The organism is Methylobacterium sp. A49B (assembly GCF_053346215.1).
In genome coordinates this window covers 1-55,777 of sequence record NZ_JBKFBO010000100.1, presented here as the reverse complement: position 1 = coordinate 55,777, position 55,777 = coordinate 1, and the positions used below count along the sequence as shown (strand labels likewise).

Genomic DNA, 55,777 nt, shown 5'->3' with positions numbered 1-55,777 from the left:
CGCCGACCGCGCTGTGCCGTGCCAGTGTCGCGTTATAAGGTTAGTAAATGACAAACATTCGTCGATTGATCGCGTCGCGAGCCGAGTGATCTACTCTCGGCGTCCGATCGATCGGGCGATGGCAGGCCTTATTCTCCTAAGCTGACTATGCGAGATGGGCGATGTAGCGGAGAAGTATCTGTGCCAGTTAGTCGTCGACCCGGAAGTCGATCGGCTTGAAGCTGCCGTTGTTGGATTGCAGCGCCGAGCACGCGGTCAGACCGATGATCAGGTCGGCCTCGGCCACGAACACGATCCGGTCGCCGGCCCGGCTGAGGGGCGGCTCGACCGTGAGTGCCCCGGTTCTGCCGTCGATCGGCACGTTCATGAAGCAGTTGAACGCCACCGGGATCGCGTCCGGCGCGATGCCGTAGGGAGCGAGGGCCGCAGCGAGGTTGCCGAAGCAGCCACGATGCGGGTCGGTGTCGCCGTAGATGATCCGGAACGTGTCGGCCGAGCAGGGCGTCAGCAGGAAGTCGTGCCGCCCGACCGTGTCCTCGACGATGCGCAGGAGCACGTTCGACCGGTTCGAGTAGAGCGGGTCGCCGGTGGTGAGATAGATCTTGCTCGCGTAGTCGAGGGTCCGCCCGGAGGAGATCACCTCGCCGGTGTCGTGGCGATTATAGGCCACGAGGTCGGCGACCTGCTCGCCGCGCGGATCGATCACCGTCAGGCGCTGCCCCCTGTCGAGAGTGAAGGCGACGCCGGAGCGCGGTTCGATGCGCTGCACGTCCGCTCGGTTCATGGCGGGCTTCATCGATCGTCTCAGGCTCCGTGTCCCGGCAGGGTGTGATCAAGGAGAGAGGCCGGCGGATGCCACGTGTCGGCTTCGGGGACGGGCGCCGGGCGGCCCTGCATGGGGCAGCGCCAGTCAGCGCCGACCACGCGGCCGCTGTACTGCCGCGCCTCCGAAGCCTCGCCGTGACGCGCCAGCATCGGGTTCACGCTGCCCGCGAGGGCCTGGTCGCGCTCCAGGATCGAGGCGCGCAGCTTCTCGTAGCGGCCCTCCGCGCGCAACCGCTCGAACTGCGCGTGCAGGTTGAAGACCAGGACCGGCGAGGAGAAGCGCCGCGCCGGCCGGCTCGCGTTCGGGTGCAGCCCGACTACGAAGAAGGCTTCACCGCCGAAGCTTAAGGAGAAGTGCGGGTTGTCGGGATCGTCCGCCACGCGCGCGTCGTGCGGCTGGCCGAGCCAGGCATCCTTGTCGGTCAGGGATTGCGCCCGCGCCCAGAGATTTTCCTCGAAGGCCTCTTCCGAGAGGTCGCCGGGCCCCTCGAAGACGACCGCGAAGCTCTGGAACAGGTCGGGCTGCGCCCGGTACTGCGCCACGAAGGCGAGCAGCGCCGGGTAGATGCGCATGTCGTCCCAGCCCGAGGTGATGTCCCTCGCTACGACGATCCGCATACGGCCGCGTGACAGTGCGGACTTGGCGCCCACGCAGGGAAACGGCGGGTTCCGGATGAAGTCGCGGAAGGCCTCGGCACGGGGGTGCTCTCGGTCGTCGCGGGGAAACTGCATGCGGTCGGTGCCCGTGTTCTGCGCAGGGGTGCCCGGGAAGAGGGCAGCCGCCATGCGGGACTCCGGGAACCGCATCGGGCAGATGCCGTTCCGACCTGCGACAGGTCGTCCGGGGAAAACGTGGCTCTACCGGCGCGCGCGCAAGATATCCGGCCATTCCGGAAGCGCTTTATCTGTCGATAAGTCGACAAACAACATATGTTAAGCCAAGAAAAACTGGATCCGGCTGGCGGAAAGTCGCGTCTTTGCTGTCGCATCAGGAGCCTGAAGTTCAGCCTTGAGCCGCCAAGAGCGCGGATCAGCCGCGGCTGGCGGACCGCGCCCCGTGGTGCGCTGCCGCGGCGCTCCCGAATGCCTCGAACAGGGCACGGTTGATCGGGTTCGTGGCCGGATCGTGCTCCGCGTGCCACTGCACGCCCAGCGCGAAGCCCGCGGCATCGCGGACGCGGATTGCCTCGATCGTCTCGTCCTCGGCGACCCCCTCAATCACGATCCGCGCGCCCGGCTCCAGGATGCCCTGGCCGTGCAGGGAGTTCACCCGGATCGTCTCGCGTCCCAGCAGGCGGGCGAAGGCGCCGCCGGGCGTCAGGCGGACCGCGTGGCGGTCGGCGAAGATCACCTCAAGGTCCGGATGGATCTCGCCGTTCTCCAGGCGCGGCATGCGGTGGTTGAGTCGCCCGGGCAGGGTGCGGATCTCCGGGTGCAAGCTGCCGCCGAAGGCGACGTTCATCTCCTGGAAGCCGCGGCAGATGCCGAACAGCGGCACGCCCCGCGCCACGCACGCCTCGACCAGCGGCAGCGCCACCGCGTCGCGATCCTCGTCGTAGGGCTCGTGCGCCGCGCAGGGCTCTGCGTTGAACCGGGTCGGGTGAACGTTGGCGCGGCCGCCGGTGAGCAGGATGCCGTCCACGGTGTCGAGAAGATCGCCGAGATCGGTCGCTGCCGGGGTGGCGGCGAACATCAGCGGCAGGGCACCGGCCACGTGCGCCACGGCGCGCATGTTGTTCTCACCGACGATCTGGGCCGGAAACCGGTTGTCGATCAGACGCGCGTTCCCGATGACGCCGATTACGGGTCTCGTCATCGTCTCGACTACTCCCAGGTCCGGTTCCGCCGCAGGCTCTAAAGCCCAGGCAAACCGGGCGCCAGTCCCGATGGGACATGCGACGCCCTCTGACATGCGCTGGCTCCGGCCGGCCCGGGATCACAGGATGCTGACCGCCCGCGCCTCCTTGAGCAGCTCGTCCGCCACGCGCTCCGGCGCCTCCTCGTGCGCGAGGTGGCCGAGACCGCGGATCAGCGCGACCCGGGCGTCGGGCAGGCGGTCGCGCACCGTGAAGGCAGTGTCCGGCAGGATCGCCCGATCGTCGCCGCCGACGATCAGCAGGGTGCGGGTCGCGAGCCCCGGCAAGGCACCGTAGAGCCCGGCGAGGTCCCAGTTCGCCATCATGCCGAGCGCCCCGCGGACGTGGCCCGCCCGGGCGAAGAGCCGCCGGTAGAGCTCGACCCCATGCGGGTCGAGGCGGGAGCCGGTCCCCTCGATGAGCCGCTTCGCGGCCGACCGGTCCGCCGTCCAGGCGAAGACCTTCGGGGTGAAGGGATTGAGGAACAGGAGCCGCGCCATGCTGGGGAAGAGCAGGTTGGCCGCACCCGGCAGCGGCGCGAGCGCTCCGTTGAAGGCCGCCAGCAGCTGGGGCGCGATGGTTCCGTCGAGGCACATGCGCGCCAGCACGGCCGCGCCCGCCGAGTGACCGGCCGCCAAGACTGGCGGGCGGCCCAGCGCTTCCACGAGACCCGCCACGGCGCGGGCCATGCCGGGCAGCGACAGGTCACGGTCGGGGAGCGGATCTGTGAAGCCGTGGCCGGGAAGATCCGGGGCGATAACGAAAAAGTCCCGGGCCAGCAGCGGCGCCAGGGCGCGCCAAGAATGGGTCGCCGCCCCGGTGCCGTGGAGCAGCAGCAGCGTTGGCGCCTCCGGGCGGCCGAATTCCTGGACGTGCCATTGCAGGCCCGACGCCTCGACGAAGCGGCTCGCGTCCCGATGCGGCCAGTCCCGGCCCTCACGCGCCCAATCGGGCCGGTCGGGGTCGAACGGATTCAACACGCCAGTGTCTCCCGCAGTGCATCATAATGGACCCATCCGGGCCGTGAGGCGGTGCTATCGTGCAGCCACGGAAGTATTTCGTAACTCTCAACAATCCCATGCGGAGACCGCATGCCACCGCTGAGCGCGGACCAATTGCTGCGATGCAGCAGAATGAGCATATCTCGACCGCACAAGAACAAGACGCATCGCCCGACTTTGGAGCAGGCCATGATCCTCTTCACCTCCTCGACACAGAACATCGCCGCCCCGGCTGACGGCAACTGGAGCTTCGGTTCCGTCCTCCGCGACATGCTGAACGCTTGGCTCTCGCACCACCAGCGCCTCGCCGATCTGGGGATCAGCGGCGACCTCTGAGGTCGTTCCGTCGCGGCCCTCAGAGCGCCGCCCGGACCGCCGCGCTGAGCTGACCCGCATCGGCGCGCGGTAATCTCAGGTAGCGGGCCCCCATCGCGTCCGCCACCGCCCGGGCCTCTTCGCCCCGGTTTCCGGTGTCGATCACCAGGGACGAAAGTCCGGCTGCGCGCAACGTGCGGGCTGCCTGCAGCGCTTCCGTTCCAGCCTGGCCGCGCCCGCCCTCGCCCGACCGCGCGACATTGGCGCGGCCGTCCGTGAGCAGCACGATCGCCGGCCGGCTGCCACCCCGGCGCACGCCGAGCGCCACCGCCACCGCAGCATCGATCCCCGCCGCGAGGGGCGTCCCACCGCCGCCGGGCAGCCCCGCGAGGCCGCGCTTGGCCCGGGTCAGCGAGCGCGTCGGTGGCAGGACCAGCTCCGCGCCGGCTCCGCGGAACGCCACCAGAGCCACCCGATCGCGCCTGACATAGGCCTCGGCGAGCAGCAACTCGACGGCGCCCTTCGCTTCGGCCAGCCGCTCCAGGGCCGCCGAACCCGACGCATCGACGCAGAACACCGTCGTGGTCTCGGTCCGCTGCCGCAGGATCCGGACGCGCAGGTCGTCTCGCCGCACCACTATGCGGCGCGCCTCCTCCTCGCGCCGTCGCACGGCCTGCCAGGGCGCCGCCGCCCGCAGGGTCGCGAGCAGGTCCAGGCGTTCCCGCCGCGGATCGCCCCGCCGGCTGCCGACCGGGCGCCCGGTGCGGGCCGCCGCCATCTGGCCGACCCGGCCGGCCTTCGCCCCCGCGAGGCGCGCCTGGCCGGACAGCAACTGGTCGAGGAGGTCCGGCGGGATCGCCGCGCGCACTGCCTCCAGAACCACCTCGTCGGGCACTTGGGCGGCAGCCGGATCCGTCAACTCGGCGGGAGGCTCCTCGGGTGGCTCGGCGGGCGGTGCGTCCCCGGTATCGGGCACGCCGTCCTCCGGGGCGGGCAGGCGTGTAGCCCGGGACGCCAGGACGAGGCGTCCGGCCGCGACGATCTCGGCCCGCCCGATCGATCTCTCGCCCGCGAGGAGCCGTGCCACGCGGGCCGCCAGGATCGGCCCGCGCAGCGACGCGATGCCGAAGGCCTCGGCCAGGGCGCAGAGGCGGCCGGTCGGATCGGGCTCAGCAGGACCGTCAGCGCGTTCCGGCTCCGGGGATCGGGCCGACATCTCCGCGCGGCCGAGCCCGCCCAGGTCGAGCCGGAAGGCGAGACGGTCGGCCAGGGCCTCGGCAACCGCCTCGTCGGCCTCGCCCTCGTCGAGCAGGATCAGGCCGAAGCGGGCCGGGCGGTCCGAGACGACGCCGGTGTCCAGGGCAGCCGCGAGGCGGGAGGCGGTGCCGGCGGGCAGGCGCTCCGCCATCGGTACCACGACGATCCCGCCATTGGCTTCCGAAAGAAGACCGGCCCGCGGGACCGGACGACCGGCCGCCAGGGTCGCGGCGAGGTCGAGGCCCCCGAGAAGGGCGTCGTCGCCGATGCCGGGGGGCAGCCGCCGCCAGGGCGTTCCGGGCGGCATGGCCGCCCGCAGGATGTCGAGCCAGCCCTCGCGGACCGGCCCGGGGGCGGCGCGCAGCACCGCGCCGCCGCAGGCGGGCGGGTCGGCGGCGATCAGGCGAGCCGCGAGACAGGCATCCTCCCACCGGCCGGGCGCGCTGCCTTCCTCTCCTGCGAGAGGGAGGCGCGGTGTGCCCGTCACGCAAACACCTCGGCAAGTGCCCGTTCGACCCGCGCCGTGGAGCCGGATTCGTCCAGCGGGTTCCGGCGCAGCCTGTGCCGCAGGGAGGCCGGCGCGATGCGGCGGAGCTGGTCGTCGGTAACCGCCTCCGCGCCGTCTAGGGCCGCCAGGGCGCGGGCGGTCCGCATCAGGGTCAGCTCGCCGCGCAGGCCGTCCGTGCCGAGGGCGAGACAGAGCCGCGCCGCGCGTTCCAGGGCTGCGTCCGGCACGCGCACGGACGACAGGCGTTCCCGGGCCAGCAGGATCCGCTTCTGGACCTTCCGATCCTCCGAGGCCTGCGCGGCGCAGAAGGCCGCAGGGTCCCGCTCGTAGGCGTCGCGGGCGCGCACCACCGCGATCCGGGTGGGGATGTCCTTCGGGGTCGTGACCTCGCAGGCGAGGCCGAACCGGTCGAGGAGCTGCGGGCGCAACTCCCCCTCCTCCGGATTGCCCGACCCGACCAGTACGAATCGCGCCGGATGACGGAGGGACAGTCCCTCACGCTCCACCGTGTTGACGCCGGAAGCAGCCACGTCGAGCAGGAGATCCACGAGGTGGTCCTCGAGGAGGTTCACCTCGTCGATGTACAGGAAACCGCGGTTGGCCCGGGCCAGCAGCCCGGGCTCGAAGGCCTTCACGCCGGCGCCGAGCGCCCGCTCCAGGTCCAGGGTGCCGACCACCCGGTCCTCGGTGGCGCCGAGCGGCAGGTCGACGACCGGCACGGGCCTTTTATGACTCTTGCGCGGGGCGCCCGCCGCGCAGTGCGGGCAGGATTCGGCGGGGCTGTCGGGATCGCAGTTGTAGGGGCAGCCGATGACAGCCCGCATCGGCGGCAGCAGGGCGGCGAGCGCCCGGATCGCCGTTGACTTGCCGGTGCCGCGGTCGCCGAAGACCAGCACGCCGCCGACGGCCGGATCCACCGCCGCGATCAGCAGCGCCTGGCGCATCTCGTCCTGGCCGACAATGGCCGAGAAGGGGAAGGTGGGCACGCAATGACTCGATGCTGCGGGGGCATCCAACCCACCCCCTCATCCTGAGGTGCCGCAGCGCAGCGGAGGCCCCGAAGGAGTCCTCCAGAAGACGTGCGATGGCTGGAGGCCTCCTTCGAGGCCCGCTGACGCAGGCACCTCAGGATGAGGGCGCGGGTGGAAGAAGGGAACTCCCGCGTGCGCTTACTCCGCCGCCTTCTGCCGCAGCCCGATCCGTCCCCAGATCGTCGAGAGTGCCTCGACCAAGTGGGCGATGTCGGCATCCGTGTGCAGCGGTGACGGGGTGATCCGCAGGCGCTCGGTGCCGCGGGCGACCGTCGGGTAGTTGATCGGCTGCACGTAGATGCCGAACTCGTCGAGCAGGGTGTCGGAGATCGCCTTGCACAGCACCGGGTCGCAGACCATCACCGGCACGATGTGGCTGTCGTTCGGCATGGTCGGGATGTCGGCGGCCTCCAGGGCCTCGCGGACCTTCGCGACGCGCTCCTGATGCCGGGCACGCTCGGCGCCGCTCGCCTTCAGGTGGCGGATCGACGCCGCCGCGCCGGCCGCCACCGCGGGGGGCAGCGAGGTGGTGAAGATGAAGCCCGAGGCGAAGCTGCGCACGAAGTCGCAAAGCTTTTCGGACGCCGTGATGTAGCCGCCGTGCACGGCGAAGGCCTTGCCGAGCGTGCCCTCGATCACGTCGAGCCGGTGGGCGACGCCGTCCCGCTCCGAGATGCCGCCGCCGCGGGCGCCGTAGAGGCCGACCGCGTGAACCTCGTCGAGGTAGGTGAGCGCCCCGTGGGCCTCGGCCACGTCGCAGATCTCGGCGATCGGCGCGATGTCGCCGTCCATCGAGTAGACCGACTCGAAGGCCACCAGCTTCGGCCGCGACGGATCGATCAGGCCGAGCTTCCGGTTCAGATCCTCGGGATCGTTGTGGCGGAAGATGTGGCGCTCGGCGCGGGAGAACCGGATGCCCTCGATCATCGAGGCGTGGTTCTCGGAATCGGAGAAGACCGCGCAGTTCGGCAGGCGCGACGCCAGAGTCCCCAGTGCCGCCCAGTTCGACACGTAGCCGGAGGTGAATAGCAGCGCCGCTTCCTTGCCGTGGAGGTCGGCGAGCTCCTGCTCCAGCAGCACGTGGTAGTGGTTGGTGCCCGAGATGTTGCGGGTGCCGCCGGCGCCGGCGCCGCAGCGGTCGATCGCCTCGTGCATCGCCCCGGTGACCGTGGGGTGCTGGCCCATGCCGAGATAGTCGTTGGAGCACCAGACCGTCACGGGCCGCGTCCCGCCCGCATGGTGGTGCGTGGCGTGCGGGAATTTGCCCGCGTGGCGCTCGAGGTCGGTGAAGACCCGGTAGCGGCCCTCCCGGTGAAGTCCGGCGATCTCAGCCCCGAAGAACTTTTCGTAGTCCATGTCGCCTCTCCCCGAATTCCCGCTGCGGGTTGATCCCGCCTGTGACACCGGACTTCGCACAAGACCAGTTCCAAACTGGTGGACGTGCGTCGCCCGGCTGTGATCCCTCGCCCTACACCCGATCCGGCTTTCTGGCCGCCTCCCCGGGCGCCCGCGCCGGCAGGCTCCAGCGCCACAGCTCCGCCGAGGGCAGCGGAAGCATCAGGAACCAGTGCTCCAGGGTGGCGAGCGCCGTGAGCGTCGCCAACACCGTGAAGCCGATCAGCTCGTGCTCCAGCAGGTCGGCGCCGAGCGCCGCGCGCCCGAGCAGCGCCGCCGCGATGGTCCCGAGGCTCACCGAAACCGGGAACAACAGGTTCATCGGCTTGCGCGACAGGTAGCAGGCCAGATAGCCGAGATGGTCCGGCAGGAACTCGGCGTGGAGATTGCGCACCCCCAGGAACAGGTTGAGCCGGGCCGAGAGGTTCATCACCACCAGGGTGCCGTAGGTCCACAGGGCGAAGCGGTTGGGGCTGCCCCAGACGAGCGCCAGGATGGCCAAGCCGCCGACCACGATGGCGAATTCGTGCCACAGGCTGGTGGCGAGCGCCGCGAAAAACCGGTCGACCCCCCGCACCCCCGGCGCGCAGGCGACCGGCCGGGGCCCCGACAGGAAGCCCATGTAGTAGCTCATCTCCTGCCAGCCCCAGACGATCAGCGCCGCCGTGAAGGCCGTGTAGGCCCCCGTCGCGCTCGTGTCGGCGGCGCTGGAGCGGATCGCCACCAGGGCGACGGCGAGCAGCAGCGTCGCCCCGGCCATGCTCCACGGATGCGTCCGCCGCGGGGCGTGGTCGAGCAGCAGGATCAGCCCGGTGGAGAACCACCAGAGCAGCACCGCGTAGAGCACCGGGGCGGCGTAGGTCCCCATGCTACCAGACCGGCTGGAGGCGGATGTCGGCCGGCAGGGCGTTGGCCTTGACGGGCAGGAGGTAGAGCCGCGCGAAGGTCACGGCCGCCCGGGCGGCATGGACGCCCTGCAGGACCTTGCCGATGAGCCCACCCTTCGCCTTCGCGTCGGCGATCGCCCGCGAGCAGGCGAGCAGCCGGTCGAGCCCCGCCTTGAACTTCGGGTTGTCGATATCGAGCTCCAGCGGGAAGGTCTGGCGGGAGATCTCCGAGGTGATCCGGAAGACCTTGAAGTCGTAGTCGCTGGGGTCGACCCCGAGGGCGGCGTGGAAGGCCGGGCGGTGATGGTCGCGCACGTACATCGTGGCGAAGACCGCCAGCAGGAAGAACCGGATCCAGTAGCGGTTCACGCCGCTCGTCAGCTTCGGGTTCGCCCGCATCAGGAGCGCGAAGGCCTCGCCGTGGCGGAACTCGTCGTTGCACCACAGTTCGAACCACTTGAAGATCGGGTGGATGCGCCGCTCCGGGTGCCGCTCCAGCTCGCGGAAGATTGTGATGTAGCGGGCGTAGCCGATCTTTTCGGACAGATAGGTGGCGTAGAAGATGAATTTCGGCCGGAAGAACGTGTATTTCTTGGACTTGGTGAGAAAGCCCAGGTCCACGCCGATGCCGAAATCCTTCAGCGTGTCGTTGATGAAGCCGGCGTGGCGCGCTTCGTCCCGGCTCATGAAGCCGAACAGTTCCTTGATGTCCTTGTTCTTGGCCCGCTTCCTCATCTCCGCGTAGAGCACGCAGCCGGAAAATTCCGCCGTGATGGACGAGACCAGGAAGTCCAAAAACTCCTTCCGCAGCTCGGGCTCCATCCGCGACAGGTCGCAGTCGAACTCCTCGTTGCGGGTGAAGTGGCGCTTGTTCGGATCGGCGCGCAGCTCGGCGATCAGGATATCCCAGTCACGCCGCACCGGCTCGACATTCGTGCGGTCGAGCTCGTCGAAGTCGGTCGTGTAGAAGCGCGGGCTGAGGAAGGTCGTCTCCTGGGCTGCCCGTGTCGATTCGTTGACCGGAGTCTTCGGGATGGGCTGGCCGGAGGGTGGCGGGACGGGTGCGTTCACAGCTTCCTCCTCTCGGAAAAGCTGACCTCGTAGAGTTCGGTCAGCTCAAGATGGGCGATGAGCTTGGTCCAGGCCCGCTCCAGCGGGCCGGCCCGGGTGACGGTGGCAGTGCGGCGCACGCTGAGGCGCTCGCCGTAGGGCACCGAAGTCGGCGCGTCGTGAACCTGGACCTCGTCGCCGGGCTCGATCTCGAAGCCGGCATCCAGGGTGACGTGCGCGTGCAGGCTCTCGGGTGTCTGCTCGATTTCAACCGTGCAGGGCACGGTGACGGTGCGGCTGCCGAAGAGACCCATCACCGGGTCTCCGTGGCGGGCACGCCCGGGGCGGGCATCAGGCGGGCGAAGGCGCCCGCATTGGTCGGCCCGAAGGCCTCCAGCGGCACCCGGCGGCCGGTGGCCTCGTCGGCCAGCGCGAGGCGGCCGTCATCATAGCGGGTCAGGCTGAAGGGCTTCTCCGGCCCGAGGCCTTCGCGCTGGCGGGCCTGGGCGAGGCCCCGCAGGGTCCCCCTCAGAAAGCCGTCCTCGCCAGGCCGGACCCAGGCGACGATGTGCCGGTCGGCGACGTCACGCAGGGCGATCGAGCCGTCGACCTGATCCTCGGCGCGGAATTCCAGCCGGGCCACGGGCTTCGCGGGCGGCAGGGCGACGAGGCCGATCTTCTCGCTCCGGCCGACCAGGACCGCCAGCATGGTGAAGCCCATCATCGCCCCGACGCCGATCATCAGCAGCGCCGGCGCCGGTCCCGTCGTTCGGCCGGTTGTGTCCGCCCGATCGCCCATCGCCCCCTCCCTTATTCGGCCGCGACGAGGCGGCCGGGATTCTCGTTTGCCGGGCCCAGCCGGGCGACCCGGACCGGCGGCGCCGCACCGTCGGCATGGGCCGCGAGCGCGCGCGCCAGCAGCGCCGCCGCCGCGTCGGCCTCCGGCACGGACCGGAGCATGGGCTCAGTCCGTGCGAGACGCCAGGGCCGGGCATGCGGCCAGAGCTGAAGGTAGGCGATGCGCAGGCCCGGCCGCAACTGCAGCGGTACGTCGCCGCTCCCGTCGGTGAAGGCGCGCAGGGACGCGGTCTCGATCTGCGCGAAGGGCAGGTTGTGGGTCACCGGCAGGGCAATACCGGCCTGCAGCACGATTCGACGATTGGTGATCGTGTAGATCGTGGTGCGGTGGGTGAGCCACGCCAACAGCCACAGCAGTGCGAGCCCGACCGCGCCGACCATCAGCGTCGGTCCGACAACCTTGAGCGCTGCCCCTGGCCCGCCAGCGGCCAATCCGAAGGCCAGGGCGCAGATCGCGAACCACGCGATCACCAAGCGTGCGTGGAACACCCGCACGAGCAGGCCCGATGTGGTCGGCGCTCCCTGCCACAGGATGCGCTCGCCCGCCGGCAGCGGGCCGGGCAGCCCCCGCAGGGTGCCCTCGGGGAGGAAGTCGCCGCTCATATCAGGGGCTCCGCGCGGGCCGGCGTGGCGTAGAGCGTGCCGGCGCCGAAGTAGGACATGATCCGCTCCTCCTCCAGGAAGGTCACGCTGTCGGGGTCGCGGGTGGCCGGGATGTCGGCGAACTGGCTGGCGAGCAACGCCTCGGACTTCACCGTCTTGGTGAAGCCGCCCGCCCGGCAGAAGGTGGCCGGCATCAGGCGGCGGCCGCCGGTGGAAAGCTCCACCTCGTAGTAGCGGATCAGCGACTCGCCGCGGTCGACCCAGACGTCGCTGACGACGCCCGCCACGGCGTTGTCGGTGCCGAACACCGTCATGCCGATCGGGTTCGGTCCGTCCTCGTGGATGACGAAGTTCTTCGCCACCCGGAGGGGCACGATACGGATCTCCTCGTCCCAGGTCCGGTCATGGACATCGTGCCGCAGCACCCAGGAGCCGGGGCCGACGCCGGCCTGAAGCGACGCATCCGTCCGCTCGTAGGGCGCGCCCGGCCAGGGCTCGACCTTGCGGGCCGGGATGCCGGTCTCGATGTCGTCGCGGCCATGGACCGCCTGCGGCGCGTAGGTCGTCTCCCCGCCGGGCAGGTGGAAGGCCTTCGACCGCGGGATCAGGAAGGGATCGACCGCCTTGCGGCGCCCGACGGCCTCGTTCTCGAGGGGATAACCCTCCCGTCGGTCCTCGCGGCGCAGCCAGAACACCAGCCCGGCGAAGAAGAAGAAGAACGCGTAGAGCACGACCTGGGCGACGTCGACATAACCCGTAAGTGCGCCGGTTGGCATGGCTGTCCTCCCCGTGTCTCAGGCTGCCCGGCCGGCAAGATCGCCGCCGAGCCGGTGTTGCGTCTCCGCGCGCGCGTCCTCCCGCACCAGCGGCCCGAGGGCCAGGAGCGCGGCGAACAGCAGGGCGATCTCGATGTGGTAGACGATCAGGTAGCCGATCGCCGGTTCGTTCATGCCCTCGCCGAGGACCCCCGACTGGGCAATGGCGCCGCCCACGTCGCGCACGAGGCCGCTCGCGGCGATCGACAATCCGGCGGCCGTCGCCTGCACGGCGCCCCAGGCGCCCAGCGCGAGACCCGTATCCTCCGGACCGGCGCGGTTCATCGAGGCGGTGAGCGTGCCGTGGGCGAACAGGCCGCCGCCGAGGCCGATCAGGCTCACGCCCGCGGCGAACAGGTCAGCCGAGGCCAGCGGCGCGGCGAACACCACCGCCGAGAAGGCCAGGATGCCGATCCCGGCCCCGACCGCCGACACCCGGAACGGATCGCCGCCGCGGTTGAGCCAGCGGGCCGCGATCAGGAGGCCCAGGCCGCCGCCGGCCGCGAGCAGCGCGGTCAGGGCCGTGGTGGCGGCGACCGACAGATGCAGGATCTGGCCGCCATAGGGTTCGAGCAGGATGTCCTGCATCGAGAAGCCAGCGGTGCCGAGGCCGATCGCCATAAGGCGTCGCCGGGCGGTGCCCTCGCCGGCGTAAGCCTTCCAGGAGGCGCGGAAGTCGCGCTGCGGCGCCGCGCGGGTCCGGTTGGGATCGCGCGGCTCCTGCTTCCACAGGGCGATCCCGTTGAGGATGATGGTGACCAAAGCCGCGCCCTGGATCACCTGGATCAGCCGCACCGGCGAGAAATGGGCCAGGAACAGGCCGAACAGCACGGCGCTCGCCATCATGCCGAACAGGAGCGCCGCGCAGAGCAGTGCCACCACCTTCGGGCGCGCATGGGCGGGGGCTAGGTCGGTGGCGAGCGCCAGCCCCACGGTCTGGGTGGTGTGGAGCCCTGCGCCGACCAGCAGGAAGGCGAGCGCCGCCGCGAGGTCGCCGACCCAGAGCGGCCCGGTCGTGTCGCCCGACAGGATCAGGAGGGCGAACGGCATGATCGCCAGCCCGCCGAACTGGAGCAGCGTGCCGAACCAGATGTAGGGCACCCGCCGCCAGCCCAGCACCGAGCGGTGCGTGTCCGATCGGAAGCCGACGATCGCCCGCAGCGGTGCGAAGATGAGTGGCAGGGCCAGCATCACCGCGACGATCCAGGCCGGGACGCCCAGTTCGACGATCATCACCCGGTTGAGGGTCCCGATCAGCAGCACCGCGGCCATGCCGACCGTGACCTGGAACAGGGCGAGGCGCAGGAGGCGGCCCAGAGGCAGCTCGACGGTGGCGGCATCCGCGAAGGGCAGGATCGCCGGGCCGAGGCGCATGAGGGCGGCGGTGAGTTTTTGGGACGCGGTGCTCATGCTTGCACCCCGGGCGCCGCTGCATCCCCTCCCCCCTCTGCGGGGGAGGGTGGCCCCTGCGTCAGCAGGGGTCGGGAGAGGGGAGCGGCGGTGCCGGAGAGGTCGCGACGGGCGTGAAAACCTGAACCGTCGCGCTGCCCCTCTCCCCCCCTGCTGCGCAGGGTACCCTCCCCCGCAGAGGGGGGAGGGAGGGTGCGCGTCAGCGCGATGGCGTTCGAGAGATAGAACCCGCTGTTGATCCGATGGCTCTGCGCCCAGGCGAAGCCGTCGAGGGCCTGTTCCGAAGAGAATCGCCGCCGCAGCCCGCGCTCGGTCACCGGCACGATGGAAGGCGAGCGGTCGCTGCGCGGAAAGAACTGTCCGGCTGCGTGCATCAGCGTCAGCAGCGCGGTGCGGGGCGCCACCGTGAACAGCACCGACCCGTCCGTGCGCGCGCCCAGCACGGCCAGCGCCCGGGCGATGTCGCCGGCGCGGTAGTGGATCAGCGAATCCATCGCCACGACGTGGTCGAAGCGGCCGAGCGCCGGATCGAGCATGTCGCCGACCCGGAAGTCGATCCGTCCGGCTCCGGCGATCGCCGGAAGCCGCTCCTGCGCCAGCCCGATCAGCGTCGGCGAGACGTCGATCGCCACCACCTCGGCCCCGCGCCGCGCCGCCTCGACGCTCAGCGCGCCGGTGCCGCACCCGGCATCGAGCAGGCGCAGGCCGGTCATGTCGGCTGGCAGCCAGGACAGCAGCGTCGCCCGCATGGCGTCGCGCCCGGCCCGCACGGTGGCGCGGATCCGGCTCACCGGGGCGTCCGAGGTCAGGCGCGACCACGCCTCGACCGCGGTGCGGTCGAAATAGGTGGTCAGCTCGCCTCGGCGAGCGTCGTAGCTGGCGCTGGCCATCAGTCGAATCCCAGAAACTCGAACAGGTCGCGGTCCTTCATGGGCTGTGCCTCGCAGGGCTCGGCGCCGGCCCAGAGGGTCTCGGCGAGCCGCATGTACTCGGCGGTCACGGCATCGAGCTCGGGTGAGGAATCCATCTCGAACAGGGTCGATTTCTTGAGCCGCGAGCGGCGGACCACGTCGAGATCGGGGAAGTGGGCGAGGCGCTTCAGCCCGACCGCGTCGTTGAACCGGTCGATCTCGTCGGTCTTGGCCGAGCGGTTGGCGATGACGCCGCCCAGCCGCACGCCGTAATTCTTGGACTTGGCGTGGATCGCCGCGACGATCCGGTTCATGGCGAAGATCGAGTCGAAGTCGTTGGCGGTGACGATCAGCGCCCGGTCGGCATGCTGGAGCGGCGAGGCGAAGCCGCCGCAGACCACGTCGCCCAGCACGTCGAAGACGACGACGTCGGTGTCTTCGAGGAGGTGGTGCTCCTTGAGAAGCTTCACGGTCTGGCCGACCACGTAGCCGCCGCAGCCGGTCCCGGCGGGCGGGCCGCCGGCCTCGACGCACATGACGCCGTTGTAGCCCTCGACCACGAAATCCTCGACGCGCAGCTCCTCCGAGTGGAAGTTCACCGCCTCCAGGGCGTCGATCACCGTGGGGGCGAGGCGCTTGGTCAGCGTGAAGGTCGAGTCGTGCTTCGGGTCGCAGCCGATCTGCAGGACCCGCTTGCCGAGCTTCGAGAAGGCCACCGACAGGTTCGACGAGGTGGTCGACTTGCCGATCCCGCCCTTGCCGTAGACCGCGAAGACCTTGGCGGTCTCGATGCGGATGTCCGGATCGAGGGCGACCTGGACGCTCCCCTCCTCCTTCCGGGCGACGACGGGATTGCGGATCGCGATGTTCATGCGGCCACTCCTGCGGTGACGCCTTCCAGGCGGTCCTCCAGCTCCTCCTCGGCCCGGTCGAGGGCGTCGCGCATCTCTGCGTCAGGAGTCCAGAAGCCGCGGCGGTGCGCCTCGATCAGCCTTTGGGCGACCTTGGCGGAGGCGGTGGGGTTCAACGCGGCCATGCGCTCGCGCATGTCCTTGTCGAGGACGTAGGTCTCGGTGATCCGCTCGTAGATCCAGGGCTGGACCGCGTTGGCAGTGGCCGACCAGCCGACCGTGTTGGTCAGGTGAGTCTCGATCTGGCGGACGCCCTCGTAGCCGTGGCCGAGCAGGCCCTCGTACCATTTCGGGTTGAGCATCCGGGTGCGCGTCTCCAGCGCCACCTGCTCCTCCAGGGAGCGGACGCGCCCCTCCCCGCGGGTCTGGTCGCTGATGTAGATCGGCACCGACTCGCCCTTGGCCCGGGCGACCGCCCGGCCCATGCCGCCGAGCCCGTCGAAGTAGTGGTCGACGGAGGTGACGCCGACCTCGACCGAGTCGAGGTTCTGGTAGGCCATGTCGACGGAGGCCAGCACCGCCTGCATCAGGGCGCGCTGCGGCGCCGGGCGGCCGGTTCGGCCGTAGGCGAAGCTCTTGCGGCGCGAGAAGGTCTCGCAGAGTTCCGCGTCGTCGTCCCAGTTCCCTGAGTCGACGAGGTGGTTGACGTTGGCCCCGTAGGCGCCCTCGGCGTTGGAGAAGACCCGCAGCGCCGCCGTCTCCAGGTCGCAGCCCTGCTCGGCCTGGATCGCCAGAGCGTGCTTGCGGACGTAATTCTGCTCGAGCGGCTCGTCGGCGGTCGCCGCGAGGTACGAGGCCTCGGCCAGGAGCTTCGTCTGCAGCGGCAGCAGATCCCGGAAGATGCCGGACAGCGTCACCACCGCGTCGATGCGGGGGCGGCCGAGGGTCTCCAGCGGGATCAGCTCGGCGCCGCTGAGCCGTCCGTAGCCGTCGAAACGGGGTGCGGCGCCGATCAGCGCCAGCGCTTGGGCGATCGGCCCGCCCTCGCTCTTGAGGTTGTCGGTGCCCCACAGGACGAGGGCGACGCTCTCCGGGCAGGGCTTCCCGTCCGCCGCGAAGCGCTCGAGGATGCGGGCGACTTGCCGGGCGCCGTCGGCCACCGCGAAGGCCGAGGGCAGGCGGTAGGGATCGAAACCGTGCAGGTTGCGGCCGGTCGGCAGGACGGCCGGGTTGCGCAGCAGGTCGCCGCCCGCCACCGGCGGCACGAAGCGGCCGTCGAGCGCCCGCAGCAGGGCCGGAACTTCGTGATCCCGGGCGAGCAGCCGGTCGGTCTCGGCGAGGTTTTTGAGAACTTCGCGGGTCGCCTCGTCGGCGGGTAGGCCGGAGGCCTTCAGTGCCGCCTCGGTCCCCTGCCCGGCGACCAAGGCCTCGATCCCGGCTCGCTCGGGGCGCACGCCGTGCGCCGATTCGGCGAGCGCCAGGAGCAGGTCGACCCGCTCCTCTTCCGGCGTCCCTTGCCCGACCACGTGCAGACCGTGCGGGATCAGGGTCTGTTCAAGCTCCTGAAGGGCGGTCCAGAGGCCGGAAACCCGCGCTTCCAGATCGCCGCTCCAGGCTGGCTCCGCGCTCACGAGATCGACCGCCGCGCCCTGATCCTGGATCAGCCGGGCCAGCGTCTCGCGCTCAGCCCCCGCCTCGGGGCCGAGTCCGCGCCAGCGCTCGATCGAGCTCTTGAGGTCGATGAGACCGCGGTAGAGGCCGGCCGCCGCGAGGCTCGGGGTCAGGTAGCTGACCAGCGTCGCGGCCGAGCGGCGCTTGGCGAGCGTCCCCTCGGACGGGTTGTTGGCGGCGTAGAGATAGACGTTGGGCAGCGCCCCGATCAGCCGCTCCGGCCAGCAGGCCTCGGACAGGCCGGTCTGCTTGCCGGGCATGAATTCCAGCGCCCCGTGTGTGCCGAAATGCAGCACGGCGTCGGCGGCAAAATCCTCGCGCAGGTAGCGGTAGAAGGCCGAGAACGCGTGGGTCGGCGCGAAGCCGCGCTCGAACAGCAGCCGCATCGGGTCGCCCTCGTAGCCGAAGGCCGGCTGGATCCCGACGAAGATATTTCCGAATCGTGCGCCCAGCACGAAGAGTTCGGCGCCGTTGGTCTGGTGGCGGCCGGGCGCCGGGCCCCACTGGGCCTCGATCTCGGCGAGGTGGGGCTCGCGCCGCAGATGATCCTCGGCCGGGATGCGGGCGTGGACGTTGGCCTGGGTGCCGTAGCGCTTGGCATTGCCGTCGAGGATCGCCGCGCGCAGGGCGTCGACGCTCGCCGGCACTTCGACCATGTAGCCGTCCGCCGCCAGCCCCTTCAAAGTGTTGAGGAGCGAGGCGTAGACCGACAGGAACGCCGCCGTGCCGGTGGCGCCGGCATTCGGCGGGAAGTTGAACAGCACCACGGCGAGCTTCCGCTCGGCCTTCGCGGTCCGGCGGAGCGACACCAGCCGCGCCACCCGCTCGGCGAGCCGGGCGGCGCGCTCGGGGTGAACCCGCATGTCCCGGGCGTTGTCGGCGCCGGAATTCGCGGAGCGGCCGCCGAACACCATCGGGGCGGTGGCGCCGTCGAGTTCGGGGATCGCGACCATCATGGTCGCCTCGACCGGCGACAGGCCGCGGTCGCCCGCCTCCCACTGCTCGAGCGTCTGGAATTCCAGCGCCTGGGCGGCGAGATAGGGCACGTCGAGCCGGGCCAGCATCGCCTCGGCGGCGGCGGCGTCGTTGTAGGCGGGCCCGCCAACCAGCGAGAAGCCGGTGAGCGAGACCATCGCTTCGATCGCGGCGCGCCCGTCCTTCATGAAGAAGGCGTCCACCGCAGGGCGGTTGTCGAGGCCGCTGGCGAAGGCCGGCACCACGTCGAGGCCCTGCGCCTCCAAGGCCGCGATGACGCCGTCGTAATGGGCGGTGTTGCCGGCGAGCACGTAGCTGCGCATCACCAGCAGGCCGACGCGGCCCCTCGCGCCGGGGAGCCGCGGCAGCCGCGACGGGTCGGCGCCGATCCGGCCGGGCAGGCGCGGGTGGTAGAGGCCTGTCTCGGGGTAGTCGAGGGGGGGCGGGGCGGCCGGGCCCTCGCGCCAGGCGGCCCGCTCGCCGGCCGCGTAGCGGTGCACGAGGAAGCGGACCAGGGCGGCGACGTTCTCGTCCGAGCCCGCGAGCCAGTATTGCAGGGTCAGGAAATAGGCGCGCACGTCCTGAGCCGAGCCCGGGATGAAGCGCAGGATCTTCGGCAGCTTGCGCACGAGCGCCATCTGCCGGCCGGCATTGCCCTGCTGGCCGGGCTTGCCGCGCAGCTTCTTCAGGAAGTCGAGGGCGCTGCGCTTGGTGCCGCTCATGTCGAAGCGGCCGAGCTTCGTGGCCTTCACCACCTCGCCGGCCGAGAGGCAGCCGACCATCGCGTCGCAGCCGTCCCGTCTCGCGGCGAGCGCCGGCAGGATCGCCCGGACATGCTCGTCCATGAACAGCATGGCCGAGAGCACGATGTCGGCCTGCGCGATGTCGGCCCGGCAGGCCTCCAGGGTCGCGGGATCGTTGTCCCACTCGGCGGCGGCGTGGAAGCCCAGGATCAGCCCGGGCATCTCGGTCCGGAGACGCAGGCGCGCCCGTTCCACCGCGCTCGCCAAGTGATTGTCGAGCGTGACGATGACGACGCGGATCGGCGGCCTAGCGGCCGTAATGCGCTTTGGCATCGTAGAGGGTCTCGACGGTGATGAGCGGCAGGTGCCGCTCCCGGGCGAAGGTCTCGGTGTTGGTGCGCGCCTTGCCCCGCACGAAGAACGGGATCTTCTTCAGTTCCTTCTCGGCTTCGGGCGACCAAGCGGCCTCCCGATCCAAAAGAATCGGAACGGGCGCCGGCGTCGGAGGGGTGTCAGCCGGCGCCCGTTCCGCGGCCTCAAGCGCCCCGTCCGCCGGAGTCCCGAAGGACTTGCCGCCGAGATGCGAGGGGCCGACGCCGTCGTGGAATTCGGGATCCTCCCGGAACATGCCGAGGAGGTGCTCTTCGAGGCCCATCATCAGCGGATGGACCAGGGTGTCGAACAGGACGTTGGCGCCCTCGAAACCCATCTGCGGCGCGTAGCGCGCCGGGAAATCCTGGACGTGGACCGGCGCGGAGATCACCGCGCAGGGAATGCCGAGCCGCTTGGCGACGTGGCGCTCCATCTGGGTGCCGAGGACCAGTTCCGGCGCGGCCGCGCGGATCGCCGCCTCGACATCGAGGTAGTCGTCGGTGATCAGCGCCTCGAGGCCGTGCTCGGCCGCCTCGGCGCGAACCTCGCGGGCGAATTCGCGGCCGTAGGTCCCGAGCCCGACGACGGTGAAGCCCAGCTCCTTGGCGGCGACCCGGGCGATGCCGATCGCGTGGCTGGCGTCTCCGAACACGAAGACACGCTTGGCTGTGAGATAGGTCGAGTCGACCGAGCGGGAGTACCAGGGCAGCCGCGAGCCGGGCCCGTCGAGGACCGGCGACGGGTCGATCCCGGCAAGCGCCGCCACCTCCTCAACGAAGCGGCGCGTGCCGCCGACGCCGATCGGAACGGTTTGCGTAAACGGCTGCCCGAAACTCTTCTTCAGGTACTCCGCGGCCGAGCGGGCGGTCTCGGGATAGAGCACGACGTTGAAGTCGGCCTCCCGGAGCCGGCCGAGATCGCCGGGCGTGGCACCCAGCGGCGCGACGACATTTACCGCGATGCCCAGCGAATCGAGCAGCCGGCGGATCTCGATCAGGTCGTCCCGATGGCGGAATCCCAGCGCCGTTGGACCCAGAATATTGCAGAGCGGTTGCTGTCCAGGCTCACGGGCGGAGCGCGATCCGGGGGCTCCGGCGAGCGCCCGGACGAGGCGGTAGAAGGTCTCCGACGCGCCCCAGTTCTCCTTCTTCTGGTAAGCGGGCAGCTCCAGCGGAATCACGGGGATCGGCAGGTCGAGGGCTTTGGCGAGCCCGCCGGGATCATCCTGGATCAGCTCGGCGGTGCAGGAGGCGCCGACGATCATCGCCTGCGGCTGGAAGCGCGCGTACGCGGCCGAGACCGCCTCCTTGAAGATCTGCGCGGTGTCGCGGCCGAGATCCTGCGCCCGGAAGGTCGTGTAGGTCACGGGCGGGCGCGCGTCCCGCCGCTCGATCATGGTGAACAGCAGGTCGGCGTAGGTGTCGCCTTGGGGCGCGTGCAGCACGTAGTGCAGCCCGGACATCGCCGTCGCGACGCGCATCGCGCCGATGTGGGGAGGTCCCTCGTAGGTCCAGAGGGTGAGCTGCATGGCGCTACACCTCCAGCAAGGCACGGCGCCGGAGCGGGCGCACGAACAGCTCGGCGAGGTCGCCGGCCTGATCGTAGCCCTGCACGGGCGTGAACAGCAGCTCGATCGACCACTTGGTCGACAACCCCTCCGCCTCGAGCGGGTTGGCGAGGCCGAGCCCGCAGACCGTCAGGTCCGGCCGGGTCGTGCGGCAGCGGTCCATCTGGTCGTCGAGGCTCTGGCCCTCCGTCACCCGCGTGCCCGCGGGCAGAAGCTCGATCTCGGCGGCGAGATGGGCGCGGTGCAGGTACGGCGTCCCGACTTCCACGAGCTCCGCGCCGAGCTCCCGGGCGAGGAACCGGGCGAGCGGCACCTCGAGCTGCGAATCGGGGAAGAAGAAGATGCGCTTGCCGCCGAGTCTGTCCCGGTGCGGCGCGAGGGCGGTCTCGGCGCGGGCGCGACCCGGAGCCGTGGCCCGGTCGAATGCCTCTTCGGAGACGCCGAACGCCTCGGCCGCCGCCCGCAGCCAGCCGGTGGTGCCCTCGGCCCCGAGCGGGAACGGCGCGGCGAGCCGCCGGGCACCGCGCTCGTCGAGGGCGCGGGCCGTGTCGGTCAGGAACGGCTGGGCGAGCAGATAGCGGGTCCCGCGCCCCACGGCCGGCATCGCGCCGGCCCGGCGGGCGGGCAGGAACCGGACATCCCCGATGCCCATCGCGGCGAACATCCGGGAGAACTGATCCTCCACCACGTCGGCCAGAGCGCCGACGACCAGGAGCGACGGCGCGGCCGTCTCGGTCTCGCGGGGCAGATCCGGCACGAGGGCCGCGAGGCAGGCATCCTCCCCTTGCGTGAAGGTCGTCTCGATGCCGGAGCCCGAATAGTTCAGCACCCGCACGGGAGCGAGCCGGCCCGACAGGCGCTGCGCCGCTCGGGACAGGTCGAGCTTGATCACCTCCGATGGGCATGAGCCCACGAGGAACAGGAGCTTGATGTCCGGTCGGCGCTCGATCAGCCGGGTCACCACCCGGTCGAGTTCCTCGTTCGCGTCGGCGAGGCCGGCGAGGTCGCGCTCGTCGATGATGGCGGTCGCGAAGCGTGGCTCAGCGAAGATCATGACGCCGGCGGCGGACTGGATCAGGTGCGCGCAGGTGCGCGAACCGACCACGAGAAAGAACGCGTCCTGTATCTTCCGGTGCAGCCAGACGATGCCGGTGAGCCCGCAGAACACGGCCCGCTGCCCGTGCTCCTGGTGCAGGTCGATGCCGCCGCAGCCGGTCTGGTGGATCAGGGGAGCGTTCACGGCAGCGCCTCCATCAGGCGCGGCGCGGGGCTGCCGGCGCCTTCGAGGCGGGCGGCGCGCAGCTTCAGCAGGAACTGCCCGGCATTGATGACGTAGGTCGCGTAGGCGGCCAGCGCGAGGAGGAGCAGGGCCTGGCCATCCAGGGCGCCCGCGGCGAGGGCGGCGAGGTAGGCCGTATGCAGGGCCAGCACCAGCATGCTGACCACGTCCTCCCAGAAGAAGGCCGGGGCGAACAGCCACCGGCCGAACACCGCCTTCTCCCAGATCGAGCCGGTGACCATGATCGCGTAGAGCGCCAGGGTCTTCACGACCACCGAGAATTCGGCGACCCCCTGCCCCTGTCCGGAGACGAGGGCGCGCAGCACCAGAACGACGCTCACCAGGAAGATCGCGAACTGCACGGGGGCCAGCACACCCTGCACGAACGTCCAGGGTGACGCGTCGCGCCGCTGCCGCTCGGCGGGCGTGTAGAGCGGTCGTGCCGGCCGGTCCTCGGGACCCATCCTTCCGCCCCCCTTCGCTCGGCGCCAGTGGCACCGTCGTTGACAGAGGCTAGGTCCGGGGTCCCAGAAGTGTCAAGTGCGCTTGACGCTTTTGCGCGCTGACAGGAGCACCGATATTTTTTCTTTCTCTAAGATCATTGCCAAGTTCGTCAGGAAGCGTATCGTCACCGGCGTTGTCGGACATTGTGGCGACTTGGCTGTTTGAATCCAGGGGCCGACGAAGACAAAGAATAGACAGGCGAGCAACGCCGCACCCGATTCGCAAGCGCAGCCGCCGGCTCTTTCCGGGCCGGGGCCAGTGCAGGGAGGGATGCCGATGGGAGACTGGAGGCATTTCGGCGAGCGCCTGGAATACGGTCCGCCGTCGGCAGGCTGCGGGCCCGCGGGCGAGGCCGCCCCCGTTTTCAGAGACGCGGCGCTGGTCTGGTCCGAGCCGCAGCGGGCGCTTCCGGACGCCCTGGCGCGGGTGGTCGAGGCCGAGATCCTGCCCCGTCTTATGCTGGCCCATCGTCCCGCAACTGGCCGGCGCGGGCATCGCGAGCGCGGCCCGAGCCCGCAGGAGATCGCCGCGTTCAGCGCCCTGCTCCTCGCCCCCGGACCTGTGGATCTCGACGCCCAGGTCGAGGCCCTTCGCGACGGCGGCCTGCCCCTCGCCCGCCTCCTCCTCGACCTGCTCGCCCCGGCGGCGCGGCACCTCGGCGCGCTCTGGGAGGAGGATGCCTGCGACTTCCTCGCCGTCACGGAGGCGCTCGGGCGTCTCCAGGCGGTGAGCCGCCGGCTCTGCACGGAGTTGGAAAGCGAATCGGTGCCTGCCAACGGGCGCAGCGTCCTGCTCCTTCCCTGCCCCGGCGAGACCCACAGGTTTGGCCTGTCGATCGTGGCGAGCTTCTTCCGGGAAGCCGGCTGGGACGTGACCACGGCGGTGCCCGGTCCCGGCCTCGACCCGCTGGATCTCCTCGGAGCCGACTGGTTCGACGTGGTCGGCCTGTCGCTCTCCTGCGACGTGCTGCTGCCGGCCCTCTCAGAAACGGTTACGGATGTGCGGCGAGCCTCCCGCAATCCGGACATCCGCGTGCTTGTCGGCGGCCCGTATTTCGCCCGCCACGGCGGCGAGGCGGGGATCGTCGGGGCGGATGCCTGCGCGTCGGACGCGTGCCTGGCACCTGCCGCGGCGGAAGCTTTGCTGGACAGACAGGCATTGGCCTGCTGAAAGGGTGATACCTCAAAGATCACATTGCGGTGACCGTGACGCCCCAGCCTCGCCCCTCCCCGCAGCAGCCGCCCGCGGCCCTGCAGCAGGTGGCCGGCCACCTCGACGGAGAGGCGGTCGGGCGGATCGTTGCGGCCTCCGCCGACCTGTCGCTGGTGATCGACGCCGACGGGGTGATCCGGGACGCGACGATCGGTACCGATCTCGAGGCCGAGAACATTCCCGGCTGGCTGGGCCGGCGCTGGGTTGACACCGTGACGGTGGAGAGCCGGCCGAAGGTTGATGCCTTGCTGCGCGACGCCGGGCCCGAGGGCATCACGCGCTGGCGCCAGATCAACCATCCTTCGCCCAGCGGCATCGACCTGCCGATTCGCTACGCCTCGATACGCCCGGCCGAGGGCGGCCCGATCCTGGTGCTCGGTCGCGACATGCGGGCCGTGGCGGCGCTACAGCGCCGGCTCATGGAAACCCAGCAGGCGCTCGAACGGGACTATGACCGCCTGCGCGCCGCCGAGACCCGCTACCGGCTGCTGTTCCAGATCGCCGGCGAGCCGGTCCTCGTGGTGGATGCCGGGACGCGCCGGGTCTCTGAGGCCAACCCGGCTGCGGCGCGCCTGCTCGGGCGTCCCGCCAAGCGCATTGCCGGCCAGGACGCGGTGGACCTGTTCGACCCTGCCAGCGCCCGCGCCCTGGAGGCGCAGTTCGCCGCGCTGCGGGCGACCGGCCAGGCCGGAGAAGTTCGCGCGGTCCTGCCCCACGGGCGCGGCGAGGTAACGGTCTCGGCATCGCTGTTCCGTGGCGAGGGCGGCGCCAGCGCGTTGATGCGACTCGTGACCGATCCGGCGGTGGCGGAGGGGGGCGCGGACCAGGAGGCGCCGACCCGCGCGGTGATCGAGGCGATGCCCGAGGGCTTCGTCCTCACCGATCCGGCCCGGCGGGTGCTGACCGCCAACGCCGCCTTCCTGGAACTTGCCCAACTCGCCACCGAGGGGCAGGCGCGAGGACGCAGCCTCGACCAATGGCTCGGCCGCGACGAGACCGAGGCGCAGGCCCTGTTCGCGACGCTCGTCGATCACGGCGCCGTGCGCCGCTTCGCCACCGTCATCCGCGGGACCTTCGGCGGGATTGAGGATGTCGAGGTCGCCGCCGTCTCGGTGGCGGGGTCCCGCCCGTGCCTCGGCTTCGCCGTCCGCCCCGCCCCGCGGCGGATCCCGGACGGGCGCTTCGGCCTCGGGCGAGAGGTGCCGCGCTCGGTGGAACAGATGGCGGAGCTGGTCGGCCGGGTCTCGATGAAGACCCTGGTCCGCGAGACCACCGATCTGATCGAGAAGCTCTGCATCGAGGCGGCTCTGCGGATCACCCGGGACAACCGCGCTTCGGCGGCGGAGATGCTGGGCCTGAGCCGGCAGGGCCTCTACGCGAAGATGCGTCGCTACGGCGTCGGCGATCTGGACGGACAGGCCGAGGAGGTCTGATCCAGCCGGGTCGGGCGACGGCGGGGACCTGGTTTACGGCCATGGGTCCGTGAGCAGCATGGCCCGCGGGCAGCGCGTCGCGCGCATCACATTCAGCTGTGCCCACTGCGGTATCGCCGTCGATGAAACGACCCGTCGGTCCGAGGCGCGCCTCGAATCCGGAGCGGCGGCCGGTGTCAGGTTCTGGCCGATCGGCGGATCCGGATCTCGGGCTCTGCTCCGCGGCGCCGGGATGACTGGGTGGACCGGCGACGGTGCGTCGATACGAAGGGGAGGCCGGGGTCGGCCTGCCGTCGCCGACGATGCCGGTCGCGCGGCGCGCCAACCGCGAAGAACCGTCGCGCTGCCGGTCCCTGCATGCGCGGCGGGCACGCCAGCGGGATAATGTATTTTTATCTCGCCGCTGTATTCATCCGACAAAGCCTGCGCGCTATCCGCCACGTCGTGTAAATCTGTCTTGACACTTCTGCCGGCCCCGGTAGCCTCCCGGTATGGCCGCCACGCCCGCCCCGAGCGCAGTCATCGAGCTGCTGAAGCCGATCACGTGGTTTGCGCCGATGTGGGCTTTCGCCTGCGGCGTGATCTCATCGGGGCAACCTGCGCACGGCCAGTGGCCGGTGATCGCCGCCGGGGTGCTGCTGGCCGGGCCGCTGGTCTGCGCCACCAGCCAGGCCGCGAACGACTGGTTCGACCGACACGTCGACGCCATCAACGAGCCGAACCGGCCGATTCCCTCGGGACGCATCCCCGGTCGCTGGGGCCTCTATCTCGCCCTGGGCTGGACGGGCCTGTCGCTGACGGTCGCAGCGGCGCTCGGGCCCTGGATCCTCGGAGCCGCCCTGTTCGGGCTGATCCTGGCCTGGATCTACTCGGCCCCGCCGGTGCGGCTGAAGCGGAACGGCTGGTGGGGCAACGCCGCGGTGGCGCTCTGCTACGAGGGGCTGCCCTGGTTCACCGGCGCCGCCGTGATGGCCGCGGCCCTGCCGGACCGGCGGGTGCTCGTCGTCGCGCTTCTCTACGCGGCCGGCGCCCACGGCATCATGACCCTCAACGATTTCAAGTCCGTCGAGGGCGACCGGCGGATGGGCCTGCTGTCGCTGCCGGTACAGATGGGCACGGAACGCGCGGCGCGTTTCGCCTGCCTGGTGATGGCGCTGCCGCAGGTCGCGGTGATCGCGCTCCTCGTCGGCTGGGAGCGGTACTGGCATGCCGGCCTCGTGGCGGCGCTGCTGGCGGGCCAGTTCGCCCTGATGGTGCGGTTCCTCGACAGCCCCCGGGAGCGGGCGGCTTGGTACAACGGCACCGGCACCACCCTCTACGTGCTCGGCATGCTGGTCGCGGCCTTCGCCCTGCGGCCGCTGGTGGGAGGGGTTTGATGGCATCGGACCTGAACGCAGGCCTCGGCTGGCCCCAGATCATCCGTCTCGGCCTCGTCCAGACCGCGCTCGGCAGCGTCGTCGTGCTAATGACCGCCACCCTCAACCGGGTGATGGTGGTGGAACTGGCGCTCCCCGCTTTCGTGCCGGGCCTGCTGGTCGCCCTGCACTATGCCGTGCAGGTGCTGCGCCCGCGCTGGGGCTACGGCTCCGATCGGAGCGGGCGGCGCACCCCCTGGATCGTCGGCGGCATGGCGGCCCTCTGCCTCGGCGGGTTCGGGGCCGCCTGCGGCACCGCGCTGGCGGCCGAGAACCTCGCCCTGGGTCTGGCGGTCGCCGCCGTCTCCTTCCTGTGCGTCGGCATGGGTGTCGGGGCGGCCGGCACCTCCCTCCTCGTCCTGCTGTCGGGGGGCGTGGCGCCGGCTCGGCGGGGCGCGGCCGCTACCATCGTCTGGGTGATGATGATCGTCGGCTTCGCGATCACAGCGCCGTTGGCCGGGCATTTCCTCGACCCGTTCTCGGGCCTGCGGCTCGTGGCGGTCTCCGGCACGGTCTCGCTCGTCGCCTTCTGCGTGGCGGCGCTCGCGGTCACGGGCGTCGAGCGCCGCCTGCCGGCCCGCGCCCCGGAGGCCCCGGAGGCGCGCCGGCCGTTCTTCACCGTGCTGACCCAGGTGCTGGCCGATCCCGTGGCCCGGACCTTCACGGTCTTCGTCTTCGTCTCGATGCTGGCTTACAGCGCCCAGGAACTGATCCTGGAGCCCTATGCCGGCCTCGTCTTCGCGATGAGTCCCGGCGCCACCACCAAGCTCGCCGGCCTCCAGCACGGCGGCGTGCTCGCCGGCATGCTGCTGGTGGCCGCGGTGACCCTCGCGGCCCGCGGGACCCCCCTGGCCTCCCTGCGGCTCTGGATCGGGATCGGCTGCGCCGGCTCGGCGGCTGCCCTCTTCGCCCTGGCGAGCGGCGCTGCCGCCGGATCGGACTTCCCCCTGCGCGAGACGGTCTTCGCCCTGGGGGTGGCCAACGGCGCCTACGCGGTCGCCGCCATCGGCTCGATGATGGCGCTCGCCGGCCGCGGCGACGCACGGGAGCGCGGCACCCGCATGGGCGTGTGGGGCGCCGCGCAGGGCGTCGCCTTCGGGGCCGGCGGCTTCCTCGGGGCGGTGGCGGTGGATGCGGTCCGGCTCGTCACCGCCGAACCCGTTCACGCCTACGCGGCGGTCTTCGCCGCTGAGGGCGTGCTGTTCCTCGTCGCGGTGGTCCTGGCGGCGCGGCTCGATTCCACCCCGGCACCGGTCCCGGTGTCGCTCGAACCTGCCTTCAGCGTGAGGTGAGGCCATGGCTCGGTTGGACGACGGCGGCCCCGGTCGCGACACCTATGACGTCGTCGTGGTCGGCGGCGGGCCGGCGGGCGCCACGGCGGCGACCGACCTCGCCCAGGCCGGCCACGCGGTGCTGCTCCTCGACAAGCCCGGCCGGATCAAGCCGTGCGGCGGCGCGATCCCACCGCGGCTGATCCGCGACTTCGCGATCCCCGACGCACTCCTGGTGGCGAAGATCCGGTCCGCCCGGATGGTGGCGCCGAGCGGCAAGGCCGTGGACATGCCGGTCGGCGAGGGCTTCGTCGGCATGGTCGACCGTGAGCATTTCGACCCATGGCTGCGCGCCCGGGCCGAGGCGGCCGGCGCCGACCTGCGCGAAGCCGCCTACGACCGGATCACCCGGCCCGATGACGGGCCGCCGCTCGTCCATTTCACCACCGGCGCGGGGGGCAGTCTCGCCCGCCACGCCGTGCGGGCGCGCCTCGTCATCGGTGCCGATGGGGCCTGCTCGCCGGTGGGCCGCGCTGAGGTACCGGGCCATGACAAGATGCGGCAGGTCTTCGCCTATCACGAGATCCTGCGGGTGCCGCAGGCCGGAGCGCCGGGGGCCGAGTCGGTCGAGCCGAGCCGCTGCGACGTCTACTACCAGGGCCGCCACTCGCCGGATTTCTACAGCTGGATCTTCCCCCACGGGGACACGCTCAGCATCGGCACCGGCAGCGCCAGGAAGGGCTTCTCGCTGCGCTCCTCGATCCGGGCCCTCCGCGCCGCCACCGGCCTAGACGGAGCCGAGACCGTGCGCCGCGAGGGCGCCCCGCTGCCGCTGAAGCCGCTGAAGCGTTGGGACAACGGTCGGGACGTGCTGCTCGCGGGCGACGCTGCCGGCGTGGTCGCGCCGGCCTCCGGCGAGGGGATCTACTACGCGATGCTCGGCGGGCGGCTGTCGGCCGAGGCCGGCGCCGCTTTCCTGCGGACCGGGGACGCGCGCGCCCTCGCGGGCGCGCGCAGGCAGTTCATGAAGCTGCACGGGCGCGTGTTCTGGATCCTCGGGATGATGCAGTGGGTCTGGTACCGCAGCGACGGGCTGCGCGAGCGCTTCGTCTCGATCTGCCGGGACAAGGATGTCCAGCAGCTCACCTGGGACAGCTACATGAACAAGGAGCTGGTCCGCGCGAAGCCCGCCGCCCACGCGCGGATCTTCTTCAAGGACCTCGCCCACCTGTTCCGCTGGGTCTCGCCGTGAGCCTCGGCCTCGCCGATCTGGGGCCGCCCGCGGTTGCGTCGGTCGCCGCCGCGCTGGTGGCCGCGGCCGGCGGCCTCGCGACCACCACCGGTCCGTGGTACCGGCGCCTGCGGGTCCCGGCCTGGAAGCCGCCGGACTGGGCGTTCGGGCCGGTCTGGGCGGTGATCTTCGCCCTCACCGCCACCGCGGCGGTCCTCGCCTGGGCCGGCGATACCGATCCGGCTGCGCGGGGTGTGCTGCTCGCCGCCTACGCGGCGAACGGTCTCCTCAACATCGCCTGGAGCATGCTGTTCTTCCGGTTCCGCCGGCCGGACTGGGCCCTCGCCGAGATCGCGGCCCTGTGGCTGTCCATCGCCGTGCTGGTCCTGGTCACGGGCCGCGTCTCCACCGGGGCGGGTCTCCTCAACCTTCCCTATCTCGCCTGGGTCAGCGTGGCGGCCTGCCTCAACCTGCGGATCGTGCGCCTCAACGCGCCCTTCGGGGAGCCGGCATGATGGAGGCGCTGTTCGCCTCCGGGCGGATCGTCGACGTCATCCTCCTGCTCGTGGCCGGGGAGGCGCTTGTCCTCGCTTGGCTCGGCCGCCGGGGCGGGCCGCCGCTGCCGTCCCTGCTGGCGAATCTGGCCTCCGGCGCCGCGCTGATGCTGGCCCTGCGGGCGGCGCTGGTAGGAGCCGGCTGGACGGCGGTCGCCGGGTGGATGCTCGCCGGCCTCGTCGCCCATCTGGTCGACCTCGTGCTGCGCTTCCGGGCGGCCACGGCACAACGCCGCAGCCGGGCGCAAACCGGAACAACGCCGCGAACGGCCGCGTTCACGCGCGTCACCTGATTGAAAGAACTCTAAAGACTCGCGGGAGGTTGCCATGACGCGCACGACCGAGCGCCCGAACACCCTCCCCCGCGGCTGGGCCTCCGGCCCGCTCCTTGCGGGTTTGCTCCTGGCCGGGCCGGCCCTCGCGCAGGACGGGTCGTCCGACCAGATCGAGCGCGGCAAGTATCTCGTGACCATGGGCGACTGCGCGGCCTGCCACACGGCGCCGGGCGGCAAGTACCTCGCCGGGAACTACGCGCTCAACATGCCCTTCGGCGTGATCATGACCCCCAACCTGACCCCCGATAAGGAGACCGGGCTCGGCGATTACGCCTACGCCGACTTCGAGAAGTCGTTCCGGCAGGGTTACAGCAAGCATGTTGGCTACCTGTACCCGGCCTTCCCGTTCGCTTGGTACACCAAGGTCAGCGACGAGGACACGAAGGCGATCTGGGCCTATCTGCAATCGATTCCGGCGGTCAGCGAGAAGCGCAAGGAAAGCCAGATCCCGTTCCCGTTCAACGTCCGCACCGCGCTGGTCACGTGGCGGACGGCGTTCTTCACTGAGGAGCGCTTCAAGCCGGATCCGGGCGCCAGCGCCGAGGTGAACCGCGGGGGCTACCTCGTGGAGGGGCTCGGCCACTGCGCCATGTGTCACAACGAGAATAAGATCGTCGGTAATTCAAGCTTTGCCGGCCGTTTCGGCGGCGGCGTGATCGACGGCTGGTATGCTCCCAACATCACGCCGGACGGCCATCAGGGCATCGGCGCCTGGACCGACGAGCAGGTGGTCACCTACCTCAAGACCGGCACCGCCCCAGGCGACCGGCCCGGCGTCGCGGCCGGCCCGATGCGCCAGACCATCATGGAATCCCTCTCCAAGGTGAAGGAGGAGGATCTCAAGGCGATGGTCGCCTACCTGCGCACGATCCCCGCCAAGCAGACCTACAAGGCCAAGGACCTCGCGGCCTTCGACGCCCCCGGGGCGCCGGGCGCCTCGACCTACCTGACCTACTGCTCCTCCTGCCACCAGCCCGACGGCAAGGGAATCGAGGGCGCGGTGCCGGCGCTCGCGGGCAACACCTCCGTCCAGTCCGAGGGGCCCGAGACGGTGCTGCGGGTGATCTACGGCGGCCTCGCGGCCCAGAGCGGCCTCGCTCCGATGGTGGCGATCGGCCAGCAGATGACCGACGTCGAGGTGAAGAACGTCACCGACTACATCCGCAACTCGTGGGGCAACAAGGCTCCGCCGGTGACCGGCGACAAGGCCTCGGATGCCCGCGCCGCCACCAAGACCATGCTGGCCGGCACCGCCCCCTGCGCGGAGATCGAGCAGGACAAGCTGAAGGCTGCGTTCGACCAGCTCAAGGTGCAGGACACCCTCAGGGGCGTGAAGCAGCAGGACTTCGTGCCGACGCTGGTCCGGCTGGTGCCGCAGATCAAGGGAGCCTCGACGGGCGCCACCGACGACGACGTCGTCAACGCGCTGACAACGGCCTTCTGCAAGGTGGGTCGCGACGACCCGCAATACGGCAAGCCGAGCTGGCCCGCGGTGATCGGCACCTTCGCCAACGTCGCCTACAGCCAGGTGAAGAACCCGGAGAAGCAGGCGGCAAACGTGCCGACCGCCACGACGCCGCCGGCCGGGAAGAACTGAGGTCTCTCTCCCAACATCCGTCCGGGGCTGCCTGCGTGGCCCCGGACCGAAGGGCCGGTGATCGCTGGGAACGGACACCGTTGCGCTTCGTTTGAGCGGGGACTGTCCAGCCCCAGCCCCGGAGTGTCCGTGTCCAGCCTCGTTCGCATTCTGCTCGCGATCTTTTTCCCGCCCATCGCCGTCCTCGTCACGACGGGCTTCGGCCTGCAGTTCCTGCTCAACATCGTGCTGTGGATCCTGGGTTGGCTGCCCGGCACTGTCCACGCCCTGTGGCTGATGAACCGCGATCGCCCCCTGGTCTGAGGGCCGTCGCCCGGCCTGACCCTCGGAGCGATGCCGGGCGCGCATCGATCGATGCATCACCAGTGTTGGACACCCGGATCGAACGGCGTCACCCATGGGGCGGCCGCGACGCGCGCGGCGCTCAAGCTCCCGGGACGACAGCATGACTCAGGACACCGTCACAGGCATCCGCCTGCGGTCCGTCGCCCTGCCGCTCCAGACGCCGATCAGCGACGCCAAGGTGCTCACCGGCCGCCAGAAGCCGATGACCGAGATCGCGATCCTGTTCTGCGAGATCGAGAGCGGCGAAGGCCATCGCGGCCTTGGGATCAGCTACTCCAAGCGCGCCGGGGGGCCGGGGCAGTTCGCCCATGCCCGGGAGATCGCCCCGGCACTCCTCGGTGAGGATCCCAGCGACATCGCTAAGGCCTGGGACAAGCTCGCCTGGGCCGGCGCCTCCGCGGGCCGCAGCGGCCTCGCCGTCCAGGCGATCGGTGCCTTCGACGTGGCGCTGTGGGACGTGAAGGCGCGGCGGGCCGGCCTGCCGCTGGCCAAGCTCCTCGGGGCGCAGCGCGACAGCGTCCGCTGCTACAACACATCCGGCGGCTTCCTGCACACGCCGCTGGAGGAACTCTTGGTCAACACCGACCGGTCCCGGAAGAAGGGCATCGGCGGCATCAAGCTGAAGGTCGGCCAGCCGGACTGGGCCGAGGACATCCGGCGCGTGTCCCGCGTACGCGAACATCTGGGCGACGTCTTCCCGCTCATGGTCGATGCCAACCAGCAATGGGACCGGCCGACCGCCATGCGGATGGGCCGGACCTTCGAGCGGTTCAACCTGATCTGGATCGAGGAGCCCCTCGACTGCACCGACGCGGCCGGCCACGCGGCGCTGGCTGCTGCCCTCGACACGCCGATCGCGACCGGCGAGATGCTGACCAGCGTGTCCGAGCACTGGGACTTCATCCGCCAGGGCGGCGCGGACTTCCTGATGCCCGACGCCCCGCGCGTCGGCGGCATCACGCCCTTCCTGAAGATCGCGACGCTCGCCGAATTCGCCGGACTGACGATCGCACCGCATTTCTCCATGGAACTTCACATCCATCTCGCCGCCGCGATGCAGCGGGAACCCTGGGTCGAGCATTTCGAGTGGCTGGAGCCGCTGTTCAACGAGCACCTGGACCTGGAAGACGGGCGCATGCTGGTGCCGACCCGGCCGGGGCTCGGCCTGTCCCTGAGCGAGCAGGCGCTTGCCTGGACGCGCGAGACGGCGGGATTCGGTAGCCTGGGCTGAGCAGCGACACCCGATCAGCCGGACCCGGCCTCGGCGCGAAAGCGACTGACGATCGTTCGGTCGCTTTCGGGTCGCTGCCCTGCTCACGGCGCGGGGATGCTCGATACGGTTCGGATCGCGGGACCCTCGCAGGCTGGAGGCTGGCGCCAAGCCGCGAGCCTCGCGCGCTTCATCAGACGCCCGTCCCATCCCGTCCCTGCTTGAATCGATGAACGTGCGGACGGCGACCGCGTTCAAGGTCAGCTACGCGGCACGCTCGATCCCTGGAGCCAAGCTCCCGGATCGCGTCGGAGGGAAGGAAGCAGGATCCGGATGAGACTCTTGGCACTCGCGGCCTTCTCGTGTTGGGCCGCAGCCGTCGCGGCTTCTGAGCAGGGCAGCCCGACACATCTCAGTGAAGGCAACTGGGCTCTGAATCGCGGCGATGACAGGGCTGCGAACGGATCGGACTGCGTCGCGGTCCCGAAAGCGCCGTCCCGCATCCAGGTCGGCCTGGAGCGCCTGACCGTCACGGGCCTGCCGAAAAACTCGATATTTAACTATCAATACCGGATCGACGATGGGCCCGCTTCAACGCCAGTAATTCCGTCTGCCGACATGCAGAACGAGGGCAATCTATATTTTAAAGGCGACGTATTCGACGAGATTCTGCGCGGCCACAGGTTCAGGATCCGTATCCTCGACCGTTGGCACGAGGCGATCAGCGAAGATGTCGATCTCGCTGGCCTCGGACATCTGCACGCCCGGATGTTGGACGCCTGCAAATCGGGCCGCCCCGCGCCCGATGTGAAATGAACGGGCGACGCATCTGGACCGAAGGTCGAGTGCGCGGTCGAGGCGATGGGGTCTGGCCCGGAGCGGTCCGTTCGTCCTGACGGAAAACACCCTCCCCGGCCCCCGTCCGGGCGCTTGCGCGTCTGGGACCGGCGGGATCGGGGAGCCCGGATGAGCCATCCGAGACGTCGCCTCAGGGCTTGGATTTCTCGGCTTCGCCCTTCCGCAGGGCGAGCTTCGCCTCGGCCTTGCCGTCCCCCTTGGCCTCGACCTTCGCGGTCTTCATCGGGTGGGCTGCGGTATGCGCCTTGGCGTTCGGCTTCGGCGGCGCCTCCACGGCGTGCGCGACCTTGACCGGTTCCGGCACCACGGCGGCGTCGACAGCCGGAGTCGGCGACGGCGCCGGATTGTCCTTCGCGAACAGCTTGCCGAACAGTTTCTGATAGCTGCTCGGATCGCCGTCCGCGTCCGCCACCGCGATCCGTGCGGGCTTCTCGGGGAGCGCGGCGGTGGTATCGACCCTGGCGTCGGGTTCGACACGGTTCGCCATGAGGGTCGCGGGCGCCGGCTTGACCGCGCCCTTGGCGCCGGCCTTCACCGCCTTCGCGGGTGCCGGCTCGGCGCCCGCCAGCATCGTCGGCTGGCCCTTCGGGCCGACCTCGATCTCCTGCGGCCCTGCCGCCAGGGTCTCGGGGCGGCTCACGTCGCCGAGGTTGTGCCGACCGTATTCCTTGGCGTCGTAGGGCAGCACCGTCTCGGTGCCGCCGAGGCTCGCGAAGGCGCTCGCGTTCTGCGGACGGAAGACCGGATTCTGGCCGCCATCCTGGTAAACTACTCGAACAGCCGGCGTGCCCTTGGCGACGAGGTCCGTGACGGCGCGCTCGTCGCGCTCGCTCTTCTCGGCCACCTGGGGATCGATTTTTGGCTTGCACGAGCCCGCCGCCGCGTCGGCGCCGCCGAACACGTACTTGGTGCCGCACTGGCCGACCTTCGGCTCCTCGCGCAGGGCTTCGAAATAGTCCGAGCCTTCCTTCAGGTTCCGCCAGAACCCGATATTCGGGTCGTTGCGGAACTTGGCCATGTTCTCGGCCGTCATCCGGAACGGGTAGGACTGGAACTGGAAGCTGCGCTGGCCGCCGATGAAGGCCTCGCGGGCCACCGCGTAGATCTCGGCAATGGTCGCATCGGTCATGGCGAAACAGCCCGCCGACGAGCAGGTGCCGTGGACCATCAGGTACCTGCCGCTGCGCCCGTTGGCCCGGTCGACCGCGTTGGGGAAGCCGGTATCGAACGAGAGATAATACGAAGAATTCGGGTTCATCAGGCCCGGCGTGATCGTGTAGAAACCCTCCGGCGCCTGCCGGTCGCCTTCGCGGGTCTTGGGGCCGAGCTGGCCGGACCAGCGGCAGATCGGGTAGGTCTTGAGGAGGGCGTAGCGGCCGTCGCTGCCCCGCTTCCAGACCTCCATCTCCGCTTCCTTCTTATAGGCGCGGATCAGGATCGGATCGGATTGCTGCATCCCCTTGGTCTGCATAAGGGCCAGCGTCTGCGGAGCGATTGGCGCCAGGCTGCGGGCGCTCGGTCCGTTGATCCCGGACCCGTCCTGGCAGGCGGCAAGGGAGAGGGCCAGCAGGGAAGCGGCCGCCAGAATCCGCGCAGTCGCGAGACGCGCCGTCATGGGGAACCTCAATCGTCCTACGCGCGCCCGCGGGCTTTGATTAGCCGACGTCGGGCGCCACTCCCCAACCCAATACGCTCGTTAAGCTTGCACCTTCCTTACCGCAAGGACGCAGGCGCAACACTGCACCGCTCTCTCCGGTGGACGACCGGCTCACCCGCAGACGACACCGATGGCCACGGACCTGCGCACCCCGCGGCGCAGCCCCGCGATCAGCAGCCGAGCGGCCGTGGCGAGCGGCACCGCCGTCCAGCCGAGGCCGGCATCGGTGACCCCGCCGCAGACGGCCGCCCCGATCCCGTTGCCGAGGTTGAAGGCGCCGATTGTCATCGACAGCCTGACCACGCTCAAAGCTGCAGTTTATAGCCCTGGTGCGACGGCGCGAAGCCAAGCCGCTCGTAGAAGCGGTGAGCGTCCAGCCGCCTCTTGTCCGTGGTCAATTGCACCATTGCGCAGCCGCGCTCGCGACAGGCATCGATTGCCCAGGTCAACAGGGCTTCGCCGAGCCCTTCCCCCCGTCGTTCACGCGCGATGCGGACAGCCTCGATCAGGCCTCGCCTCGACCCCTTGCGGGAGAGGCCTGCGATGAACGTGAGCTGCAGAGTTCCAACGATGGACGCGCCGATTTCGGCGACGCAGAGAAACTGGTGTGGATCGGCGTCAATCTCGGCGAAGGCATCGCGGTACTGCTGCGAAGCGGACTCCCAGGGCTCTTCGCGGCTCGACCCAAACTCGTCGTCGGCCAGCAGCGCAACGATCGTCTGGACGTCCGCGAGGACCGCACGGCGGACTCGCATCTCACGTCTGCTCATCGCTCATCGTCCCTTGGATGGCCGCTCGCGGCACTCTCCGGCCATCGGCGGACCAGGGCTTCGCAGCAGGCACCGGCCCCGACGCGGATATCGCTCCCTGCTTCGCGGCGCCGACATTTGGATCGGAGTCCGTCGCTCACAAATGCCCTCTCCCGCGACACTGGCTCGCCCGGACCTGCTCAAGGCCAGGGCTGGTCCGGCGAACGAGGCCGTCCTGTCCTGCTCTGCGCCGCATGGGCGGCTCCGGTCCTCAATCCCCTTCAGCCGAACAGAGCCGGTCGCCGCATCGCCTCGCCGCGGATGATCTCCACCAGAGCCGCGTCGTCGGTCGGATCGGCCAGCCGCAGGCCCACCGGCTCCGAGGGTGTCTGGACAGTGAGCCAGCGTAGCGACGGCCGAAGATCCACCGCCTCCGTCACCGCCATGCGCGGGTGCCCGGTCTCGAGCTGCAGGAAGGTCAGGTGGTTGCGGCTCGCCCGGGCCTGGAGCAGGTCGTCGATCGCCTCCACCACGTCCCGGGGCGTATGGAGATGGGTCATCATCCACACCCGGTTCTCAGTGGCGGGCGTGTCCAGAGCCGTGCGGATCCGGCGCACGCCCTCGGTGAGGAAGGCGTAGTCCGCCGCGTTCGCCGCCGGGTCGTGGTGGTTGAACACGCATTCGAGCCCGTGCCGCTCGCGGTAAAGGCGGTGGCGTCCGCGCCAGATGTCGGGGCCGCGCCGCTCCATCTCCGGGATGCTCTCGAGCTGGTCGCGGTCGAGGAGCGCGGCGAAATCGTCGGCGAGGCAGTCCCGGGCCATGCCCGGCATGGAGAAGATCCAGTCCAGCGGGCCCGACCACTGGCGCAGGTCGAGGGTCTTGAGCACGTGCGCCATCTGGCAGTTGCAGCCCAGCGACACGTGGTTGTGTCGACCCGGCTCGCGGGCGTCCCGCCGGCCGAGAAGCCGCCCGAGGGCGCCGAGCAGGCCACCCGTCGCCCCGGCTCCGGTCACAGGGTCCGGCCGATGGCGAGGAATTTCTCCGCGCGCCGGTCGCGGATCTCGGCCGGCGAGAGCCCGTCGAACTGGGCCAGCGACTCGGCGATGGCCTGGCCGGCGGCGCGGATCGCCGCCTCGCGGTCGCGATGCGCGCCGCCGGTGGCCTCCGGGATGATCGCATCGATGACGCCGAGGCGCAGCAGATCCTGCGCGGTGATCTTCATGGCGGTGGCGGCGTCGGAGGCGCGGCCCTGGTCGCGCCACAGGATCGAGGCGGCACCCTCGGGGGAGATCACCCCGTAGATCGCGTGTTCCAGCATCAGGACACGGTTGGCGGTGGCGAGCGCGATGGCGCCCCCCGAGCCGCCCTCCCCGATCACCACGGCGACGTTGGGCACGCCGAGGGCGAGGCAGGCCTCGGTGGAGCGGGCGATGGCCTCGGCCTGGCCGCGCTCCTCCGCCTCGATGCCCGGATAGGCGCCCGCCGTGTCCACGAAGGCGATGACCGGCAGGCCGAACCGGTCGGCGGTCTCCATCAGGCGGACCGCCTTGCGGTAGCCCTCGGGCCGGGCCATGCCGAAATTGTGCTTGAGCCGGGCCTCTGTGGTGGCGCCCTTCTCCTGGCCGAGCACAAGGACCGGGCGTCCGCGGAAGCGGCCGAGGCCGCCCAGGATCGCGGCGTCCTCGCCGAAGCTGCGGTCGCCGGCGAGGGGCGTGAACTCGGTGATGAGGCCGCCACAATAATCGACAAAGTGCGGCCGCTGCGGATGGCGGGCCACCTGGGTCTTCTGCCAGGGGGTGAGGTTGGCGTAGATCTCAGCGAGCGCCTGGCCGGCCTTGGCTTCCAGCCGGCCGACCTCCTCGGCGATGGAGACCGCGCCGTCGCGCTCGCCGACTGCCCGCAGCTCCTCGAGCTTGGCCTCCAGCTCGGCAACCGGCTTCTCGAAGTCGAGGTAGGTGCGCGTCACCGCCATCGTATCACAGGTCTTCCCGGGGCCGCCGCAGCGAGGCGGCGGGCGCGAGGTGTTGGCGATGCCGGGGGTGGTGTCAACCGGCCTGTTGACCGAGGCAGGGACACGAAGGTGGACCGGCACCGCCCCGCGACGCTCCGGGATGGCAGCGTGGCTCCCGCGACAGACGTCGGGCGAGATCCACGCCGCGGCGATGGGCGTTGCGGTGCAGAACGCCGTCCTCGTCCAGGGGACGCTCCGCGACCGCCTCCGCTTCGGCCCGGCGGGAGAGCTTGGGGCGGCAAGTCTCCTAGGCGGCCGCGCCGCGCCCGGTGCGGCGCTTCCGACGATTTACGATGCCCTATCTGAGGATCCCGTCCGGGGGCTCCTCCCGATGGTGCCTACCAGGCGAACGTGGCGCTCTGGGGCTAGGGGCTTGGCACGTCCGGCAGCACCCGCGGCGACCGCAACACCGCCCGCCTGACCCGGGCGACCGGCGGCTTCCTGATGGGCCTGGAGACCGGTTACGGCTCACTGATCATACCGGGCCTCGACGACCTGCGGGTGGGCGTGGCGGCGGACTAGACCATCACCGCCTTCGACACCCCGGCTCGGGCGGCCGGCGGCGTGCCGGTCAGCCTCCACGGCCACAACGGCTACCGGCGGGCCTTCGGGGACGTGGTGCCGTCGGCGCTGCTGGCGTTCCGGGGCGGGGGCATCGCCTTCCGGACGGCGGGCGCGCCGATCGAACGGGACGCCCAGGTGGCCTCGGCGGGCCTGGAGGCGCAGCTCTCGAAGGCCGTGACGCTGGGGGCGAGCTACGCCGGTCAGATCGGCGCCCGTGCCGGTGACCACGCCGTGCGGGGCTATCTCACGCTCCGCTGGTGAGACGCGCGCTCGTGCCGAACCTATGTCCACTTCGGCGGAGAGCGCTCCAGCCGCGGGACTGGGCGGCGGAGGCCTCACGCCGCCTGCGGCTCGACCCGGTTCCGCCCTGCCGCCTTGGCCCGGTACAGGGCGAGGTCGGCGCGCTTGAGCATGGTGCCGGGATCGGAATCCTCGGCGTGCCGCACGGCGACGCCGATCGAGACCGTGACGGGGATCGACCGGGTCGCCCGGTGCACCGCGAACGGCACGGCCTCGATCCGCTCGCGGATGCGCTCGGCGATGGCCTGGGCTTCGGCGAGGCCGGCCTCCGGCAGGATGACCACCACCTCCTCGCCGCCGTAGCGGGCCACGACGTCGACGGGCCGCGTGTGCTGACGGACCCGCTCGGCGAAGCCGCGCAGCACTTCGTCCCCGGCCTCGTGGCCGTAGCCGTCGTTGATGCCCTTGAAGTGGTCGATGTCGAGGATCAGGGCAGCCAGCGCCGGGCGCTGGGCGACCGGGTCGGCGAAGAGCGAGCCCAGGTGATGGTCGAGGTAGCGCCGGTTGTGCAGGCCGGTGAGCCCATCGATCACGGCCATCTGCAGGGAAGCTTGCATCGCCCCCCGAAGGACGTCCGTGAACCGCTTGCGCTTCACCTGGGTGCGCGCGCGGGCCAGAAGTTCGTTGCGGTCGACCGGCCGCATCAGGAAGTCGTGCACGCCGAAATCAAGCCCGCGGACCACGCGGGCGCGGTCGTGTTCCTCCGCCAGCATGATCAGCGGCATGGCGCGGGTCCGGTCCAGCGACCGGAGCTGACTGCACAGCCTCAAACCGTCGAAGCCCTCGAGATCCAGGCTCACCAGGGCGAGGTCGAACCCCGCTTCGGCGGCGAGGCGCAAGGCCTCCTGCGGATCCGACTCAATCGTCACGCTGTGGTGCTGGCGCAGCGCGCCGGCCAGCCGCTCGGCCGAGCCGGGCCTGTCCTCCACCAGCAGGATCCGGGCGTCGAGGCCGGTCTCCGCGGTGGCGAGCGCCAGAGGGTCACCGATGCCGAAGTCCCGCGAGGCCAGCGCCCGCTGGCGCAACTCGTCGGTCACCGCCTTCAGGCGCACGAGACTGCGCACCCGGGAGAACAGGGCGGTGTCGTCCACGGGCTTCGTCAGGAAATCGTCGGCCCCGGCATCGAGACCCCGCAGCCGGTCGGCGGGCTGGTCGAGGGCCGTGACCATCACCACCGGGATATGGGCGGTGACAGGATTGTTCTTGAGGTGTCGGCACACCTCGAAGCCGTCCATGCCGGGCATCATCACGTCGAGCAGCACGAGGTCGCACAAGCCCTTCTCGCAGATCGCGATGGCGTCCGGGCCGTTCATGGCGGCGAGCGTGTCGAAATATTCCAGCCCTAGCTTCGTCTCCAGAAGCTTCACGTTGGGGAACAGGTCGTCGACGATGAGGACGCGGGCCGACATGGTTCCTCGCTGATGCGCCGCTTCGCGGTCCGTATCGGGCGGAGCGACCCGGGGTGGCGCATCGGGACGAACGGTTGAGCAGGTGACCCGACCCGGCGCGGTCGGGTCACCTGCTCAACGGCTAAGCCCCTCCGGGGTCACTTCGGCTCAAGATAAGCGCGAACCGTTGCCAAAAACTTCGCGACCGAAATGGGCTTCGACAGGTAGGCCTCGCAGCCGCCCTCGCGGATCCGCTCCTCGTCGCCCTTCATGGCGAAGGCCGTGATGGCGATGACCGGGATGCTCTTGAGATCATCATCCTCCTTGAGCCACTTGGTCACCTCCAGGCCCGAGACTTCGGGGAGCTGGATGTCCATGAGGATGAGGTCGGGATGATGCGCGCGGGCGAGTTCGATCGCCTCGATGCCGTGGGCGGTCTTCAGGGTCGCGTAGCCGTTCGCCTCCAGGAGGTCGTTGAACAGCTTCATGTTCAACTCGTTGTCCTCGACGATCAGCACCGTCTTCTTCATGATCCGTTGTCCCGGTGCGCGCCGATCATGATTAGCGGGCGGTGAAGCCCCTCCCTCGCCTTTGTAGCGTTCACATGTTGATGAATGGCAAACCTCTTCAAGGGCATGAGCCCGCGGAACGGCTGGCTCTGGACGTTCTTTTGTGGATCGCTGGGGACGAAGACCGCCTGTTGCCCTTCATGGCGGCGAGCGGGCTCAGCCCCGACACCCTGCGAGCGAGCGCCCGCGAACCGGCCTTCCTGGTCGGCGTCCTCGACCATGTGATGGGCGACGAGGCGGTTCTCGTCGCCTGCGCGAGCGCCCTCGGCATCAAGCCGGAGCGGATCGCCGAGGCTTGGCAGCGACTGTCGCCGCGGCCGGACGACGAGTGGGCGTGACGCCGGCGGCTGTGGAAAAAGCCCTCTCACGGACGCCTGGGACACGGCGGACGGCGATCCGGGATCGTCTCGAAGCCTCGTCGCGGCGCCCCCTCACCCTGCCTGAACCAGCCAGCAGGCGGCACGCAACCGCACGGCGCCGCCCGTCGCGTGGCGGCGCAGCGCCGCGACCGCGGCCGCCTCGGCGCGGCTGCGTAGGTCCGGTTCGGCTTCCCGCACGAGATGCGATGTCGGGCCGAGGTTGAGGGCCACGTGGGCCGCTGCCTGTGCGGCCCCGGCATCGTCCGCGCCCCGGCCGAGGACCACGTCCCGGTCCAGCGCGTCGCAGGTGACGGTCCCGAACCCGTTGCCGCGCAGGAGCGCGGCCATCGCGTCCACATCGGCGAAGCGGAACGGCCCCGGCGCGTCCGGCGGCGGAGGCGGCGGTGCCTCCGGCAGGAGCGGCAGCACGGCCTCCCTGGGTACGCTGACCCACAGGTTCTCGGAGAGTCCCCGCCAGCACAGGAAGGTCAGTCGGCCTCCGGGCTTCAGCATACGGCGCAGGTTGGCGAAGGCGCGGCCGGTATCCGAAAAGAACATCACGCCGAAGCGCGACAGGGCCGCGTCGAAGGTTCCGAGATCGGCGTGCTCCACGTCGGCCTCGACGAACCGGATCGGGGCGGCGCCCGGCGCCTCGGCGGCGATGCGGCCGCGGGCCACCGCGAGAAGCGGCGCCGAGATGTCGGCTCCCGTGACCGCGCCGCCTGGCCCGACCCGATGTGCCGCGTCCAGCGTCGTGGCGCCGGCGCCGCAGCCGATGTCGAGGACGGCGTGTCCGGGTGTAACATCCGCCCGGTCAAACAGGGCCTCGGTCAGCGGCGCGAAGACCGCGTCGAGGACCGCTTGGTTGCGGGCCCAGCGCGTCCCGACCTCGCCGTTCCAGTACTCGGCCTGCGTGACGCCGCCCGCCATGATCATCCCCTCTCCGTCAGGCCGTCGTGGCGGCGACCGACAACTCCGGCTTGTGGTTCAGGGTCTGGAACACGACGCAGTAGCGCTCGGTCAGCTTCAGGAGCTGGGCGAGCTTGTCCTCCGGCGCGTCCGTATCGAGCGTGAAGGACAGGCGGATGCTGCGGAAGCCCACCGGCGCCTCCTTGTCGACACCGAGGGTGCCGCGGAAGTCGAGGTCGCCTTCGGCGCTGACAGTCCCGGATCGGAGCGGGATTTCAAGGGCCGTCGCAACGGCCTTCAGGGTCACGCCGGCACAGGCGACCAGGGCCTCCAAGAGCATATCGCCCGAGCACAGCTCGGCTCCGGATCCGCCGGTCGCCGGGTGGAGGCCCGCCTCCGCGATGGCGCGGCCGGTCTCGACCTTGCAGGCGATCTTGGTGTCGTCGAGGGTGCCCTTGGCCTTGAGGGTGATGACCGCAGCATCCGGCGCGCTGCGGTACTTGTCCTTGATCGGAGCCTGGAGGGCTCGCAGCGCGCTGGCGTCCATGTCGTCCTCTCGATGCCGCTCTGCGCCCGCTTCTCGGGGGGCGGGCATTCCGGAGCGCACCCGCGCCCCGTCAGGGCATCGGTATAGGTGCCGGGCGCGGTCCGCGCAAAGCGCCGTCAGGGGCGCCCGGTCAGCCGCGCCACCGCGTCGGCCAGGGCATCGACCTGCGCCTCCTCGTGGGCTGCCGAGAAGGCCACCCTCAGCCGCGCAGTCCCCGGCGGCACCGTCGGCGGGCGGATCGCCACCACGAGAAAGCCGGCGGCCGTCAGCGCCGCCGAGATGGCGAGCGCCGCCTGCGCCTCCCCGACCAGCACCGGGACGACCGCGCTCTCGGCCTCCGGCAGGCCGAGGCGCGCCGTAAAGCGCCGGGCGAGGGCGAGCGGCCGGGCGCGCCGATCCGGTTCCGCCTCCAGGATCACCAGGGCCTCCAGGGCGGCGGCGGCCGAGGCCGGAGGCAGGCCCGTGGTGTAGACGAAGCTGCGGGCGCGGCTCGTCATCAGGTCGATCACGGGCCGCGACGCGCAGAGATAGCCGCCGTAGGATCCCAGCGCCTTCGACAGGGTGCCCATCTCCAGCGGCGCCCGCGGGCCTCCCTCGACCACGCCGATCCCGTGGGCGTCGTCGACGAGCGTCCAGGCGTCGAAGCCCTCCGCGATCCCCAGGATATCGCCGAGCGGTGCCCGGTCGCCGTCCATGCTGAACACCCGCTCGGTGAGGACGAGGGCGCGGCCGTGCCCGGACCGATGCTCCCCGAGCTGGCGCGCAAGGTCGCCGGGATCGTTGTGGCGGAAGGTCAGCACCCGCGCCCCCGAGAGCCGCGCCCCGGCCCACATGCAGGCGTGGGATAGGTCGTCCAGCAGGATGAGGTCGCCGCGGCCGGCCAGCGCTGGAGTGATGCCCAGATTGGCCAGATAGCCGCTGCCGAAGACCAGCGCGGCCTCCGTGCCCTTATGGGCGGCAAGCTGCTCCTCCAGGGCGCCGAGATAGGGATGGTCGCCGGTCACCAGCCGGGATCCGCCGGCCCCGGCGCCGTAGACTGCCGCGGCCTCCTGGGCGGCCGCGATCACGCGCGGATGGTGGGAGAGGCCGAGATAGTCGTTGCAGGAGAACGAGACGAGCGCCCGGCCGTCCCGTGCAGCCGCGGCACCCGTCCCGCGCTCGGTCTGCACCAAGCGGCGGCGCAGGCTTCCGGCCTCCAGGGCGTCGAGCTTTTGGCGAGCGAAGGCGTCGAGGCTGTCCATGGGGGTGATGGGCCGCGCGGTTCGGCGGATGTCAAGGCGGCCGGATTCGCGCGCGGCCGCGCGCGCTTGTGCGGGACAGCGCGCGCGGATCAATCGTTGTTTGGCGCTCTGGCTTGCGCGATCGCCGTGCGGGCGCTTCCCGACCCGCGGCACGCTGCCCAACCGTGGCCGGCATCGATCGACCCGGATGGCAGCGGATCCCGAGCGCGCGCCGGCTTGACCGATATCGCTCCGGCCGCGCATGCCCCCGCCATGACGCTCGACCCGTCTCGCACGCATCTCTGGCGGCCCTACACGCAGATGCGCGACGCCGCCCCGCCACTGGAGGCGGTGGCGACCCATGGCAGCCGCATCGTCCTCGCCGACGGCCGCGAACTGGTGGACGGCATCGCGTCCTGGTGGACGGCGGTCCACGGCTACAACCACCCGCACATAGCGGGCGCCGTGGCCGACCAGCTGGCGCGCATGCCCCACGTCATGTTCGGCGGCCTCACCCACGCGCCGGCTGAGCGGCTGGCGGCCCGGCTCGCCGATCTGCTCCCGGGCGATCTCGACCACGTCTTCTTCAGCGATTCCGGTTCGGTCGCCGTGGAGGTGGCGCTGAAGATGGCGGCGCAGATGTGGATCAACCGCGGGGTGAGCGGCCGGACGAAGGTGCTCAGCTTCCGCGGCGGCTATCACGGCGACACGATGGGGGCGATGTCGGTCTGCGATCCCGAAGAGGGCATGCATCGCCGCTTCGGCGCCTACCTGCCCATGCAGGTTTTCTGCGATTTGCCGCGGACCAGGGCTGAGGCCGAGGCTCTCGACGCGACGTTGGCGGCGCAGCGCGGGACCCTGGCGGCGGTGATCGTCGAGCCGCTCGTCCAGGGGGCGGGCGGGATGCGCACGCATCCGCCCGAGGTGCTCGCCACTGTCGCCAGGCTCGCGCGGAGTCACGGCCTGCCGCTCATCGCGGACGAGATCTTCACCGGCTTCGGGCGCACCGGCAGTCTCTTCGCCTGCGAGCAGGCCGGGATCGTGCCGGACATCCTCTGTCTGTCGAAGGCCCTCACCGGCGGCACCATGGCGCTCGCCGCCACCGTCGCCCGTACAGAGGTGTTCGAGGCGTTCTGGTCCGAGGATCCGGCGGCCGCGCTGATGCACGGCCCGACCTTCATGGCCAATCCCCTGGCCTGCGCGGCGGCCAATGCCAGCATCGACCTCTTCGAGACCGAACCGCGGCTCGCCCAGGCGCGGACCATCGAGGCTCGCCTCGCCGCCGGGCTGGAGCCGCTGCGACACACCCCCGGGGTGGCGGATGTCCGGGTCCTCGGCGCGATCGGGGCGGTGCAGTTCTGCCGGACGCCGGATCTCGGCGCCCTGAAGGCCCGGCTCCTCGACCGGGGAGTTTGGGTGCGGCCGTTCGGTGACATCGTCTACCTGACGCCCGCGCTCACGATCGATCCGGCGGATCTTGATCGCCTGATCGAGGCGATCGCCGCGGTGGTGAGCGAGCCGCCGTCTCCGGCAACGTGACGGTCCTGGGCCCTGTGGGGACGCCGCCGCTTCACCGGCCTGCAACCCGGAACCGTTTCTGCCGTTGGGCCTAGGGCTGAAGACGCGTGCGGCGGCCCTCGCGGCCGCACGCTGCCGGAGGGAGTAAACAGTGGCGAGTGAGCAGACGGGTTCGGGCGGCAATCGGCCGGTAATCCTCCTCGTCGAGGACGAGGCGCTGACGATCATGGACCTCGGGGACGTTCTTGAGGAAGGCGGCTACGACACCGTCCAGTGCGCCTCCGCCGAGCGGGCGCTCAGCATTCTGCAGGCGCGCCCGGATATTTGCGGGCTCGTCACCGACGTCCAGCTCTCGGGCAAGACGGACGGATTCGACCTCGCCAGCTCCGTGGCCGAGGCACGCCCGCAGCTTCCGATCCTGATCGTGTCGGGACGGTCCGCCCCGGATCCGACCCGCATGCCCGAGCATGCCGACTTCATCGCCCGGCCCTGCACGGGCGAAGACATCCTGGACCGGCTCCAGCGTCTCATGCACTGCTAAGCGGCCGGCCGGTCCGGCCCCGTCATCGCAGCGTCACCGGTCAGCGCCACAGGGTCTCGGGCGGCTGGTGAAGGGGGATGAACGGTGCAACTTCAGGATCATCCGGCGGCCGCCGGCACGAACTCGGGCGCTCCGGTGGGCGATAACCAGAAACGCGATCGTCATGACGCCGACAGGGCGCCTCTGTCGCTGTCGTCCAAGAAGATGCGGCCGCCCGGGATCCGCAGCGTCGGCTGGGCTCTGGTGCAGGCCGCCCGCCTGCATCGCGCCCGCACGGGCGACCGTTTGGCCAAGCTCGGCCTGTTCGCCGGACAGGAGCAGGTCGTGCAGGCCCTCGCCGCCGCTGGGACGATGACGATGGGCGACCTCGCCGCGCTGCTGCGGGTGCGCCCGCCCACAGCGTCGAAGACGGTGACGCGGCTCGCGGCTCTCGGCATCGTCGAGCGCAGGGCCGAATCGGGCGATGGGCGCATCGTTCGCGTTCAGCTCACCGAGGCCGGTCTCGCGAAGGCGCAGGCGATCGAGCAGATCCAGGCGGAGGTGGAATCCGAGCTGCTCGACCACCTCGACAAGACCGACCGGCGCCGCCTGCGCAAGCTCCTTCGAAAGGCGGCCCGTGGCCTCGCCGAGGCGGCCGGCGCTTCCGGACAGGTGACCGAGGCGGACGCCGAGATCGAGGCCGAGGACGAGACCGAGGGACTGACCACTTAAGTGGCGACGCTCAGGCCGCCGGGCGCCAGGCCGGGAACGGGTCCGGCAGATCCCTGTAGGGCGCGGGATCGAACGGCGCCCGGTCCGATCCGGTCTCGATCAGGCAGGCATCCAGCGCCGCGGTGAGCGCCCCGCGGTCCATGCCGATGCCGATGAAGACCAACTCCTGGCGCCGGTCACCCCAGACTTCGCTCCAGACCGCGTACAGGCGCTCCCGGAACTCGGAATCCTCCGGCCAGCGCCGGCGCGGGACCGCTGACCACCGGAAACCCATGGCGGAGATCCGCGCGACGGCCCCCGCGAGGGAGAATTCGCCGACCCAGTCCGGCCGCGTTGCCAGCCAGAAATGTCCCTTCGCCCGGATCAGGCCCGGCCAGGTGGCGTTGACGAAATCGTTGAAGCGCTCCGGGTCGAAGGGCCGCCGGGCACGGTACACGAAGGAGGCGATGCCGTACTCCTCGGTCTCCGGCACGTGTTGGTCGGCGCCGTAGAGGGCCTTGAACCAGAGCGGATGCTGCTGGGCCTTCTCCTCTTGGAACAGGCCGGTATCGAGGATCTCGGACAAGGGTGCTTGGCCGTGGTGCGTCTCGAGGATGCGGGCGTCGGCATTGAGGCCGCGCACCACCGAGCGGACCAGCGCGAGTTGCCCGGCGGAAACGTCGCGCGCCTTGTTGATCACCACGACATCGGCGAACTCGATCTGCTCCACGAGCAGGTCCACGAGCGTGCGCGTATCCTCGGCGCCGGCGCTCTCGCCGCGCTCGCGCAGGAATGCCGCCGAGCCGTAATCCCCGAGCAGGTTCACCGCGTCGACCACCGTCACCATCGTGTCGAGCCGGGCGAGGTCCGACAGGGCCTGCCCCGCCTCGTCCCGGAACGAGAAGGTCGACGCAACGGGCAAAGGCTCAGCGATGCCGGTTCCCTCGATCAGCAGGTAGTCGAACCGGCCCGCCTCGGAGAGGCGGCGCACTTCCGAGAGCAGGTCGTCGCGCAGAGTGCAGCAGATGCAGCCGTTGGTCATCTCGACCAGCGTCTCGTCGGTGCGGGACAGGTCGGCGCCGCCCGTGCGGACGAGGTCAGCGTCGATATTCACTTCGCTCATGTCGTTGACGATCACCGCGACGCGACGGCTGTCGCGGTTGTTGAGCACGTGGTTGAGCAAGGTCGTCTTCCCGGCTCCAAGGAAGCCTGACAGGACGGTGACGGAGAGGCGTGTGTCGCGCTGGGTCATCTCTCCATTTTGATGTTATAACGTTTCAGAATCAAGCGAGTCGGCGGGTTCTCTTCAGAGCAAGACCCTGCATTCTGTTGCAACGATGTAACGTTTCTTGATGGCATCCGAGCGGGCAGGGATTACCGCTTGCGCCGGATCGCGATGCAGCAACAATGAAACGATATAACACTGTGTGGGTGTCCATGTCTTTCTCGCGCGGCTCCGGCCTTCTCGCCAGCACGGTCCTGACTTCGACCGTCTGTGCCGGCCTCCTGACGCCATCCGCCGTGTGGGCGCAGCAGGCCGTCGCTCTTGAGGAGATCAGCGTCACCAGCCCCAGCCCGATCCAGCCGTCGCGCGGCGGGGTCGCGGCGGATGCCGCGGTGCCGATCGGCGTCCTGCCGGTGGCGACCAACACGTTCTCGCCGGTCACCGTGGTGACTCAGGACCAGATCGCGCGCGACCAGCCGCGGACCCTGGGTGACGCCCTGTTCGACCGGCCTGGCATCTCGGGCACGACGTACGCGCCGGGCGCGGCGTCCCGGCCGATCATCCGCGGCCTCGACAATGCGCGGGTGCGGATCCAGGAGAACGGCATCGTCAACGGCGGCGTGTCCGACCTCGGCGAGGACCACGCCGTGCCGGTCAACCCGTTGGTCTCCGACCGGATCGAAGTGATCCGCGGTCCCGCGACCCTGCGCTACGGCTCGGGCGCCATCGGCGGCGTCGTCTCGGCCGACAACAACCGGGTGCCGACCTTCATCCCGGCGAACGGGGTGCAGGGCCAGGTCACCAGCGGCTTCTCCAGTGTGGATAACGGCCGGCTCGGGGCCGCCACGGTGGATGCCGGCGGCGACGGCATCGCGGTCCACGCCGACGGCTTCAAGACCGCCAACGACAGCTACGCGATCCCCGGCGGGATCCAGCGCAACTCGTACAACGAGTCGCAGGGCGGCGCGGTCGGCATCTCGGCGATCGGCGACCGCGGCTTCATGGGCATCTCCTTCAGCCACTACGACGCGGTCTACGCGATTCCCGGCGGCGTGGCCGAGCAGGACCGCACCCGCCTCACCCCGAACCAGGACCGGGTCCTGTCGCGCGGCGAGTACCGCCCGCTCGACGGCCCGTTCGAGGTGATCCGCTACTGGGCTGGTTACTCGGTTTACCGCCACAACGAGGTCGGCATCGGCGAGGACGGGATCGAGGGTATCCAGGCGATCTTCAAGAACCGCGAGGCGGAAGGCCGCCTGGAACTCCAGCATGTTCCGGTCTTCACGGAGTTCGGCAAGTTGACCGGCGCTCTCGGCTTTCAGTCCGACCGGCGCGTGATCAACACGCAGCTCGAGTCGTTCCTGCCGAAAACCGAGTCCCGTGCCAATGCGGTCTACCTGTTCGAGGAGCTGGAGCTGCGCCCGGGTACGAGACTACAGGCGGCCGGGCGCTACGAGGTCGACCGGCTGTCGAGCACGGCCGCCCAGTTCCCCGCCGACTACGTGCCGGTCGACGGCCAGGAGCCGTTCCAGTACGCGCGGACCCGGCGCTTCGCCCCGAAGAGCGCCAGCATCGGCGCCCTGCAGGACCTGCCCTACGGCTTCGTGGCCAGCCTCACCGGCTCCTATGTCGAGCGTGGGCCCACGGGCTACGAGCTGTTCTCGCAGGGCCCGCACGACGCCACCGCGACCTTCGAGATCGGCAACCCGAACCTCAAGAAGGAGCGCGCCCGGACCGTCGAGGCCAGCATCCGGCGGGCCGAGGGGCCGTTCCGCCTGGACGCCACCGGCTACTTCACCCGCTACACCGGCTTCATCTACCGGAACTACACGGGCCTGACCTGCGACGACGACTTCGCCTCCTGCGGCGTCGGCACCGACAACCGGCAGATCGTCTACCAGCAGCAGAACGCGACCTTCTACGGCGCCGAGATGATCGGCCAGTACGACCTCGTGCCGGTGGGCAACGGCTTCGCCGGCGTCGAGGCGCAGTTCGACTTCGTCCGCGCCCAGTTCGACAACGGCACGAACGTGCCGCGCATCCCGCCCTACCGGCTCGGCGGCGGCGTCTACCTGCGGGCCGACGGGTGGTTCGCGCGGGTGAACCTGCTCCACGCCTTCAGCCACGACGCCACGGCCGTGTACGAGACGCCGACCCCCGGCTACGACGACCTGCGCGCCGAGCTGAGCTATACCAAGGTCGTCGATCCCGCGGTCTACGGGGCGAGCGCGATCACCCTCGGCGTCCAAGGCCGCAACCTGCTGAACGACGACATCCGCAACTCGACCTCGTTCAAGAAGGACGAGATCCTGCTGCCGGGGCGGAACGTGCGGTGGTTCCTGACGGCGCGGTTCTGAGGGCCGCGTCGGTCATCGAGGTTTCGGGGCCGGCAGGCCGCGGCGCAGCCTGCGCCAGCCCGCGACCATCCCCGTCACGGCGATCCCGGCGGCCAGGAGGTTCAGGATCCACTGGGCCGCATCGTGGAGCGGGCGACTGCCGGTGAGCCCTGGCAGGTCGAGGCGGTGCGCCGCGTCGAATAGCCATCGGTTGATCCGGCCCGAGCGGTCCAGGCGCTGGAGGATGGTCCCGTCCCGGGGATCGACGTGGAGCCAGGTGGCGTTCGGGTCGCCGAACCGCAGCCGGAGCACCGGGAGCGGCCGCGGATCGGAGCCGTGCGGATACCAGTAGAGGTCGTAGGCGGTCATCTCCGCGACCGCCCGCAGGCCGCCGGGCAGCGCCGGGCCGGCGGCCCGCGCGATCGCGGCCGCGTCGAGCGCCGCGCCGTCATCCGCGCGCCGCGCCGAAGCGCCGGCCGGGCCGTCGGCGATGATCCACCACGAGCCGCCGATCGCGGCGAAGCGCAGCGCTCGCGTCCCGGGGCCGGCGAAGCCGCGCAGGGCCTCGGCGGTGAGGCCGAGGCCCTGCGGCTGTCCGGCATAGGCGGCGCGGATGGCGGCGGGCGCCGCGGTCGACGCGAACCAGCGGTTCGGGTTCATCGAGATCCAGCCGCTGAGGATGAAGGTGCTGAGCCCGATCCCGCCGGCGAGGCCGAACAGGTGGTGCCAGCGGGCGAGCCCGCGATAGGGCGTGACGGCCCCGCCCGCGTAGCGCCGCCGGAGGCGCAGGCGCCAGATCCCGATCGCCAGCCCGGTCAGCGCCCCCAGGGCGGCGAGGCCCGACAGCCACAGCAGGACCGTCCGCCACAGCTCCGCCCGGGCGCGCAGCGGCGTGAGGTAGATCCAGTGCGTCACGGCGCCGACCCAGTTCCAGGCCCGCTCCGACCGGGTCGTGTCGAGAGCGATCGCGCCGGTGACCCGCGAGACGTAGAGCTCGGTCCCCGCCGGGTCGCCGAGGGCGACCTTCAGGAAGGGGCGGAGCGGGTCGTACCGGGCCGTGACGGTCCACTGGTCGCGCTCGACCGGCGCGACGCGCGCGTCCGGCATCCCATCGGCCGCGAGACGCAGCGCGTCTTCGGGCGTCACCGGCCCGAGCCGCGCGCCGGTCCGCGCCGAGACCGTGGCCCGCGTGCCGCCGCGGTCGGCGACCCGGTAGACGGGCTCCCCGCCCCGCATCTCCAGGCCGAAGGCGGCCGGCACGCCGGCGAGCCCGCCGGCCCGCAGCGCCGCGTCCGGCGCGACCGCGACCTGATCCCAGGCGATCGGGGCGAGCCGCGACAGCCGCTCGGCCTCGGTGAGCGCCGGGAACGGCACGTAGAGCATCACCAGCCCGGAGCCGATCCACAGCGCGAAGAACAGCCCCGCGGCGATCCCGGCCCAGCGGTGGAACAGGAGCAGCCAGCGCCGTCCCGCCTTGCCGAGCCGGCGCGGCAGGCTCACCACGTCACCGTGTAGGCGACCTCGACCGAGCGCGGGCGCCCGAGCAGCCAGTTGGTCCCGACCCCGTTCACGGCGTTGCCCGAGATCGCATAGACCTTGTCGAACAGGTTGTAGACCCGCACGGACAGGCGCGAATCCGCCGTCACCTGATGGTCCAGGACCGCGTTGACGAGGTTGTAGGCGGGGCGACGCGCGGTGTTGCCGAAGTCGCTGTAGACCTGCCCGACGTTCTGCAGTCCGACCCGCGCGGTCCAGTCGCGGGTGACGTCCCAGGTCAGCCAGAGATTGGCCACGCGCTCGGGCACGTCGATCGGCTGGTTGCCGGCGTACGAGACGGTGGCGCCGTTCACCGTCTGGTCGAACCGGTCGTACTGCGCGTGGAGGAGCGCGAGGTTGCCGTCGAGCCGCCAGTCCGGCGCGAAGCGCCAGCCGAGCGCGAGCTCGAAGCCCTGCGAGGACTGGCTTCCCACCTGCGTGGACAGCGTCGGCTGGCCCGGGATCGCCGAGATCAGGTTGTCCTTGACGATCCGGTAGCCCGCGACGGTCCATTCGAGGGCGCCGTCGAAGGCGAGCCCCTTGGCGCCGATCTCGACCTGATCGCCGGTCGCCAGCTTGAACCCCGCCAGCGACTGCGACAGCGTGATCAGACTGTTCACCGGGTCGGTGGCGAAGCTGTACTGGGCGTAGAGCGCGGTGTCCGGCGTCGGGTTGTAGACGAGGCCGAACCGGTAGCCGAGCGCCCGGTAGGTTTTCTCGAACCGCGATCCCGTCTGCAGGTCCTCGCGGTTCAACGTCGGCACGTCGAGGCGCACGCCGGTGAGGAACGAGAGCCTGTCCGACAGGATCACCCGGTCCTCGGCGAAGACCGAGGCCTGGCTCGTCTGCGTGGCGTAGGCCGGACGGGCTCGCCCGTTCTGCGGGAACAGGCCCGGATCGTAGCCGGTGAGCGGCACGCTCGTGGTCTGGTCGAAGTAGAAGTTGTTTGTGTGGCGGAAGTCGATGTGATTCACGTCGAAACCGGCCACGAACTGGTTGCGCAGGCCGAACAGGTCGCCTCGGAACGTGGCGTCGAGACGGTCTCCGACCTGCTCCTGACTGTGGTAGATCTCCAGGTAGTCGCCCCGGTCCACGAGCCCGGTGCCGCGGTTGTAGCTGTACTGCTCGACGTCGAGCCAGTGGCGCCGGCTGGTCAGCCGGTAGGCGGTGTTGCGGATCGTGATGTCGGCCGAGGGGGACCACTCGGTCTTGAGCTGGGTCCAGTTGTCGGCCCAGGTGATCTTCGCGTCGCGGACGTTGTAGTTGTTGAACCGGATGAGATCCGGGATCCGTCCCTCGACCAGCGGGGTGCCCCAGTAGCGGGCGGGCTCCTGGTAGCCGAGATCGTGGCTCAGGGTGAAGGCGAGGTCGGCGCTCGGCCGGAACAGCAGGGCGGCGGAGACCGCGAGGTTACGGAAATCGCCCTCCGGCCGCATCCAGCCGTCGGCGCGGTTGCCGCTGACGTTGAGGCGGTACGCGAAGGTGTCGCCGTACTCAGCCTGGCCCAGCGGGCCGCCGGAATCGAGGGCGAGCCGCGCGACCCCGTCGGTGCCGATCACCGCGCGGGCGGCGTTGATCGGCACGAAGACCGGCTTCTTGGGCACCACGTTGATGACGCCGCCGATGGCGCCGTCGCCGTAGAGCACCGAGGACGGCCCGCGCAGCACCTCGATCCGCTCGACGTTCCACGTGTCGAACGGGAAGGTCACGGTGTTGGCGCCGACGTAGAAGCGCGTGCCGTCGTAGAGCTGCTGGATCGAGTTCGGGCCGGCGAAGCCGCGGGACGTGAACGCGCCGTTGCCGTTGCCGGGCGCCGCGATGGTGGTGATGCCGGTCGCGTCCTGGGTCACGGCCTCGGCGATCGTGTCCTGGCCGCGCAGCCGCGCGGTCTCGCCCGACACGATGTCGAGGCTGGCCGGCGTCTCCAGCGGCGTCAGGCCGAGGCGGCTCGCGGTCCGGTCAGGCGTGCGCAGGTTGAGCCCGTTCGGCGGGAGGCGGCTCGGGTCGCCGCCCGCGCCCGCGACCGACAGCTCATCCAGCGTGACCACCTCCTGTGCGGCGGCCGGACTGGCGAGGAGCGCGAGGAGAACGCCGCAGAGCGGGGCCCGCCCGCCGAGGCAGGAGCGATGGGTCGATGGAGACATGGGGAAAGCGGTCCGTGCGCGGCGCGCGCCGGCCCCCGCGTCCTACAAGCATTGTAATAACATTACAATGTGCTCGCTGTCTGGTAGCCTCTGCCTGTGCGGGCGCGCGACGGCGTCCTGCGACAGGGCTCGAGGGGTTCGGGACGGCGGAGATGGGCATGGGGAACGGCGTCGCGGGCGCGCTTGCTGTGGCACGTCACCGCGAACGAGGCCTCGGCGGCCGCCTCCCCTCGGGACTGGCGTCGCCTCGACACCCGCCAGGACACCCCGCCCGGCGCGTTTCGCGTGTGACCACGGCTGACGGCAGGTCTCCTGGCTCGCGGGTCGCCGCCCTCGCACCGTCTTCCCGGGGTGACCCAGTGACGTGGTGGTGAAGGGCTCGCCGCTTACAGTTGCGGGGGCAGCCGCGGCTTCGGGGCGAACCCCTCACCGCGTTCCCTTTTGATCCCCGAGGGGAACCGTCGAGCACAGCTTGGCCGTAGCGGGGGCGGGCGTCAACCGTGTGTCCCGTTGTTGCCGTGGATCGGCGCGCTGTGCGCCGGTCCGTTGCGGCCTCGCCGACGACGGGCTAGCCCGTGCGGGATGACGGTCTGGCGGCCCCCTGCGGAGATTCGCGTGAAGGCGCTGGGCCTGCCCCGGCGCGGCAACAGCCTGCTCGTGGCCGAGGTCCGCGCGGATGACGGGCGGCTGAAAGGCGTCCGGCCGCTCGGCGGCAGCGTCGCGTTCGGCGAGCGGGTCGAGGACGCCCTGATCCGGGAGTTCCGGGAGGAGCTCGGCGTCACCGTCTCGGTGCTCGGCGGCCCCCGCGTCATGGAGAACATCTTCACGCACGAGGGGCAGGTCGGACACGAGGTGCTGTTCCTGTTCCCCGTCGCCCTGCCGCCGGGGCGGTTCGACGGGCAGGAGCGCTTCGTGTTCCACGAGGATTCCGGCACCGCCTGCGTGGCGCGGTGGTGCGATCTGGACGGGCTCGACGTGCCGGGCGGTCCCGACCTCTTCCCCGCCGGCCTGAAGGCCCGCCTCCGCGACGCGTGGCGCGCGGAGCCCTGACGGACCGGGCCGGCCCACCGCCTTTGCCGCTCGGCGCGGGCGATGCTACAGCCGGGCAATCCCATCGGTCCGGACGTCCGCGACGCCGCGGCCCATGCGCCCGGACGCTCCGTCCGACGCGGAGACGGGTGCCGGCGGAAGCATGACGATACGACCTCCCAGAAGCGGCGGGCCGACGGGGCGCAAGCCTCAGGCCGGCAAGTCCAGCGCCAGCAAGTTCAGGGGCGGCAAGGCCCAGGCCGACGGCCGCGCCCGCACGGGCCCGCGCACCAGCGCCCGCGACGCCGCCGAGCGCGCGGCCCGCAACCGCGGCGAGGAT

Annotated in this window: 52 protein-coding genes and 1 riboswitch; of the genes, 19 read left to right on the top strand and 33 right to left on the bottom strand. The window is 70.8% G+C overall.

What is annotated here, in order from left to right:
* Positions 1–187 precede the first annotated feature (187 nt).
* The 4 genes from ACLBX9_RS17060 to bchO all read right to left on the bottom strand — a co-directional run bounded on the left by ACLBX9_RS17060 (position 188) and on the right by bchO (position 3,661).
* Positions 188–796: an urea carboxylase-associated family protein gene (locus ACLBX9_RS17060; RefSeq protein WP_010686340.1), complete on the bottom strand. Its 609-nt coding sequence runs from the start codon at positions 794–796 to the stop codon at positions 188–190.
* A gap of 8 nt (positions 797–804) precedes the next feature.
* Positions 805–1,557, bottom strand: coding sequence for a guanitoxin biosynthesis heme-dependent pre-guanitoxin N-hydroxylase GntA (gene gntA / locus ACLBX9_RS17055; protein WP_039894416.1), 753 nt, complete (start codon positions 1,555–1,557; stop codon positions 805–807).
* 298 nt (positions 1,558–1,855) lie between these two features.
* Positions 1,856–2,641, bottom strand: coding sequence for a gamma-glutamyl-gamma-aminobutyrate hydrolase family protein (locus ACLBX9_RS17050; protein WP_039894371.1), 786 nt, complete (start codon positions 2,639–2,641; stop codon positions 1,856–1,858).
* Between the two features lie 120 nt (positions 2,642–2,761).
* Positions 2,762–3,661, bottom strand: coding sequence for an alpha/beta fold hydrolase BchO (gene bchO / locus ACLBX9_RS17045; RefSeq protein ID WP_447719786.1), 900 nt, complete (start codon positions 3,659–3,661; stop codon positions 2,762–2,764).
* A gap of 210 nt (positions 3,662–3,871) precedes the next feature.
* Between bchO and ACLBX9_RS17040 the strand changes: the two genes are divergently transcribed.
* Positions 3,872–4,018 (top strand): hypothetical protein, encoded by a 147-nt coding sequence (locus tag ACLBX9_RS17040; RefSeq protein WP_010686344.1) that lies wholly within the window; start codon positions 3,872–3,874, stop codon positions 4,016–4,018.
* Between the two features lie 19 nt (positions 4,019–4,037).
* On the opposite strand, the gene ACLBX9_RS17035 is transcribed toward ACLBX9_RS17040, so the two are convergent.
* The 16 genes from ACLBX9_RS17035 to bchF form a co-directional block, all read right to left on the bottom strand.
* Positions 4,038–5,741, bottom strand: a complete 1,704-nt coding sequence (locus tag ACLBX9_RS17035; RefSeq protein ID WP_447719785.1) for a magnesium chelatase subunit D — start codon at positions 5,739–5,741, stop codon at positions 4,038–4,040.
* Positions 5,738–6,748: a magnesium chelatase ATPase subunit I gene (bchI, locus tag ACLBX9_RS17030; RefSeq protein WP_039894372.1), complete on the bottom strand. Its 1,011-nt coding sequence runs from the start codon at positions 6,746–6,748 to the stop codon at positions 5,738–5,740. The genes ACLBX9_RS17035 and bchI overlap by 4 nt, the downstream gene beginning before the upstream one ends.
* Positions 6,749–6,931: 183 nt before the next feature.
* Positions 6,932–8,149 (bottom strand): 5-aminolevulinate synthase, encoded by a 1,218-nt coding sequence (gene hemA, locus ACLBX9_RS17025; protein ID WP_010686347.1) that lies wholly within the window; start codon positions 8,147–8,149, stop codon positions 6,932–6,934.
* A gap of 112 nt (positions 8,150–8,261) precedes the next feature.
* Entirely contained in the window at positions 8,262–9,056 is a 795-nt protein-coding gene (gene puhE, locus ACLBX9_RS17020) for a putative photosynthetic complex assembly protein PuhE (RefSeq protein ID WP_447719784.1), read from the bottom strand.
* Position 9,057: 1 nt separating this feature from the next.
* Positions 9,058–10,146: a magnesium-protoporphyrin IX monomethyl ester (oxidative) cyclase gene (acsF, locus tag ACLBX9_RS17015; protein ID WP_010686349.1), complete on the bottom strand. Its 1,089-nt coding sequence runs from the start codon at positions 10,144–10,146 to the stop codon at positions 9,058–9,060.
* Positions 10,143–10,439 (bottom strand): hypothetical protein, encoded by a 297-nt coding sequence (locus ACLBX9_RS17010; RefSeq protein ID WP_447719783.1) that lies wholly within the window; start codon positions 10,437–10,439, stop codon positions 10,143–10,145. Before ACLBX9_RS17010 ends, acsF begins: the two co-directional genes overlap by 4 nt.
* Positions 10,439–10,924: a photosynthetic complex assembly protein PuhC gene (gene puhC / locus ACLBX9_RS17005; protein WP_010686351.1), complete on the bottom strand. Its 486-nt coding sequence runs from the start codon at positions 10,922–10,924 to the stop codon at positions 10,439–10,441. Before puhC ends, ACLBX9_RS17010 begins: the two co-directional genes overlap by 1 nt.
* Before the next feature lie 11 nt (positions 10,925–10,935).
* The gene (gene puhB / locus ACLBX9_RS17000; RefSeq protein ID WP_010686352.1) at positions 10,936–11,586 is read right to left on the bottom strand and encodes a photosynthetic complex putative assembly protein PuhB; all 651 of its coding nucleotides are present in this window, start codon (positions 11,584–11,586) and stop codon (positions 10,936–10,938) included.
* Positions 11,583–12,362, bottom strand: a complete 780-nt coding sequence (puhA, locus tag ACLBX9_RS16995; RefSeq protein ID WP_010686353.1) for a photosynthetic reaction center subunit H — start codon at positions 12,360–12,362, stop codon at positions 11,583–11,585. The genes puhB and puhA overlap by 4 nt, the downstream gene beginning before the upstream one ends.
* 18 nt (positions 12,363–12,380) lie before the next feature.
* Positions 12,381–13,811, bottom strand: coding sequence for a BCD family MFS transporter (locus ACLBX9_RS16990; RefSeq protein WP_447719782.1), 1,431 nt, complete (start codon positions 13,809–13,811; stop codon positions 12,381–12,383).
* A complete protein-coding gene (gene bchM, locus ACLBX9_RS16985) occupies positions 13,808–14,701 on the bottom strand; it encodes a magnesium protoporphyrin IX methyltransferase (RefSeq protein ID WP_447719781.1) in 894 nt (297 codons plus the stop codon). Before bchM ends, ACLBX9_RS16990 begins: the two co-directional genes overlap by 4 nt.
* Positions 14,701–15,594: a ferredoxin:protochlorophyllide reductase (ATP-dependent) iron-sulfur ATP-binding protein gene (gene bchL, locus ACLBX9_RS16980; protein ID WP_010686356.1), complete on the bottom strand. Its 894-nt coding sequence runs from the start codon at positions 15,592–15,594 to the stop codon at positions 14,701–14,703. Before bchL ends, bchM begins: the two co-directional genes overlap by 1 nt.
* Positions 15,591–19,295, bottom strand: coding sequence for a magnesium chelatase subunit H (locus ACLBX9_RS16975; RefSeq protein WP_447719780.1), 3,705 nt, complete (start codon positions 19,293–19,295; stop codon positions 15,591–15,593). Before ACLBX9_RS16975 ends, bchL begins: the two co-directional genes overlap by 4 nt.
* On the bottom strand, positions 19,270–20,862 hold the full coding sequence (gene bchB / locus ACLBX9_RS16970) for a ferredoxin:protochlorophyllide reductase (ATP-dependent) subunit B (RefSeq protein ID WP_447719779.1): 1,593 nt from the start codon (positions 20,860–20,862) through the stop codon (positions 19,270–19,272). Before bchB ends, ACLBX9_RS16975 begins: the two co-directional genes overlap by 26 nt.
* A 4-nt stretch (positions 20,863–20,866) precedes the next feature.
* Positions 20,867–22,141, bottom strand: a complete 1,275-nt coding sequence (locus tag ACLBX9_RS16965) for a ferredoxin:protochlorophyllide reductase (ATP-dependent) subunit N (protein WP_447719778.1) — start codon at positions 22,139–22,141, stop codon at positions 20,867–20,869.
* A complete protein-coding gene (gene bchF, locus ACLBX9_RS16960; protein ID WP_447719777.1) occupies positions 22,138–22,644 on the bottom strand; it encodes a 2-vinyl bacteriochlorophyllide hydratase in 507 nt (168 codons plus the stop codon). Before bchF ends, ACLBX9_RS16965 begins: the two co-directional genes overlap by 4 nt.
* Before the next feature lie 316 nt (positions 22,645–22,960).
* Between bchF and ACLBX9_RS16955 the strand changes: the two genes are divergently transcribed.
* The 11 genes from ACLBX9_RS16955 to ACLBX9_RS16905 all read left to right on the top strand — a co-directional run bounded on the left by ACLBX9_RS16955 (position 22,961) and on the right by ACLBX9_RS16905 (position 34,103).
* Positions 22,961–23,854, top strand: a complete 894-nt coding sequence (locus ACLBX9_RS16955) for a cobalamin B12-binding domain-containing protein (RefSeq protein ID WP_447719776.1) — start codon at positions 22,961–22,963, stop codon at positions 23,852–23,854.
* A 29-nt stretch (positions 23,855–23,883) separates the two neighbouring features.
* The gene (ppsR, locus tag ACLBX9_RS16950) at positions 23,884–25,329 is read left to right on the top strand and encodes a transcriptional regulator PpsR (RefSeq protein WP_010686362.1); all 1,446 of its coding nucleotides are present in this window, start codon (positions 23,884–23,886) and stop codon (positions 25,327–25,329) included.
* A gap of 491 nt (positions 25,330–25,820) precedes the next feature.
* Positions 25,821–26,705 (top strand): chlorophyll synthase ChlG, encoded by an 885-nt coding sequence (chlG, locus tag ACLBX9_RS16945; RefSeq protein ID WP_010686363.1) that lies wholly within the window; start codon positions 25,821–25,823, stop codon positions 26,703–26,705.
* Positions 26,705–28,036, top strand: coding sequence for a BCD family MFS transporter (locus tag ACLBX9_RS16940; RefSeq protein WP_447719775.1), 1,332 nt, complete (start codon positions 26,705–26,707; stop codon positions 28,034–28,036). Before chlG ends, ACLBX9_RS16940 begins: the two co-directional genes overlap by 1 nt.
* Before the next feature lie 4 nt (positions 28,037–28,040).
* A complete protein-coding gene (locus ACLBX9_RS16935; protein ID WP_010686365.1) occupies positions 28,041–29,267 on the top strand; it encodes a geranylgeranyl diphosphate reductase in 1,227 nt (408 codons plus the stop codon).
* A complete protein-coding gene (locus ACLBX9_RS16930; RefSeq protein ID WP_010686366.1) occupies positions 29,264–29,761 on the top strand; it encodes a TspO/MBR family protein in 498 nt (165 codons plus the stop codon). The genes ACLBX9_RS16935 and ACLBX9_RS16930 overlap by 4 nt, the downstream gene beginning before the upstream one ends.
* Positions 29,761–30,093, top strand: a complete 333-nt coding sequence (locus ACLBX9_RS16925; RefSeq protein ID WP_010686367.1) for a hypothetical protein — start codon at positions 29,761–29,763, stop codon at positions 30,091–30,093. Before ACLBX9_RS16930 ends, ACLBX9_RS16925 begins: the two co-directional genes overlap by 1 nt.
* Positions 30,094–30,127: 34 nt before the next feature.
* Positions 30,128–31,732: a cytochrome c gene (locus tag ACLBX9_RS16920; RefSeq protein ID WP_010686368.1), complete on the top strand. Its 1,605-nt coding sequence runs from the start codon at positions 30,128–30,130 to the stop codon at positions 31,730–31,732.
* Positions 31,733–31,861: 129 nt separating this feature from the next.
* On the top strand, positions 31,862–32,035 hold the full coding sequence (locus ACLBX9_RS16915) for a YqaE/Pmp3 family membrane protein (protein ID WP_010686369.1): 174 nt from the start codon (positions 31,862–31,864) through the stop codon (positions 32,033–32,035).
* Between the two features lie 142 nt (positions 32,036–32,177).
* Entirely contained in the window at positions 32,178–33,308 is a 1,131-nt protein-coding gene (locus ACLBX9_RS16910) for an L-talarate/galactarate dehydratase (RefSeq protein ID WP_447719774.1), read from the top strand.
* Between the two features lie 321 nt (positions 33,309–33,629).
* Positions 33,630–34,103, top strand: a complete 474-nt coding sequence (locus tag ACLBX9_RS16905; RefSeq protein ID WP_447719773.1) for a hypothetical protein — start codon at positions 33,630–33,632, stop codon at positions 34,101–34,103.
* Positions 34,104–34,275: 172 nt separating this feature from the next.
* Here ACLBX9_RS16905 and ACLBX9_RS16900 read toward each other — a convergent pair whose 3' ends face one another.
* The 5 genes from ACLBX9_RS16900 to ACLBX9_RS16880 all read right to left on the bottom strand — a co-directional run bounded on the left by ACLBX9_RS16900 (position 34,276) and on the right by ACLBX9_RS16880 (position 38,523).
* On the bottom strand, positions 34,276–35,760 hold the full coding sequence (locus tag ACLBX9_RS16900; RefSeq protein ID WP_447719772.1) for a L,D-transpeptidase family protein: 1,485 nt from the start codon (positions 35,758–35,760) through the stop codon (positions 34,276–34,278).
* Between the two features lie 153 nt (positions 35,761–35,913).
* A complete protein-coding gene (locus ACLBX9_RS16895; protein ID WP_447719771.1) occupies positions 35,914–36,090 on the bottom strand; it encodes a hypothetical protein in 177 nt (58 codons plus the stop codon).
* A 17-nt stretch (positions 36,091–36,107) separates the two neighbouring features.
* Positions 36,108–36,572 (bottom strand): GNAT family N-acetyltransferase, encoded by a 465-nt coding sequence (locus tag ACLBX9_RS16890; protein WP_010686374.1) that lies wholly within the window; start codon positions 36,570–36,572, stop codon positions 36,108–36,110.
* 260 nt (positions 36,573–36,832) lie between these two features.
* A complete protein-coding gene (locus tag ACLBX9_RS16885; protein ID WP_447719770.1) occupies positions 36,833–37,564 on the bottom strand; it encodes a DUF1796 family putative cysteine peptidase in 732 nt (243 codons plus the stop codon).
* Positions 37,561–38,523, bottom strand: coding sequence for an acetyl-CoA carboxylase carboxyltransferase subunit alpha (locus ACLBX9_RS16880; RefSeq protein ID WP_010686376.1), 963 nt, complete (start codon positions 38,521–38,523; stop codon positions 37,561–37,563). The genes ACLBX9_RS16885 and ACLBX9_RS16880 overlap by 4 nt, the downstream gene beginning before the upstream one ends.
* A gap of 603 nt (positions 38,524–39,126) precedes the next feature.
* Between ACLBX9_RS16880 and ACLBX9_RS16875 the strand changes: the two genes are divergently transcribed.
* Entirely contained in the window at positions 39,127–39,387 is a 261-nt protein-coding gene (locus ACLBX9_RS16875; protein WP_447719769.1) for an autotransporter domain-containing protein, read from the top strand.
* 74 nt (positions 39,388–39,461) lie between these two features.
* On the opposite strand, the gene ACLBX9_RS16870 is transcribed toward ACLBX9_RS16875, so the two are convergent.
* Both ACLBX9_RS16870 and ACLBX9_RS16865 read right to left on the bottom strand, forming a co-directional pair.
* Complete coding sequence (locus ACLBX9_RS16870; RefSeq protein ID WP_447719768.1) at positions 39,462–40,835, bottom strand: PleD family two-component system response regulator; 1,374 nt, start codon at positions 40,833–40,835, stop codon at positions 39,462–39,464.
* Positions 40,836–40,972: 137 nt separating this feature from the next.
* Positions 40,973–41,344 carry a response regulator gene (locus tag ACLBX9_RS16865; RefSeq protein WP_010686379.1) on the bottom strand — a complete coding sequence of 124 codons (372 nt, stop codon included), beginning with the start codon at positions 41,342–41,344 and terminating at the stop codon, positions 40,973–40,975.
* Between the two features lie 74 nt (positions 41,345–41,418).
* Here ACLBX9_RS16865 and ACLBX9_RS16860 point away from each other — a divergent pair, with 74 nt between their 5' ends.
* Positions 41,419–41,721 (top strand): DUF3572 domain-containing protein, encoded by a 303-nt coding sequence (locus ACLBX9_RS16860; protein WP_432419915.1) that lies wholly within the window; start codon positions 41,419–41,421, stop codon positions 41,719–41,721.
* A gap of 93 nt (positions 41,722–41,814) precedes the next feature.
* On the opposite strand, the gene ACLBX9_RS16855 is transcribed toward ACLBX9_RS16860, so the two are convergent.
* The 3 genes from ACLBX9_RS16855 to ACLBX9_RS16845 all read right to left on the bottom strand — a co-directional run bounded on the left by ACLBX9_RS16855 (position 41,815) and on the right by ACLBX9_RS16845 (position 44,439).
* Positions 41,815–42,672: a class I SAM-dependent methyltransferase gene (locus ACLBX9_RS16855; RefSeq protein WP_010686381.1), complete on the bottom strand. Its 858-nt coding sequence runs from the start codon at positions 42,670–42,672 to the stop codon at positions 41,815–41,817.
* Between the two features lie 16 nt (positions 42,673–42,688).
* Complete coding sequence (locus tag ACLBX9_RS16850; protein WP_039894376.1) at positions 42,689–43,198, bottom strand: OsmC family protein; 510 nt, start codon at positions 43,196–43,198, stop codon at positions 42,689–42,691.
* A gap of 116 nt (positions 43,199–43,314) precedes the next feature.
* Positions 43,315–44,439 (bottom strand): aminotransferase class I/II-fold pyridoxal phosphate-dependent enzyme, encoded by a 1,125-nt coding sequence (locus ACLBX9_RS16845; protein WP_447719767.1) that lies wholly within the window; start codon positions 44,437–44,439, stop codon positions 43,315–43,317.
* Positions 44,440–44,691: 252 nt separating this feature from the next.
* Between ACLBX9_RS16845 and ACLBX9_RS16840 the strand changes: the two genes are divergently transcribed.
* The 3 genes from ACLBX9_RS16840 to ACLBX9_RS16830 all read left to right on the top strand — a co-directional run bounded on the left by ACLBX9_RS16840 (position 44,692) and on the right by ACLBX9_RS16830 (position 47,188).
* On the top strand, positions 44,692–45,957 hold the full coding sequence (locus ACLBX9_RS16840) for an adenosylmethionine--8-amino-7-oxononanoate transaminase (protein ID WP_447719895.1): 1,266 nt from the start codon (positions 44,692–44,694) through the stop codon (positions 45,955–45,957).
* Positions 45,958–46,087: 130 nt separating this feature from the next.
* Positions 46,088–46,477: a response regulator gene (locus ACLBX9_RS16835; protein ID WP_039894381.1), complete on the top strand. Its 390-nt coding sequence runs from the start codon at positions 46,088–46,090 to the stop codon at positions 46,475–46,477.
* Positions 46,478–46,561: 84 nt separating this feature from the next.
* Positions 46,562–47,188 carry a MarR family winged helix-turn-helix transcriptional regulator gene (locus tag ACLBX9_RS16830; protein ID WP_010686385.1) on the top strand — a complete coding sequence of 209 codons (627 nt, stop codon included), beginning with the start codon at positions 46,562–46,564 and terminating at the stop codon, positions 47,186–47,188.
* 10 nt (positions 47,189–47,198) lie between these two features.
* Here the strand turns inward: ACLBX9_RS16830 and ACLBX9_RS16825 are convergent, their stop codons facing one another.
* Positions 47,199–48,419: a GTP-binding protein gene (locus tag ACLBX9_RS16825; RefSeq protein WP_447719766.1), complete on the bottom strand. Its 1,221-nt coding sequence runs from the start codon at positions 48,417–48,419 to the stop codon at positions 47,199–47,201.
* A 185-nt stretch (positions 48,420–48,604) separates the two neighbouring features.
* Here ACLBX9_RS16825 and ACLBX9_RS16820 point away from each other — a divergent pair, with 185 nt between their 5' ends.
* Positions 48,605–50,749: a TonB-dependent receptor gene (locus ACLBX9_RS16820; RefSeq protein WP_447719765.1), complete on the top strand. Its 2,145-nt coding sequence runs from the start codon at positions 48,605–48,607 to the stop codon at positions 50,747–50,749.
* A 12-nt stretch (positions 50,750–50,761) separates the two neighbouring features.
* Here ACLBX9_RS16820 and ACLBX9_RS16815 read toward each other — a convergent pair whose 3' ends face one another.
* On the bottom strand, positions 50,762–52,231 hold the full coding sequence (locus ACLBX9_RS16815; RefSeq protein WP_447719764.1) for a PepSY domain-containing protein: 1,470 nt from the start codon (positions 52,229–52,231) through the stop codon (positions 50,762–50,764).
* Positions 52,225–54,408, bottom strand: coding sequence for a TonB-dependent receptor (locus ACLBX9_RS16810; protein WP_447719763.1), 2,184 nt, complete (start codon positions 54,406–54,408; stop codon positions 52,225–52,227). Before ACLBX9_RS16810 ends, ACLBX9_RS16815 begins: the two co-directional genes overlap by 7 nt.
* A 285-nt stretch (positions 54,409–54,693) precedes the next feature.
* Positions 54,694–54,886: riboswitch (cobalamin riboswitch) on the bottom strand.
* Positions 54,887–55,023: 137 nt separating this feature from the next.
* On the opposite strand from ACLBX9_RS16810, the gene ACLBX9_RS16805 reads away from it, so the two are divergent.
* A complete protein-coding gene (locus tag ACLBX9_RS16805; RefSeq protein ID WP_419149836.1) occupies positions 55,024–55,458 on the top strand; it encodes an NUDIX hydrolase in 435 nt (144 codons plus the stop codon).
* Positions 55,459–55,777: the final 319 nt, after the last annotated feature.

Excerpts from the sequence above, each read along its gene's own strand:
- ACLBX9_RS17060 (WP_010686340.1), bottom strand. The coding sequence starts at position 796 with ATGAAGCCCGCCATGAACCGAGCGGACGTGCAGCGCATCGAACCGCGC.
- gntA (WP_039894416.1), bottom strand. The coding sequence starts at position 1,557 with ATGCAGTTTCCCCGCGACGACCGAGAGCACCCCCGTGCCGAGGCCTTC.
- ACLBX9_RS17050 (WP_039894371.1), bottom strand. The coding sequence starts at position 2,641 with ATGACGAGACCCGTAATCGGCGTCATCGGGAACGCGCGTCTGATCGAC.
- ACLBX9_RS17040 (WP_010686344.1), top strand. The coding sequence starts at position 3,872 with ATGATCCTCTTCACCTCCTCGACACAGAACATCGCCGCCCCGGCTGAC.
- hemA (WP_010686347.1), bottom strand. The coding sequence starts at position 8,149 with ATGGACTACGAAAAGTTCTTCGGGGCTGAGATCGCCGGACTTCACCGG.
- puhE (WP_447719784.1), bottom strand. The coding sequence starts at position 9,056 with ATGGGGACCTACGCCGCCCCGGTGCTCTACGCGGTGCTGCTCTGGTGG.
- ACLBX9_RS17010 (WP_447719783.1), bottom strand. The coding sequence starts at position 10,439 with ATGGGTCTCTTCGGCAGCCGCACCGTCACCGTGCCCTGCACGGTTGAA.
- puhC (WP_010686351.1), bottom strand. The coding sequence starts at position 10,924 with ATGGGCGATCGGGCGGACACAACCGGCCGAACGACGGGACCGGCGCCG.
- puhB (WP_010686352.1), bottom strand. The coding sequence starts at position 11,586 with ATGAGCGGCGACTTCCTCCCCGAGGGCACCCTGCGGGGGCTGCCCGGC.
- puhA (WP_010686353.1), bottom strand. The coding sequence starts at position 12,362 with ATGCCAACCGGCGCACTTACGGGTTATGTCGACGTCGCCCAGGTCGTG.
- ACLBX9_RS16990 (WP_447719782.1), bottom strand. The coding sequence starts at position 13,811 with ATGAGCACCGCGTCCCAAAAACTCACCGCCGCCCTCATGCGCCTCGGC.
- bchM (WP_447719781.1), bottom strand. The coding sequence starts at position 14,701 with ATGGCCAGCGCCAGCTACGACGCTCGCCGAGGCGAGCTGACCACCTAT.
- bchL (WP_010686356.1), bottom strand. The coding sequence starts at position 15,594 with ATGAACATCGCGATCCGCAATCCCGTCGTCGCCCGGAAGGAGGAGGGG.
- ACLBX9_RS16975 (WP_447719780.1), bottom strand. The coding sequence starts at position 19,295 with ATGCCAAAGCGCATTACGGCCGCTAGGCCGCCGATCCGCGTCGTCATC.
- bchB (WP_447719779.1), bottom strand. The coding sequence starts at position 20,862 with ATGCAGCTCACCCTCTGGACCTACGAGGGACCTCCCCACATCGGCGCG.
- bchF (WP_447719777.1), bottom strand. The coding sequence starts at position 22,644 with ATGGGTCCCGAGGACCGGCCGGCACGACCGCTCTACACGCCCGCCGAG.
- ACLBX9_RS16955 (WP_447719776.1), top strand. The coding sequence starts at position 22,961 with ATGGGAGACTGGAGGCATTTCGGCGAGCGCCTGGAATACGGTCCGCCG.
- chlG (WP_010686363.1), top strand. The coding sequence starts at position 25,821 with ATGGCCGCCACGCCCGCCCCGAGCGCAGTCATCGAGCTGCTGAAGCCG.
- ACLBX9_RS16940 (WP_447719775.1), top strand. The coding sequence starts at position 26,705 with ATGGCATCGGACCTGAACGCAGGCCTCGGCTGGCCCCAGATCATCCGT.
- ACLBX9_RS16935 (WP_010686365.1), top strand. The coding sequence starts at position 28,041 with ATGGCTCGGTTGGACGACGGCGGCCCCGGTCGCGACACCTATGACGTC.
- ACLBX9_RS16925 (WP_010686367.1), top strand. The coding sequence starts at position 29,761 with ATGGAGGCGCTGTTCGCCTCCGGGCGGATCGTCGACGTCATCCTCCTG.
- ACLBX9_RS16920 (WP_010686368.1), top strand. The coding sequence starts at position 30,128 with ATGACGCGCACGACCGAGCGCCCGAACACCCTCCCCCGCGGCTGGGCC.
- ACLBX9_RS16910 (WP_447719774.1), top strand. The coding sequence starts at position 32,178 with ATGACTCAGGACACCGTCACAGGCATCCGCCTGCGGTCCGTCGCCCTG.
- ACLBX9_RS16900 (WP_447719772.1), bottom strand. The coding sequence starts at position 35,760 with ATGACGGCGCGTCTCGCGACTGCGCGGATTCTGGCGGCCGCTTCCCTG.
- ACLBX9_RS16895 (WP_447719771.1), bottom strand. The coding sequence starts at position 36,090 with ATGACAATCGGCGCCTTCAACCTCGGCAACGGGATCGGGGCGGCCGTC.
- ACLBX9_RS16890 (WP_010686374.1), bottom strand. The coding sequence starts at position 36,572 with ATGAGCAGACGTGAGATGCGAGTCCGCCGTGCGGTCCTCGCGGACGTC.
- ACLBX9_RS16880 (WP_010686376.1), bottom strand. The coding sequence starts at position 38,523 with ATGGCGGTGACGCGCACCTACCTCGACTTCGAGAAGCCGGTTGCCGAG.
- ACLBX9_RS16870 (WP_447719768.1), bottom strand. The coding sequence starts at position 40,835 with ATGTCGGCCCGCGTCCTCATCGTCGACGACCTGTTCCCCAACGTGAAG.
- ACLBX9_RS16865 (WP_010686379.1), bottom strand. The coding sequence starts at position 41,344 with ATGAAGAAGACGGTGCTGATCGTCGAGGACAACGAGTTGAACATGAAG.
- ACLBX9_RS16860 (WP_432419915.1), top strand. The coding sequence starts at position 41,419 with ATGTTGATGAATGGCAAACCTCTTCAAGGGCATGAGCCCGCGGAACGG.
- ACLBX9_RS16855 (WP_010686381.1), bottom strand. The coding sequence starts at position 42,672 with ATGGCGGGCGGCGTCACGCAGGCCGAGTACTGGAACGGCGAGGTCGGG.
- ACLBX9_RS16850 (WP_039894376.1), bottom strand. The coding sequence starts at position 43,198 with ATGGACGCCAGCGCGCTGCGAGCCCTCCAGGCTCCGATCAAGGACAAG.
- ACLBX9_RS16845 (WP_447719767.1), bottom strand. The coding sequence starts at position 44,439 with ATGGACAGCCTCGACGCCTTCGCTCGCCAAAAGCTCGACGCCCTGGAG.
- ACLBX9_RS16840 (WP_447719895.1), top strand. The coding sequence starts at position 44,692 with ATGACGCTCGACCCGTCTCGCACGCATCTCTGGCGGCCCTACACGCAG.
- ACLBX9_RS16825 (WP_447719766.1), bottom strand. The coding sequence starts at position 48,419 with ATGACCCAGCGCGACACACGCCTCTCCGTCACCGTCCTGTCAGGCTTC.
- ACLBX9_RS16820 (WP_447719765.1), top strand. The coding sequence starts at position 48,605 with ATGTCTTTCTCGCGCGGCTCCGGCCTTCTCGCCAGCACGGTCCTGACT.
- ACLBX9_RS16810 (WP_447719763.1), bottom strand. The coding sequence starts at position 54,408 with ATGTCTCCATCGACCCATCGCTCCTGCCTCGGCGGGCGGGCCCCGCTC.